The organism is Aneurinibacillus thermoaerophilus (assembly GCF_900099925.1).
Taxonomy (GTDB): Bacteria; Bacillota; Bacilli; order Aneurinibacillales; family Aneurinibacillaceae; genus Aneurinibacillus; species Aneurinibacillus thermoaerophilus.
In genome coordinates this window covers 1-56,669 of sequence record NZ_FNDE01000004.1, presented here as the reverse complement: position 1 = coordinate 56,669, position 56,669 = coordinate 1, and the positions used below count along the sequence as shown (strand labels likewise).

Here is a 56,669-nt window from a genome sequence, read left to right as displayed (position 1 = left end):
CGATGATGCGAGCTATGGGAGAAGAACGGCTGCTTTTGATTACTGATGCGATGCGGGCGGCGTGCATGAAGGACGGGATATATGAATTGGGTGGACAAATGGTTTTTGTTCGGCAAGGAGTGGCGACTCTTTCCAACGGAACGATCGCGGGTAGTACATTGACCATGGATCAGGCAGTCAGAAATTTGCTCGATGCAGGAACACTGGGAAAACAGGAAATATCCAGGGTCACTTCCCAAAATCAGTCCCGCCTTCTTAAACTTCGCAAAGGGGTGATTGCACCTTCATTTGATGGAGATATCATCGCATTCGATGAACGGTTACAGGTGACGCATACCATTGTCCGCGGAAACTTAGTATTTAGAAAGTAAATTAGGAGGATAGGGAATGGATATTCGGATTTTTTCGACAGCCAGAGAAGGCGCTATTTATAGTGCAACTGTTATTGAACAGATTATCAAGAACCGTGCGTATCCGGTTCTTGGATTGGCCACAGGTTCGACGCCGATTCCTCTTTATTACGAGTTGATTCGAATGCATCAGTGGGGGCTTGATTTCTCCCGCGTGACAACGATTAATCTGGATGAATATGTGGGGATTTCTGCTGATCATCCGCAGAGCTATCGTTATTTTATGAAACGCTATTTATTTGATCATGTGAATATCGATCAATCAAGAACATATATTCCAAGGGGAGACGCGGAAGATCTTGAACAGGAATGCCAACGGTATGATCAGATTATTCAATTGAATCCTATTGATATTCAAATCTTAGGAATCGGCATTAACGGGCATATTGGATTTAATGAGCCGGATGTTTCTCTAAAATCGAAAACGCATATTGTTAAGCTTGCCCATGTGACCATTCAGGCAAATGCCAGATTTTTCGAAAGTCCAGGTGAAGTGCCTGAACATGCCATCACGATGGGGTTGCAGTCGATTCTATTATCCAAACAAATTTTGCTGTTGGCATTTGGGGAAGAAAAGGCGCAAGCTGTGGTAGAAGCTGTGTATGGGGATGTGCGGACAAGTTTGCCCGCCAGTATTCTGCAACTTCATCCTAACGTTACCTTTGTACTTGATGAGGCCGCTGCCGCCTTACTTTTGAAAAGAGAGAAAAACAGGGGATAAACATGCGTGAGGGGATTGATTATGGAACGAAAGATTGTGCAAGTTTTATCTCATAATGTAGTGCTTGCCAAACTCTTATCCGGAAATAATTCCATAGTATTTGGAAAAGGTATCGGATTTAAAAAAAAAACGGGGATTTAATCGATCCGGCCGCTATCTCGCAGGAGTTTCTCTTGCATACGGCAGAAGCGATTGAACATTATCAGCAAGTGATTAAGATGGTAAACTTTCCGATTATTGCAGCAACAGAAGAGGTGATTGCGCTGGCGATTCAAAAATTGTCGGGCCCTTTCTCTGATACAATTCATGCAGCCTTGATTGATCATATTAACTTTGCCATTGAGCGAATTAAAAGAGGGATTTATTTAAGCAATCCGTTCGTTTTTGAAATTAAGTATCTATATCCCGAAGAATATAAAATCGCGGAAGAAGCGGTTGCGTACTTGAATAAGAAGCTTGATGTTACTCTCCCGGAAGAAGAGATCGCATTTTTGGCTACACACTTTCATTCAGCCCGATCTTTTTCTGATAAAAAAGTAGCTTTGGGGATTGCACGGATTGTTTCCAAAATCTTAGATCAGCTAAAAGCCGAAGGGTATAAGATGGACGATTCGTTTTCTATGATTCGTTTTGTATCGCATTTAAAAGCCTTGATTGATCGTGTAAAGTCCGGCAAAACCATAGATAATCCACTTATTGAGAGTATTCGTGAGCGGTATTCGGACGGATTTGCAAAAGCGCGAAAATTAGCCGACATCATTGCTGAAGAGTTAGGCAAGGATGTACCGGATAAGGAGATCGGTTTTTTAACGTTACATTTGGAACGTTTGCCTTATGAATTTCAATAGGTAAAAGATGATTCGTTATCATTCATCGTAGAAAACCGCATGTTCACATAAGAATGGCAGGAGCGGTTTTGCTTTATAGAAAGGAGACAAATCATGTTTAAAAGGTGGTTTGGAGAGAAAGACACAAGAGAAGTCATTATGGCTCCCTTACATGGTGAAGTGGTCAGAATAGAAGAAGTGCCTGATCCCACCTTTTCAAAAAAAATGGTAGGGGAAGGAGTTGCGATTATACCAAAAGAAGGGAAAGTTGTCTCCCCTGTAAAAGGGGAAGTTGTTCAGGTATTTCCGACGAAACATGCTGTTGGCTTGCGTTCAGAAAAAGGAGTGGAACTATTGATTCATATTGGCTTAGAAACCGTCTTTATGCAGGGAGAAGGGTTTGTCGCTTATGTAAGAGCCGGGGATAAAGTAAAAGTTGGGGACCCGCTTCTTGAGTTTTCCATAGATTTGGTAAAAGAAAAAGCGAAAAGTGCGATAACACCGATTGTCATTATAAATCCAGATCGAATGGACCAAATCGAAATGGAATGGCCTAAAGAAGCGAAAATGGGAGAAACGTCCATTATGAAAATGAAAGTGAAATGATGAGAAAAGGAGTTCATTTTACTTATGATCGAAAAGAAAATAATCGTTAATCTTCAACAAGGTCTTCATGCTCGCCCAGCTGCTCAACTTGTAAGTAGAGTAACTTTATTTAATAGCGATATTTCCATTGGTAAAAATGGTAAATTTGTAAATGCGAAGAGCATAATGGGGGTTATGTCGTTGGTGATTGCCAAAGGGGAAGAAGTCACATTGACCGCAAATGGAATCGACGAACAAGAAGCGATTGCTTTTTTGGAGCAATTTTTGCTAGAAGAAAGAGGATGAGCCCAGCTTTTTTTGTTTGCGCGTTGTATCCGGGCGACGGGAAGGGTATGATGGGAAAGGAGGGTGATACATACATGGAACGATTGCAGAAAATTATGGCCCGGGCAGGGGTTGCTTCCCGCAGAAAGTGCGAGGAACTTATTGCGGCTGGTCGCGTGAAGGTCAACGGAGAAGTAATTCGGACGCTCGGTTTCAAAGCCGATCCAGAGCGGGATGAAATTGAAGTGGATGGACAAAAAATCGTGCTTGAAAAACATGTGTATTTTCTGTTAAATAAACCGGTCGGCTATATTACATCGGTCACTGATCCGCAAGGAAGAAAAACGGTGCTGGATTTGATGGAGCATGTTAAAGAACGGATTTATCCGGTGGGAAGGTTGGATTACGATACGTCCGGCCTGCTGCTTCTCACGAACGACGGCGCGTTCGCCAACCGTATCATGCATCCGCGTCATGAACTGGATAAAGTCTATGAAGCAGTCGTGAAGGGAAGAATAGGAGAAGAAGCGCTTATGCGGCTGTGCAAAGGTGTGATGCTGGAAGACGGAATGACAGCGCCCGCGCAGGCGGAGCGGCTTTCCTACGATGAAAGAAACAGAAGAAGTGCCATCCGGTTAACCATCCACGAGGGACGCAACCGGCAGGTGCGCCGGATGTGCGAAGCGGTGGGGCATCCTGTGTTGAAGTTAAAGCGGGTTCGGCTCGGGTTTCTGACGCTGGATGGTGTGCCAGAAGGAAAATACCGCCCGCTAACAAAAGAAGAAGTGGATGGGATTTTGTCTCTTTAACATAGGCAGATGCAGTGCGCTACCAGTTGATTTCGTCGATATCCGCGCGCGCAATGACTTCAAACAAGTCTTGTTTATTCGGCACGATTAAAATCACCTGTTCATCGGTCACATTATATAAGTCGCCCGTAATCTTTTGTCCTTTTACAATTACGGTCACGGTCGCATGACGCTGCAACAAAGCGTTCCATTGCATTTCTGTCGGAATCATCTTATGTCCACTCCTTTTTCTTTGTGAAACATACAGGTAAGATAAATTCAATTCTACAACGAATAAATACATATGTAAATAAATATTTATGCATCATTTTTGTAGTCTTTAATGGAATTGTGTGTCAGTATTATAGACGTATTTGCATCTGACATAAATCAAGGTAAGTTAATTTATGAAGGAAAAGCCGCAGGCATATTTTTGTCCGGGTGTCACATAATGTTCAAAAAATGCGCAACGCAAAGGAGTAAATGTTATAAATGTTATGATGAATGCTAGGATGAATGTTATAATTTGTGTATAGTGATCCCTGATTTGACAATGGAACCAGTAGTTATTGCAGAGTGTAGAGGAGGTTACCTATGGAATCGAGAAAGGTAACGAGACTGCTCGTGCTTGCCGTCATTGTGCTTGCCGTTGGCTGGACATTTTACAGCGCTTATTTTAAAGACGAATCGACTGTGAAGGTAGGACAACCTGTTCCCGATTTCGTAGCTCAGCAGGTCGACGGGGATAAAGTGCGATTGAGCGATTTGAAGGGAAAAGCGGTTGTGTTGAATTTCTGGGGTTCTTGGTGTGAGCCTTGCCGTGATGAGATGCCGGCTTTAAACCGGGCGGCGAAAGAATTTGTAGATAAAAATGTCGTTATTCTTGCAATTAATGTTGGGGAGTCGGAAGTTCCTGTAAAATCTTTTGCGCGTCAGTATCAATTGGATGCGCTACCGCTTTTGATGGACCCGTCCAGAGCTATTACGCGTAAATACCAAATTGGAGAGATGCCGTCTACATTTTTTGTAAAGGCGGATGGAACGCTTTACAAGCATATTGTAGGAGGGCCGATGTCATATCAGACAATTCGGAACAATATGCAGCAGATTGCTCCGTGAAAATTTGAGGTGAAGCCATGTTAGAGAAAGTCAAATGCGAATGTGGACACGCAAACCCGGTGGGCACGATGCTTTGTGAATCCTGTGGCGCGCCGCTTGTTAGCGAAAGCAAGGGGCGAAAGCTTGATATGCGTTATGAAGGGGCAGCTCGACGTTCCCAAACATTTCAAAGAACATTCGTGGATCGCATCTGGAATTTTTTCTCCTCTGTGCGCAATGCGGTCATTATGATTGTGATTACGCTAATCGCTTCAGCTATCGGTACGATTTTTCCGCAGGAGCGCTACATTCCGGTGCCGAAACCGGCGGAGCAGTTTTATCCAGAAGCATATGGATGGTTTGGGCTTATTTACTACAAGCTTGGACTTCATAATTTGTATTCTTCCTGGTGGTATATTGCGCTTTTGCTCGGCATAGGTATTTCGCTTGTCGTATGTAGCCTGGATCGCGTGGTGCCGTTATATCGGGCGCTGAAAAAGCAGCGTGTTAAGCGAGATAGAAAGTTCTTGCAAATTCAAAAAGTAAGCGCTGAGCTGGAACTGAACGGAAGGGACGGAGACGGGCTTCTTGAAGTGCTGGGACGGTCGCTGGAGAAAAAACGCTACCATGTACGCCGCGAACAAAACACTCTGCTGGGGGAGAAGGGGCGCTTTAGCCGCTGGGGGCCGTACATCAACCACGTTGGCCTTATTATTTTTTTAATCGGATGTTTGATGCGTCTTATTCCCGGCTTTTATCTCGATCAATACGTGTGGGTGCGCGAAGGGCAGACCGTGCCCGTACCAGAGACGAATTATTACATAAAAAATGAATCTTTTATTAAAGAGTATTATCAAGATAATGAATTTCCAGAAAAATTGGATTTAGATGGTCTTGTCGTCAAAGAGTACAAAACGAAAGCGGTGCTTTATAAAAACGAGAACGCTGAAATTCCGGGTGCCGAGCCGAAGCTTACGGAAGTTGCGCGGCACGATATCGAAGTGAACCATCCTTTGGAGTATGAAGGATTGCGGCTAATCCAGTCAGGGGAAGAAGAAAACAAGCTTCAGGCATTAAATTTAAGATTGATTGATACTGCAACCGGACAACATCTGGGCGATATAAAATTGGACTTGCTGTCGCCGCCGACGGAAATTAAAGTAAACGATCAGGTGAAAGTGCAAGTGTTGCAGTATTTTCCTGACTTTGCGCTGGATGAGAGAAAGAAGCCAATTACAAAAACGACGGAACCGAACAATCCAGCGTTTATCGTCAATACGATTTCGCCTAAAACACCGAATGGAGAGAAGCAATGGGTTTTCCTCGGCAGCACGCTGACGGCGGACGGTAAACCCCCGGTTGTAACGTATGAGTTTGAAAAGCCTGATCTTGTGGATGTAAGCGGACTCATGGTGCGTAAAGACAAGAGTCTGCCCGTCGTTTTCTTTGGATCCGGTGTCTGCATGATCGGACTGATCATGGGTTTTTACTGGCAGCACCGCCGCATCTGGTTCCAAATTGATGGGGACAAGCTGCTAGTGGCGGCGCATACAAACAAGAATTGGTTTGGCATAAAGAGAGAAATCGTGAAGGTGCTTGAGGAGAACGGATACCAAATATCGGCCGCGCAATTGGAAAAGGAGGATAAAAAACGTGAGTAATCTTATCGGGCTTAGCTACACGATGTTGACTATCGCTTTCATTTTTTATTGCGTTGCAACGATTTTTTTCTTTGTTGCTGTAACCGGGCGTAGCTTTCGCAACCGCACGCCGGAACAGCACGCGCGCCTGTTCGGACGTCTTGGGTACGCGGCAGTGGTCATCGGTTTTCTTTTGCACGCGGTCTTTATCGGTGTCCGTTGGTATGTAGGCGGACACATTCCGACTAGCAATATGTTTGAGTTTATGCAGTTTCTTGGCTTTGCGATGACGCTTGCGTTTCTTGTTATTTATCTTATATATCGCATTCCGCTCATCGGTATGTTTGTAATGCCCATAAGCGTCATCATTATCGCATACGCAGCAGTATTTCCACGCGAAGTGACACCTTTGATTCCGGCGTTGCAAAGCTATTGGCTGCAAATACACGTAACAACCGCGGCTTTGGGTGAGGGCGCATTTGCTATCGGTTTTGCGGGCGGACTGATGTATTTGCTGCGTACGGTGAATGCCTCCGAGAAGTCTGCGTCTGCCGCATGGCTGGAATTCGTAATGTGGGTAGTATTCTCATTGATCGCTTTTATTGTGCTCGTGTTTTACTTTCAGTTCATCGGTTATCAGGCTGTGTTTAAAGCACCATTTCAGACGCCAACAGGCCAGGTTGTCGAATCGGAAATTAAATATCATATGCCGCCGATCGCTGGTCCGAAAGGTGGCCAATTGTTGACGGTGGACAAAATGAAACCTTGGTTTGAGGCGCCTGGTTTTATGAAAGGAAATCAGGCAGCACGTAAATTTAACACGTTTATCTGGTCCGTGGTAGGTGGTACGTTGTTATACGTGGTTACGCGTCTTGCCTTGCGTCGCCGCGTTTCATCATTGGCTGGACGCCTGGTGCGCCATTTGGATCCGGATCTTGCAGACGAAATCAGCTATCGGGCTGTGGCGATTGGTTTTCCTATTTTTACGCTTGGCGCGCTCATTTTTGCGATGATTTGGGCGCATGAGGCGTGGGGTCGCTTCTGGGGATGGGACCCGAAAGAAGTATGGGCGCTAATTACGTGGCTATTCTACAGCGCGTATTTGCATCTCCGCTTGTCTCGAGGCTGGCACGGCAAAAAATCGGCGTGGATGGTCGTAATCGGATTTATTATCGTGATGTTCAATCTTGTTTTTGTCAATCTTGTCATTTCCGGTCTTCATACTTATGCATAGGAAAAATAAGAAAAAATTCGCCTTGCCCAGACATTGTCCGGGTAAGGCGGATTTTTATTCTTCAAAGTCATCCGGGCTCTTATCTTCGAACATCTCTTCCTGTGCTGCATTTTCGGTATGGTGCCACGGGTTATCGCCCATTTCTGAATAATCCCAACCGTCTTCGATGACGCCGCTTTGATAGGCGTTCATAACATTCTGCTGCACAATTTTTTCGCCTTCTGCGTCATAGCCAAATTTTTGTTCCGGCTTTTTCATAAAATCCCCCCCTTCCTCTCCTATAGTGTGTCCATGAAGTTGAAGTATGAAACAAAAACGGATGAGCATGCATAGCCTGTGAGTTTTTCTTATTTTGGGCACGATATAATTTGTACGATTATCGCCATGAATTTGTAAGGTTATGGTCACAATTCACTGCTAAAAATGGTAAAATAAGCAGAAAAGAAAGCTTTGCATGAAAATGCCAACCGAGGTGAGAGTAAATGGAACATCAAGCAAAAGTGCTCGTAGTAGATGATGAAGAACGCATCCGACGTCTGCTGCGCATGTATCTAGAGAGAGAAAACTTCATTATCGAGGAAGCGGAGGACGGGGAAAAAGCCTTGGAAATGGCGCTTGCCAACGACTATGATATTATTTTGCTTGACTTGATGCTTCCGGGAATTGACGGCATCGAGGTATGTACACGACTCAGAGAAAAAAAAGCAACGCCGGTCATTATGCTCACCGCTAAGGGAGAGGAAGCAAACCGGGTGCAAGGTTTTGAATCGGGCACGGACGATTATGTTGTCAAACCGTTTAGCCCGCGTGAAGTTGTCTACCGGGTGAAAGCGCTGTTGCGACGTTCTTCGGCGACCGCGTTTTTAACGACACAGAACAGTTCACACAATGTTATCGTATTCCCTGAATTGTCTATAGATCACGATGCACACCGGGTGACAGTGGCGGGAGAGGAGGTTAGCCTGACGCCGAAAGAATACGAATTGCTGTATTATTTGGCGCGCCACCCCGACCGCGTATTCTCCCGGGAAGATTTGCTTAAGGATGTGTGGCACTATGAGTTTTTCGGAGATTTGCGCACTGTTGACACTCATATCAAGCGCTTGCGTGAAAAGTTGAACAAGGTATCTCCCACGGCTGCCAATATGATCGCAACCGTATGGGGAATCGGTTATAAGCTTGAGGTGCCAAAATAAGTGTTGAACCGTGTTGTTGTCAAACTCTGGTTTACGATTATTGGGCTTGTCGCGGTTGTGTTGACCGTGCTCAGTCTTACGTTGATGTCATTTTTAGACGGTTTTTATGAAAAACAGCGCACGGAAGATTTAAAACAACTGGCGCAAAATATCGCGCACGTTATTCTGGTTTATAAGGATAGGGAAAAAACGCTCAGCATTGCGCGAGAGCTGGTGGATGTATATGATACCCGTATGGTGATTACCGGTTCGCTTGGCAAATACATCAATCAGGATGTAGATCGGCGCGATAAAACGATCCCGGAAGTGAAAGCGGAAGAGTTTTTGAAGCATCCAGTGCTGAGACAGGCACGCAATGACCGGATCGCTGTGACGCGTGACTTTTTTCAAGTGGTGCCGGATAAAGGCAGGGTTCCGCGTTATGAGGAATTCGTGGCTGTAGCGGTGCCTTTGCATTCGCCCGATTTGAACAATGAATTGATTTTATACCAGACGATGGATGAACTGCGTGAAACGACCAATAAGACGACATGGCTCATTTTCTATGCCGCAGTCATAGGCATTATTTTGACTACCTTTTTCGCTTTTTTCTTGTCTACGCGTATTACCCAGCCATTGCATTCAATGAAAAAGGCGGCCGATTTATATGCACAAGGGGATTTTTCAGCACAAATCTCCATTCGTACCAACGATGAAATCGGAGATTTGGCCAGTACGTTTAATCATATGGCCTCACGTTTGAACGATTTAATCGTAGCCCTATCCAGAGAAAAAGAGCAGTTGTCCAGTGTGCTTAAAAGCATGGTGGATGCTGTGATGACGTTCGATCACCACGGACGGATTATTGTTACGAATCCTCCGGCAGAGGCGCTTTTGAAAGCATGGGAGTACGAACAGGGAATGGAGGAAGATAATGATGTAGAAAAGGGCATCAAATTTCTCCCGGATTCCATGCGCTCCATTCTGGAACAAGCCGTGCGCAACGCGGAAGAAGTCGTAACGGATGTCGTTGTGCAAGGTCGCATATACGCCGTTGTGATGGCGCCGTTGTACGACGATGATCAAATTCGTGGCGCTGTTGCGGTGTTGCGCGATATGACACAAGAGCGGAGGCTGGATAAGCTGCGCCAGGATTTCGTCGCCAATGTGTCGCATGAATTGCGCACACCGCTTATGATGCTGCAAGGATACAGCGAAGCGATTATTGACGATATCGCCCAGACGGCGGAAGAAAAGAAGGAACTTGCGCAAATTATTTATGATGAGTCGTTGCGCATGTCTCGTCTGGTCAACGAATTGCTCGACATAGCCCGCATGGAGGCCGGTTATACTCAGCTTGATATCCGGCCGGGTAACTTGCTTCAGCTTGAAGACAAAGTGATTCGTAAATTTAATGGTGTGGCGAAAGAGCAGGGGATTTGTTTACAGATGGATTGGCAGGCGCCGGACAGTATGTTTTATTTTGACGCCGATCGCTTGGAGCAAGTGTTGACGAATCTGATTGACAATGCGATACGGCATACCGGCCAGGGAGGTAGAGTAACGTTAAGAACGTTTATGCAGGATGAGATGTACATCATTGAGGTAGCGGATACTGGAAGCGGAATCCCGGCCGATGATTTGCCGTTTGTGTTTGAGCGCTTTTACAAAGCCGACAAGGCCCGAACGCGTGGTCGTGCCGGTACAGGACTTGGGCTTTCCATCGTAAAAAATATCGTAGAAGGCCACCATGGCACGATTACCGTGCGCAGCAAGCTGGGAGAAGGGACGACATTCTCTATCCAGCTTCCGATTCAGCCTGAGGAAGGAAGAAACAGATGAAGACATTTGCTGAAAGCTCACTGGCCCCTTTCTTAATCCAGGGACTTGAAAGAATGAACATTAAGACGCCGACACCGATCCAGCAGCGCACCATACCGCTGTTGCTTGCTGGGCAAAGCGTGGTCGGTGAATCACAGACTGGAACGGGGAAGACGCTTGCGTATTTGCTGCCGATTTTGCAGCGAATTGATAGCACGTCCGTAGCTGTTCAGGCGCTCATTCTTGTTCCAACGCGCGAGCTAACAGTACAAATTCGCGATGTTTTGGACGAGTTGTGTGCCGGTACGGACATTCGCTTTCAGATTATTATGGGCGGGGTGGATAGTAAGCGGCAGATAGAGAAATTGAAGCAGAAGCCGCATGTGATTGTCGGCTCTCCAGGGCGTATGTATGACTTAATCGAGAAAAAGAAGCTCAAGGTTCACGAAGTGAAAATGGTCGTGATTGATGAGGCAGATCAGATGCTGGAAGCGAACATCATGCCGGAAGTGGAGGCGGTAATAAAGCGCACGCCGCGGGATCGTCAACTGTTTGTTTTCTCTGCGACGATTTCTTCTTTGGTGGAAGAATGGGGAAAGAAATGGTCAGAAGAAGAACCACAGGTGATTAAGATGAAAGGAAAGTCCCGCTTACCGGAAACGATTGAGCATTATTTTATTGTGACTTCGGAGCGGGAAAAGTTTGATATGTTGCGTCGCCTGCTGCATGCACTAAAACCTGATCGTGCTCTTATTTTCGTAAAGAAGCAGCATCAAGTTGGGGAGATTGTCAGCTGGCTTTCCAAAAAAGGAGTAAATGTCGCCGGTATTCATAGTGAAGCAAACAAGCAGGAACGTGAGCAGGCGATGAATGGTATCCGGGGCGGTCGCATCCAATATCTGGTCACCACTGATTTGCTGGCGCGCGGGCTTGATGTCGAAGGCGTCACACATGTGGTTAATTTTGATCTGCCGTTGGATACGGACGGTTACATTCACCGTGTTGGGCGTACCGGTCGTGCCGGAAAGTGCGGTATGGCGATATCGTTGCTTGCGCCGAAGGAGAAGTTCATGGCCGGTAAGCTAGCCAGACAGCTTCGTATCGAGATCCCGGAGCGTGTACTATTTCAGGGACAACTCATTTCCCCGGAAGAGCACCGTGGCCACCCGATGTTTACAAAGAAAAAAAACGTCCAAACGAAAAAAATGCATACGAAAAACGGGGACAATGGCTGAATAGCCGATCTTGTTAGGTCGGCTGTTTTGGATTAACAGCTGCATATGAAGTATGTAGATTTTACCTTTCTTCATCTGGAAAAAGGACTTGCGAGCATCAGCCCGCAAGTTTTTCTTATGCGCACTCAGGAAGCGGAGCGGTCGAACAGGCGGGCCAGTTTTGTTGGAACCGGACGGCTTTTGCGGGTCTTGCTGTCCATGGTTACGCTTGTGACCAATGCATCCGCGACGAGCTCGCCGCGCTGGTTATGTATTTCCTGTTTCAGGACATAACTGGTTCGGCCGAGCCGTTCCGGCTTGGTCGTAATCGTTAGGCGATCGTTTTGCAGGCACTCTTTGCGGTAGTTAATATTAATATTAACCGTTACGGTCTGGATTCCCATCTCAAGAAACGTATCATAGGGCAGTTCGGCTTGTTCATACCATTCTTCCCGTCCCCATTCCAGATACTCAAGATATTTGGCATTGTTAACGTGGCCATTCACATCGATTTCGGTTGAACGTACTACAATTTCAAGCGAAGCTTCCATCCATTTTCCTCCCATTTGTAAACGTTTTTTCTTCTATCTTACCTTTTCTCAAAAGCTGTGCCAACCTGGGTTTTGTATATGGGTTAGATGATAAGAACATAAATTGATCATATTTTTATCAAAAAAAGTTCTTATCTGCTTCACGAGCTTGTTACATTTTTCTTGTAAAGTAAAAAGCGTTGGGAGGTGAGAAACGGAGCATCAACGGACGGTATGCTGCTTCATTAACGATAAATCGTGGGAAATGACATCAAAAGACCAATAAACGAGCAAAACGCCTGTACAATACCACAGCAAATAAATGCCGTCTATTTATAATACGAAAGTTTATAATCATTACTTTAAAGTTTCCATAAAAAATAAAATATAAGCTTCACGCTTCTTCTTCCTAAAATAACCGGTACAAATGTACCGGTTATTTTAATTTTAGAAATCGCTTCCTTTATCCTGGACACTCGGTACATGTTGCATGCGAATTTTATAAACAAACGCTGCGAACTTACAAACAGAAAGCGAAAAATATGGTATACTAATAAAATAGCAACGATTGCGGAGCCGGATTCCGCCTGATTTTTTGCATGCGGAATGGAGGGGAAGAGATAATGAACGGAACAAAAGTACTTGTTGCTGATGATGATACGAATGTGCTGGAGATTATTCGCCTCTACTTCTCACAGCAGCAAATTGATTTGATAGAAGCGCATGATGGAAGCGAGGCGGTTGCGCTTGCGGAGCGCGAGAAACCGGACGCTATTATCCTGGACGTAATGATGCCGAAGATGGATGGGTATCAGGCGTGCCGTGAAATTCGCAAGACGATGGACACGCCGATTATTATGCTTTCTGCTAAAGGAGAAGAATTCGACCGGGTGCTTGGACTGGAATTGGGAGCGGATGATTATGTAACCAAGCCGTTTAGCCCGCGTGAACTTGTAGCACGGATTAAAGCAATTTTTCGCCGGATGCAGCCACGGACAAATGAGGAGAAAGAAGCGGAGTCAGCAAACGTGCTTCAGTTTCAGGATCTTCACATTGACTTGCAGGGGCGCCAGGTGACCGTATCGGGCGAAAAAGTAGCTTTTCGTCCGAAAGAGTTTGATTTGCTGGTGTTTCTGGCACGTTCACCGGGAAGCGTGTTTACTCGGGAACAGTTGCTTGAGCGAATCTGGGGCTATGACTTTTTTGGAGATATCCGGACTGTGGACGTACACGTTAAAAAAATTCGCCAGCATTTGGCGAAGTTGCCGTATGAGTGCATTCATACGGTATGGGGGGTCGGTTACAAATTTGAGGTGGAAGCTTTGTGCTCAGCATAGTGAGAGAATGGTTCGGAATTAATAAAAGTATTTTTCGCAAACTCTTGTTCAGCTACATGATTACGATGTTGCTAGGGCTGGGCGCTCTTGGCCTTTCCATGTCAGTGCTGGCCAAAAATTACATATATGATGGAACAAAAGAAGAATTGCTGCGCAAAGCGAAAAAGGTAAACCTTGCCATTCAAAACGATCCGATGCCGTCCGATCAGACGACGGCGATGCTCGCTTTTTTAGATCAGACATTCGATACGCGTATTTGGGTGTTTGACCGCCACGGGCGAATTATTTCCACTTCGACGCAGGATGAGGTGTTTATTGGTAAATCGGTAGCCCGTTCGATTGTTGAGCAGGTCATGCAGGGTAAGGACGTGGTTCAGGATTTGAAATTTGAAGGGCTCAGCAAGCCGATGCTGTCCGTCGTCGTGCCATGGGGACAGAAGAATGAAGTGTTTGGGGGCATTGTGCTGCATGCGCCGGTAGAAGGCATTGATGAGACAGTCGGCAACATGCGGGAAATGATTGTATGGGCAACGCTTTTCGGTATTTTGCTATCGACGGCGATGGTTTCTTATATTTCCTGGACAATTTCCCGCCCGTTGAAGCGGATTGACGAAGTAGCGCTGGAGATTGAACGCGGGAACTACAAACAGCGGGTAGCGGTAACGACCGAGGATGAAATCGGTGATTTGGCGCGGACGATCAATCGGATGGCCAGTACGCTGGAACAAGTGGAAGTGGAGAGAGTAGACTTCGAACAGACACGTCAGGATTTCTTGGCGAATGTTTCACACGAATTGAGGACACCGCTGACCGCGATGCAAGGCTTTCTGGAAGCGTTGCAGGATGGTCTTGTCACCGACGAAACGTCACGGCAGAAGTATTATGATGTCATGTATAAAGAAACGATGCACATGAGCCGATTGGTCAATGATTTGCTGGAACTTGTACGCCTGGAAAAACAGGAGGTCAACCTTGTGAAGCGGCCGATTGATATGAATTCGTTTTTGAATCGGCTCGTATTTGCTTTTAAAGAAGAAGCGGCCAAACGCAACCTCGATTTACGACTGGAAGTGGTTGATCCGCTGCCGACGATCATTGCTGATCCGTACCGTGTTGAGCAGATTTTTACGAATTTAATCGGCAACGCTTTAAAATTTACGGAGCAGGGACATATCAAGCTTGCGGCACGGGAAAAGGCCGACGGCATTGAAGTGACGGTGGAAGATACGGGCATCGGCATTTCTCAACATGATCTTGATTTTATATGGGAGCGTTTTTTCAAGGTGGATCGGGTACGTTCCCGCAGAGAAGCGGGGACAGGGCTTGGTCTTGCGATTGTCAAAGAACTGGTTGAACTTCATCATGGAAATATTCGCGTAGAAAGTAAGATAGGGGAAGGGACACGCTTTGTCGTATGGCTCCCTTCGGAGAAAAAAGTAGGATAGGCTGCGTTGCTAAAGGAGATGTTGGTGCCTCGGAATGATGGAGCGCGCAAACGTGAAAAAATGAGGGAGGGTATGGAAGGCATGGATATACAGGGTACGCTTGTAGAAGTGCTGGGAATTGAGATAAAAGAAATGACACCAGAACGTGTGGTGGCAACGATGCCGGTGAACAAAACGGTGCATCAGCCGTTTGGACTGTTGCACGGAGGCGCTTCAGTTGTCCTTGCGGAAACGGTGGCCAGCATGGGCACATGGAGTGCAATCGACCAAGAGAATGAAATGGCGGTCGGACTTGAGATTAATGCCAACCACGTGCGCCCGAAGCGGGACGGGCTCGTTACGGCAGTAGCTACGCCGCTCCATAAGGGACGGACAACGATGGTATGGGATATTAAGATTACTGACGAAGAGGATAAACTCATTTGCGTTTCCCGCTGTACTGTAGCGATTGTGAAGAAGAAAAAGGTGTAAGCAAATTAAAAAAATGCGCCTCTTTTTCCGTGCGTTTTGTTGACTGGCTGCCAAGAGGGAGTAGCCAGAAGCGCGCGGCAAGAAGAGGCGCATGTATTGTCATGTGCTGTTACAATAGCGAGAAGTTATTTTTCTTCAATCGTAATGGTCTTGATAAATACATTTTCTTTCGGAAAGCTAGGTGTAGGTTCCTTGTGTATGCCTTGCTCAACAGGTGTATTAGCGATCGCTTCCACAACATCTATACCTGCAATCACTTTTCCGAAAATCGTGTAATAAGGTTGCGTATTTAATGTTTCTACTCCAGCACCGCTCCCGATGAAGAATTGGCTTCCATTCGTATTCGGTCTGGAATTTGCCATCGCCACAATCCCTTTTTCATATTTATGCTTGGAAGATAATTCATCTTCGAACTGATAGCCTGGACCCCCGGCCCCGATTTGAGGATTATTTTTTAGATTTTGGACATTCCCTTTTGCTTGCGGATCGCCAACCTGGATAACAAAATCTTTGACGATCCTATGAAAGATAATGCCATCATAAAATTTTTCGCGCGCCAGAAATACGAAGTTGTTCACTGTTTTTGGCGCATCTTTGGCGAATAGTTCAATAGAGAATGAGCCTTTGTTCGTGTCCACATGTGCGATGTATGTTTTGTTCGGGTCAATTTGCATTGCTGGCGGCTTGTCCCACTGTTGGAATGCTCGTTTGTCTGCCTTCTGCGCAGGGGCGGCGTTTTGCTGGTCGTTGCTTTGCTGCTGTGAGCAGGCAGTTATGCTCAAGCCGGCGGCAAGCATAAGTGCAAGCAGAAAAACTCCTTTTTTCTTCATGTTTTTCCCTCAGCCTTTTTTGTTGTATTCCCTTATTTTTGGTATTCTTTCGGCACAACCGGACGCATAATCACCTGGTTCATAATAACGCCTTCCGGTGCGGCTGCCATCTGGTACGCGATATATGCTACTTCTTCCGGTTTGAGCGCATAGGATTTGGGGTCGCTCTGCCCGAAGTATGTTTGCACCGAACCCGGACAGATGACAGATACTTTAATATTGTGCGGCTTTAGCTCTTGCGTTAAAACGTCCGTGAACGCCATCAGACCGAATTTGGACGTGCAGTAACCGCCGCCGCCCGGGAACGTAACCGTGCCGGCCACGCTGGAAATATTGATAATGTGGCCGCTTTGCTGCTTAAGCAGGTGGGGCACTACATACTTGGTACAGAGGAACACGCCTTTCAGGTTCACATTCATCATTTCATCCCACTGCGTTTCTGTCAATTCGTGAATCGGGCCGAAATGGCCAAGTCCGGCGTTATTGATCAATACATCGATCCGTTCTTTTTCACGGACAATTTGGCTAATAAGCCGTTGCACCGCTTCGCTGTCGGTTACGTCGCACGGTGAAGCGATGATGTTGCCACCTTTCGTCTTAGCTTTTTCCGCCAGTTTGTGCAGTAACTCTTCGCTGCGCGCAATGGCATATACGGTGGCGCCTTTTTCCGCGAACAGCAGGCACATAGCCTGGCCAATGCCCTTGCTTGCGCCGGTAATGAGTACAACTTTGTTATGTAAGGATTGAAATTCCATAAGCTCAGCCTCCTTTTTTTTCATTTTATCATACTTTACTTTATCACCGGAAAATTTGCGGAAAAAGGCGATTATTTTGCTTAAAATATGTTAAAATGTTCGTGTTGGGTCGATTACAATGTTAGAGGAGCTGGAGAAGAAGAAATGTTTCGTACCATTTTATTTGATGTTGACGGTGTTTTACTAAGCGAGGAGCGCTACTTCGACGCTTCCGCGCTGACGGTATGGGAGATGCTGTATAGCCCGAAATATTTGGGGCTTTCCGGTGACACGTTTGAGCCGGCGCCGGAGGAGGGTACGATCCGCCGCGTGCGCAAGGAAGTGTTTGATGATGATAAAGTGTTAAATTTCATAAAAACAAGAGGTATTAACGCCAACTGGGATATGGTCTATCTTGTGTTCTCCTACGAGTTGGTGCGTTTGCTGGCGGAGTTGCATAAGACGAAGTCCGCAGAAGTGGAGACGATCTTAACATCGCAAATTCATCGTGAAGCGATCGCCAAAGTGCAAGAGATGGCGAAAGGCGTAGAATTTAAAGTGGACTACGCGTCCTTCGTTGCAGACTTCGAAAAAAGCACGGCAGAAAAACAGGCGCTGCTTCTTTATTTGAACGATTTGGTTCGTGAGAAAACAGGGATTGAGACGGACATTTTCTCGCGCAATAGTGAATTGTGGGATCTTTGTCAAGAGACGTTCCAGGAATGGTATCTCGGTGACCGCCTGGTAGCCCAATCGATCGGTCGTCCAGCGTATCAAGAAGGCAAACGCGGATTTCTTGATGACGAGATTCCGATTGTAGAACCAAAGAAAATGGCGAAAGTGCTAGCCGAATTGAAAAACCGCGGCTATGTGCTCGGCATCGGTACCGGTCGTCCGCGCATCGAAACGGTGGAACCGCTCAAAACGATGGGATTGCTTCAATATTTTGATGAAAACCGTGTGGTGACCGCAAGTGATGTACTGGAGGCAGAGAAGCGTTATCCGGAGCGCGCGCCGCTCGCCAAGCCACAACCGTATTGCTACATTAAGGGCATGCTTGGCATGGATGCGCATGATGAGGAATGCTTCAACCTTGCGCTGCCGATTGAAAACGGGGAAGAAATTTTAGTTGTGGGCGATTCGGTCGCTGACTATATGGCTGCCCGCAGCATCGGCTGTAAGTTTGCCGCCACGCTGACCGGCCTGACGGGACAGGAAGCTCGCGCCAAATTTGAAGAATTGAAAGCTGATTATATTCTGGATGATATGACGCACATTTTAACGATTTTATAATTATGGTGAAGTGAAAGGCGGGCGCACGGGGCGGAGTGCCCGCTTTTTTTGGTGGATAAGAAAGCATATGTTGTTGTAAAGTAAGAAAGCGGCTGTCCTGCTTCCACAAGGAAGCGGGACAGCCGCCTTTGTATCACTGCGGGCACATCTTATAACTTTCAAGACAGGCCGAGAGAAACCAGCCTGTCTTGAAACGGCTTATAGTTCGAGTTGCGTTACGCTTGTAATCTCATTTAGTTCACCTAGCGTGTCCAGTACGTTCGGACTTACTTCCTTGTCGACGGTTAGAAGCATGATGGCTTGGCCGCCTACATCGCGACGTCCTACCTGCATGGTTGCGATGTTCACATCGTTGTCGCCAAGGATGGTACCTACGCGGCCAATGGCACCCGGACGGTCATTGTGATGGACAAGCAGCAGGTGTCCTTGCGGAACGAGGTCGATGGAATAGCCGTCAATTTTAACGATGCGCGGACCGTAGCCATTCAGCAGTGTACCGGACACGGTTCGTTCTTCCTGGCTCGTTTTCAGCGTAACTGTAATCAGGTTGCTGAATCCACTGCTGTATGTTGATTTTTGCTCAGTTACATGAATGTCACGGTTTTTCGCAAGAATCGGTGCGTTTACATAGTTTGCGGCCGAGCCGAGATGATAGGACAGAATGCCTTTCAGCGTCGTGCGCGTCAGAGCCGCCGTATCAATATCATTCAGCTCGCCGGAATAAGTAATGATTACTTCTTTCAAGCCGCCGACCGCAATCTGTGCGATAAAGGAACCGAGTTTTTCGTTCAGTTCAAAGTACGGCTTTACTTTTTCCATGACATTGGCCGGAATAGACGGTAGGTTCACCGCGTTTTTAAATGGCTCGTCATGTAGAATATGCAGAATTTCTTCGGATACGTCGATGGCAACGTTCTCCTGCGCTTCGACGGTAGACGCCCCAAGGTGCGGCGTCACAATGACTTGTGGCAATTTCAAAAGCGGATTGTCCACGGGCGGTTCTTGTTCGAATACGTCGATGGCGGCGCCGGCAACCTTGCCGCTTACAATCGCTTCATACAGCGCTTTTTCGCTGATAATTCCGCCGCGGGCACAGTTAATGATGCGTACGCCGTCCTTCATTTTTTCAAATTGTTTCGTATTAATGAGATATTTTGTATCTTTTGTCAATGGAGTGTGGACTGTAATGAAATCGGCTTGCGTAATCACATCATCGAGCGTGCCGAATTTAACGCCCAATTTGTCGGCACGTTCTTGAGTCAGGAACGGATCGTATGCGATCACGCTCATATTAAACGCTTTAGCACGTTTTGCTACTTCAGCGCCAATTCGTCCCAGACCGATGATGCCCAGCACTTTTTTGTTCAATTCTACGCCCGTGAACGCCCTGCGATCCCATTCGCCTTCTACCAGTTTTTTGTATGCTGGTGGAATACGGCGAGCCAAAGCCATAATCATTGCAAAAGTATGTTCTGCCGTAGAAATCGTATTTCCGTCCGGCGCATTGATGACAACGATCCCCGCATTTGTTGCAGCTGTCAGGTCGATGTTATCCACTCCAACCCCTGCACGGCCGATTGCTTTTAGTTTTTTACCTGCTTCAATAACAGCGGCCGTTACTTTTGTTTGACTGCGCACAAGCAGCGCGTCATATTCTCCGATAATATCGATCAGTTCCGCTTCGGAGAGTCCTGTCTTGCGGTCAACCTGAACGTCTTCCGCCTCCAGCAATTTTTGAATGCCAAATTCACTTAATGGGTCGCTTACTAATACTTTAAACATGTAATTTACACCTCCGCGGCGCTTGACGCCTTTTCCCCCTAGATATATTTTTGTACTAAAAAACCTTTCGTGCTCACTACATTCCTGTAGTGAGGGACGAAAGGCTTTGTTTCGCGGTACCACCCTCATTCGCTACTGTCTCGCAACAGCAGCCTCGACCGGTTCTATACACGAGAACCGCAGCTTGTAACGGAGCATCCGTTCAGACCTACTTCTTTCGGTTCAGCCTGACAACTCAGGAGCGCTCAAACGGCAGGGGATTCACCGGTTCGCAGCGACCACCGGCTCTCTGAAGAATCACGTCTGCAGTTCCTCTCCGTCATTGTTGTTTTACGATATTGTTTGTTGTCTGAAAACAATTTATCACGAAAAAAGGATGGAGTCAAGTGTTTTTGGATTAAAAACTTAACATTCTTTATTAAAAAATTATTAATGTTCGGTTTTAGCCCGAATCTTTATTTTTATTCTACCAAGTTGTCGCTAGGATGTAAAGCTGTTTTATATCTCAAGAGTTTAAAAATGTAGAAAGCAAGTTTTATGATATTATTTGTTTCAGACGTGCGAAAATGGTGCCTGCATGATAAAGTTAAAGATAACTCGCAAGCTTTTCTTATTCATCAAAAAAAGGAGAAAGCACAATGGAGATTCGCAAATTGCGCGGCCATCATTTGTTGTGTGTGTACGGGTTTCAAGGCATGGGGTATAGCCCTTCTTTTATCAAGACGATGCGCGAAATGGTAGAATGTATTCGCGACCCGGAATGTGACATCCGGCTGGAAGTAACTATCGGATTTGATGAAGTATGTGGTGCTTGTCCCCATAAAGGACAAACGAAGTGTGAAGCGGGGGAAGATTCCGACCTTCATGTCAGACGGATGGATGCCAAAGTTATCCGCCATCTACATATTGAGCCGGAAAGAACATACAGTAAAAAATGGCTGGTACAGCGTACCGCGCAAATGGTGAAGCCGGATGATCTTGACTTCTTGTGCCTCGGTTGCTCATGGTTGTCTTACGGAGTCTGCAAGGAAGGCACTCGCCGACTCAAGGAAAGATATGGAGACACGGAAAAAGAATAAACTCCCGCTTAGCGGGAGTTTTCGTATGTACATATCGTTTATTTGTTTTCCGTGTAGCGGGCAAGGCATTCGTCAATAAGCTGAGCCGCTTTCTCTGGACCTTCCCAGCCTTCGATTTTCGTTTCTTTGTTTTCTAGGTCTTTATAGCGCTCGAAGAAGTGTGCGATTTCTTTCAATACATGACCTGGAACGTCGTCAAGCGATTTTACGCCATCCCAGCGTGGATCGTCAACAGGTACGCCTAACAGTTTTTCATCTTGGCCTTTGTCATCGGACATAACAAGCACGCCGATGATGCGGGTGGAGATGACACAACCTGGGAATGTCGGGAATGTGGTTAACACAAGCGCATCCAGCGGGTCTCCATCAAGCGCCAGCGTATTTTCTAGATATCCATACTCGGTAGGATAGTGCATTGGGGAGTATAGTACACGATCCAAGCGGAATACGCCTGCTTCTTTATCGTACTCATATTTGTTCTGGCTGCCAGCTGGAATTTCGACGAACACATCAACGACTTTGTTTTCGAATGCCATGAAAATTCCTCCTTTTTGTTCTGGGTTAGCTAGGTTAGTCCAACAAGGGATTCTGCTTCATTATAACAAGTTCTATGTTACAAGAAAAGCGTGTTGTAAGGAGAGAGAAGTAGGAATGAAACTTTTTATTGGATTTGTGGGAAGCCTGTTGATTGCCATAGTAGCATACCGGAAACGTTCGCTGTCGGCGAGCGGAGCTGTGGCTGTAGTAATTATAGGAACACTGATATACGCATTGAGCGATATGAAATGGTATGGTGTGTTGCTTGCATTTTTCATCTCTTCCAGTTTGTTATCGCATCGAAAGAAGGAAGCGAAGCAGGAGGTGGAGAGTTTATTTGCCAAAACTGGCACAAGGGATTTTATGCAAGTGTTTGCAAATGGTGGAGCAGGACTTGTGGCTATCCTTGGTGCATTTATTGCGGCGATGGAAGAAGGGTGGTATGCGTTTTATATCGGTTCGATCGCGGCGGTAACGGCGGATACGTGGGCAACGGAAATTGGTGTGCTGGCGAAAGGAAAGCCGCGCCATATTTTTACATGGCGCAAGGTAGACCCGGGAACGTCCGGTGGGGTGAGCGGGGCGGGACTTGCCGCTTCGTTTGCAGGCGGGACGTTTATTGGAGGCTGTGCCTGTCTGTTTTCCTTGCTTGCGCAAGAAGGGGTGAATGTCCATTATGTAGTGGCGGGAGCTGTAGGAGGTATGATCGGCAGTCTGATTGACAGCGCGGTCGGCGCGGCTTGGCAGCGGATGTACCGCTGTCAGATATGTGGCAAAGAAACGGAACGCAAGCTTCATTGCGGACGGGATACGATTGCAGTGAAAGGATACGCCTGGTGCACGAACGATGCGGTGAACGCGCTGGCGTCTATAGCCGGGGGGCTGACGGCGCTCATCATAACAGGATAAAAAAGAGACCTGCTCTTCGGAGAGAGCAGGTCTGCCGATTTTTCGATGGTTCGTTATTACAAATAAATTAGAAAAAGAACCATCGAAAAAAATGTCCAATCCCTTGAGAGAGGAGATTGGACAATCCTCTCTGTGATGAAGCATGTTGCTCCGCTTGTCATTGCCCTGTTAGTGGCGGCGTTTTATCATTTGTTCCTGTTCTTCTTGTGATAGAATACCTACCAAATACAAAAGCTTCACTACTTTTTCGATGCGTCCGGTTTTGCGTGTTTTTTTCATGAAGTACGCCTCCCGGCTGAACCATTTTATTAATTTTATTATACTCAATAGTTTTGACTGCGTGCAACATTTAGTTTTTACTCTATTGTGTTTAACCTTTACCATTCAGTCATTATGCGTTTTACAACATCCTTGATATATCAGTATTTTTTGTCTGTCAGGAAAAACTCTCGGGCGAAAAACGGTATGCCTCACCCAGAGGGTATGCCCTGTGAAGAAGCCCATTTTCAGTTTATGACCATGCGCTTTTTATGACATAAATTTTTTGCGCAAAAACCACCACATCCACCAAGAAAGCATGGACAGAAGTACGAAAATAACCAGTGTGGTATAGGGCGAATCTTGAAACGGGAGCGGTACGTTCATGCCGAAAAATCCTGTTATGAAGGTAAGCGGCAGCATAATGGTAGAAATCATGGTCAGGATGTTTAAGTTTTCCGTCGTCTTAGCGCTTACGATAGAATAATACGTATCAAGCGCGCTGTTTACTAAGTCTTTGAACGTTTCGGTCGAGTCGGCGATCCGTTCCAGGTGGTCTTTTAAGTCAATATAGAATGGAATATTCTCTTCTTGAATCGGAAATTGCCAATGACCGTTTATTGTAGCGAATACTCGTTTTTGCGGTAGAATGACGCGGCGGATCAAAATGAGTGTACGCTTAAGCGCGAGGAACTCTTCGGTGACAAGTTCCATATCGTATTCGTACATCTCGTCTTCGATTTCATCAATACGGATGCTTAGCCGGTCAAGAATCGGGAAGTATTCGTCCGTAATGCCGTCAATGATGGAATACAGCAAGTAATCTGCTCCACGGTTCATGTACTCTTTGCTTTTTAAACAGGCGGCCGCAATTCGACCGATGGAAGGCATGGGCCGTTTATGGATGGTTACGATGTAGTTCGGCCCCATAAATACGTTTAGCTCAAGGGTTGTAATCTCTGTGTCGCTTTCCTCATGGTAGCGCAGCGCATGGAATACGAAAAAATAGTAATCTTCGTAATTATCCACTTTTGCGCGCGGACTGTGTTGAAGGCAGTCCTCAATTGCCAGCGGGTGAAAGTTAAACAAATTGGCGATATATTGCAATTCCTGGTTGCTTGTATTAAACAGATCAATCCAGAGCAAGTCTTCGTTGGAATGCAGGAATTCGTTGATTTTATCCAAATCGACATCATGAATCATTTCCTGCTTGGAGTGGTTGTAAAAATACGTTTTAATCAAGAAAATCCCCTCCTTTGCCCTTTAATATATTGATATCATTGAAAGAATAAAAGAAGCCTCTCCCGCGCAAGATGACGCCAGGAGAGGCTTTTGTGCCCACAACAAATAGATGCATGCGAAAAAGCTTCGTATGCTTCCAGTATTCTCCTGGTTGAGCTTCGGCACAGAACAACGTAGAGTCACATGACTCAGCCACCTTAAGTAGAGCCTTAATCCGGCAATACCTGTTCTACCCATTGGCGTCTCTCGACGTTTCCGGGCAGTGGCCTATGTTTGAACTGGAGCCTCGCCTAACGAGAATGCATATGAATCTTTATGACATACTTAGGATATAGACAATTATTGCACTTGTCAATAATCTTTTTAACATCTCCATTTTACATATCTGTTGCAAAACTGGCTGGAGGAAAAGGAGAGAAAGTTTGCTCGTTCAAGAAAATAGCGGGATGAAGCGAGGGATTGAAGAGTTGAGAAGGGATATTAATTAAGATGGTGATAATATGCTGTCCATGAAACCGTGAGAGCCTAACCGGGAAATTGGTCAGGCTCGGATTTACGTTATGAGAGCTTGTTCGATGCAAAAAGCATTTTACTCTTCAACTTTGATTGAATCAGTCGGGCAACCTTCAGCTGCATCGCGAACGTCGTCTTGCAGAATGTCCGGGATTTCAGCTGTATTGGAGTTGTCATCCAATTTGTTGAAAGCCAAGCCTTCATCATCGTAATCGAATACATCAGGAGCGGTTGCGCCACAAGCTCCACAAGCGATACAAGTGTCTTTATCAACCCAAGTTGTCATTCTCTTCTCACCTCCAGAAATTCTGAGAAAAGACGTTGTCCATTTCTCATACCTCATTGTAAACATTGTATTCGTGAATATCAAGATGGTTGAAAAAAAATCGTGAAAGGGCACCAAAAACATCTTTTCTGCTCCACATGGCAGAATGATGGACTATAATTAGATTACAGTAATTACTTACCCGAAATCGGGGGATGAAATTATAACAATGAACATTCAATTTATGGAAGGGCTTTTTCTCCTTGCAGCGTCAAAGTTCCAGGGCGAAAGAACGCCGCAGGCAATCGTACATTTACTGAAAGGGCGGAAAAATAACCAGGTGATTGCAGACGCTGCTTTGTTCGGCGTATCCATGTTGTATGGAGCATTACACGCGTTTTCTGTGGAAGAAGTGAGGAGAATGCTGGACGATTTGATCGCGCGCGGCTGGCTCGGAGTGCGGCCGGGAAAGAAAGCGGGCGTCTTCTGTTTGCCGGCCGGCGAAGCCGCACTAATGAAAAGGGAGGCACGCTTCAGATATGAAGCCTGTTGCAGGTCCGTTTCGTCTGTTCATGAAAAAGTGCGTGCCGCACGCTTCTGGAAAAAACTCTCTCTTTTGATTCAGACGTTTTCATATTGGATTGCGGGAGAGACACTGTTTTATCCGGTGGTGGAACAGCGGGAACTTCAGTACGAAGTCAAGCGTGTAATAAAAACGTACCCGGACAAACTTGAGGCGGCACGCCGTATGAAAGAAGAAATGGTACGCTGGATGGAAGGATTGGCAGAAGAAGAGAGGATGCTTCTTTTGCGTCGTTTGAGCGGAAAGGCAAGAGCGGGACTAACGTATCGTCAGCTGGCCAGTATGCTTGATACGGCGGAAGGAGCGGTTGAGATGCACGTGCTTCGCTTGGCTGCCGAACAGTTGCGCCGCCTTAGTTCCGGAGCCTATCCGATGCTTGCAAAGGTAGCTGGAAGCCGTTCCGACGATGCCGCGCTTACGCAAACAGCCCGCTGGACGAAAGCGTTGCTTGCAGCGGGGTTCTCGCTGGAAGAAATTGTTCGTCAGCGTGGTTTGAAGCCCGGTACGATCGAAGATCACATTGTTGAAATTGCCATTGCCGATCCCGCTTTTGATATCCACCCATTTGTTTCTCCAGAGAAAGTGGAACGCATTCATGCGATTGTACGCGAAAAGGGTACAAAAAAAGTTGGGACGATTAAGCGTGAAGCGGGCGATTCTTACAATTATCTTGAAATTCGTCTTGCTTTGGTACGCGCTTCCCAAGGAGGAAGGTGAAACATCGTGAATGCGGCGGTAGACGAAGCATTGCGCACGGCCTTGAAGCGTTATTTTGGGTATGAAGAATTCAGGCCGGGCCAGTTGGAAGTTATGCGTTATCCGTTTGCGGGCGCGAACGCGCTTGGCATTTTAGCGACCGGAGGCGGGAAATCATTGTGTTACCAGCTTCCTGCGCTGGTGCTTCCCGGAATGACGGTCGTTGTTTCGCCGTTAATTTCACTGATGGCGGATCAGGTGCGGAATTTGCGTTGCCGGGGGATTCGGCACGCTGAATATATTAACAGCGCACTTTCTGCGCGAGAACAACGCTGGAAGCTGGCGCAAGTTATCGAGGGAAAAGTGAAAATCCTGTATGTTTCTCCAGAAAAATTGCAGCAAAACGATTTCATGGAGCAACTGGAACGCGTGCCTGTATCGCTGTTTGTAGTCGATGAGGCCCATTGTATTTCACAGTGGGGACACGATTTCCGCACGGATTACCAGCGTTTGCATTCATGTATCTGCAGGTTGGGCGCACCGCCGGTGCTAGCGCTGACGGCAACCGCTACAAGGGCCGTGCAGCAGGATATTTGCCGTGCGCTTTCGATTCCACATGAACATATCGTGCTTACATCGATTAATCGGGAGAATATTTGCTATGATGTTGCATTTTTGGGCGATGAACGGGAGAAGGAAGCAGCGATGTTGGACAAGTTGAGGACGCTTAAAGGACCTGGACTTGTCTATTTCCGCTCCCGAAGCGCGACAGAACGCGCGCACAAGCTGGCGCAGGAGCAGGGGATTGAGCGCTGTGCTGTTTATCATGGCGGTATGGGAGCAGAAGAAAGGTTGTTGATCCAGCAACAATTCCTTGGAAATGAACTGAATGTAATATTTGCGACGAACGCGTTCGGGATGGGCATTGACAAGCCCGATATCCGGTTTGTACTGCATTATCATATGCCTCCTGACATAGAGTCATATTTGCAAGAGGTCGGGCGCGCCGGAAGGGACGGACAATTAAGCTATGCCTGTCTTCTTTTTACACCGGATGACCATATTTTACCCGGCCAGTTGATTGCCGAGGAATATCCGAACGAGGTACAGATTCGAAATTTCTACGATGCTTTGTTCTCTGCTGATAGGCGGATGAAGGGGGTGTCTGAACAAGAGGCGCTTGCGGCATGGGGGCTGGAAGCGCAACAGCTTTCCATTTTGCTGTATCATATGGAACGTCTTGGATTGTTCAGAAGGTTGCGCCGAACAACGAATGGCTGGGAATGGGAAGGCGCAGATTCGCAACCGAAAAGCTTTCAGTCCCTGGCACAGATCGTTTTCCAGCGGCGTGCGGAGAGATACGAAAAGCTAGCAGAAATGCGACGTTGGGTGTCCAGTTCAGAATGTCGACGGCTTACGATTGGACGCTATTTTGCACAGGAGCATCGCGCGGCTTCGGGCAGTTGCTGCGACCGCTGCGGAATCGATATGACCCTTTATCAAGACGGGGAAGAGAGAGACAATATGTTAGAAGAAGCATGGGACTGGAGACAAGAGTTAGATAGTTTGCTTCCGGTTTCTCATGCGAATGGAAGTGACGAAAGATATGGATTCAAGATATACAAATTTAGATAGCCGGACATTGGCTTTAAATGTGTACATATCCCAGGCGATTTTATTTGCGCTCGGTCTTGCCGGGCTGTATTTTTTCTATATTCGCACCGGGGTGGACTGGACGCGTCCTTTTGCTTTGCAGGACGCAGCGGATGTATTCATATACGGCACATTGGCTGCGGTTTTGGTGATCGTCATAGAGGTTATTCTTATTTTGTTTTTGCCGCGTGATATGTTTGATGACGGCGGGCTTAACGAACTGTTGTTCCGTGATTTGTCTGTTGGGCATATTGCCATCGTATGCGCAGTGGTAGCGATAACGGAAGAGTTCTTGTTTCGTGCCGTTATTCAGCCTGGATTAGGAGTTTGGTGGACGAGCGTTTTATTTACACTCGTTCACGTACGCTATATGAAAAAATGGGTAATGATGACAGTGGTATTTGTCATCAGCGTACTGTTCGGCGTACTATTTGAGAAGACGGGAACCGTTTGGACGGTGGTATGGGCTCATTTTTTAGTAGATTTTGTTTTAGGATGCTTTGTGAGAAAAGGATGGTTTCTTGAGCGAAAGGAAGGAATTAGGACCGAAGGGTCGAATACGGAAGACAAGAATACAAACGGGGAGAATGAAGATGTCGATGAATAGGGAAAGACAAACCTCTACTGATCAGGCGGATTCGCTGCGGAAAATAGTGGCACAACAGCAAGGGGCACAGCTGGAAAAAGTGCCGACAGGAACGCTGCCGCCGCGCAGTACGATTCACAAGAAGCCCCCGTTGAATCTTACTCCTTACTATATCGGGGGAACTGTTCTTTTGTTGCTTGTAGCAGTGCTTTGTTTCTGGTGGTATGCGACAAGGAGTGTGCCGTCCGTCGCGCAACCGCGCCCGGAGGTAGGAAGTCAAACGCCTGCAAAGAAGGAATTGACATCTGTATCCGGAACAGCGGTATCCAAGCTGGAACCATCTCAGCAGGCCTCTCAATTTTCAGAGAAGCTTTCCGGTATGCAATCGTCGAAACCGCTGCCGGCTGCGCCGCCGAACGCGAACCAGGCGCCTAAATCCCCTTCTTCAGCGAAGGCGACTCCCGTCAATCCAAGCCAAACGCCGCCGAAAGCCAAGCCTGCGCAAGCAAAGGCAAAAGTGGAAACAGTCCATGCTTCAAAGAGTGCGCCGCCCTACAAAAAAAGACGGCTCCTGAGGCATAGGGTACAGCCGGGCGATACGTTGTACAAAATTTCCGTCATGTATTACGGAACAGGAAAATACCAGTTTTATTTGGCACGGTACAATGGTATCCGCAATACGAACAACGTATATGCGGGTTCAGTGATTAAAGTGCCGCTGCCTCCCCGTTAAAAAACAGACGCTTTTAGGCGCCTGTTTTTTCATTGAGTGGACAATGCCAGCGAGTTTTTCTCATTTTTGGATACACTACAGCGAAGAGGGAACTTTTATATAAGGAGGGACAATATGCCGCATATACGCAATCCGTTGATCGTACAGGCGGATCGTACACTGCTTCTCGAAGTGCGTCATCCGATGTACAGCGAAGTGCGGGATGCGCTTACTCCGTTTGCCGAACTGGTCAAAAGCCCTGATTATATTCACACGTATCGCTTGACGTCGCTTTCACTCTGGAATGCGGCCGCGCTTGGTTTAAGGGCGGAGACAGTACTCAGCGTGCTGAACAAGTACGCGAAATTTCCGGTTCCACCTTCTATCCGGGAAGAAATTACGCGGACGATGGGGCGTTTTGGGCAATTGCAATTGTTCGTGAGGGGCGGCGAGCTTGTGCTTGCGGCCGCCGAGCCGCGGATTATGGAAGAGATTATGAGCTATGTATCCATCGCTACTCTTGTCGGGCGACAGGTAAACGAATGTGAGGTTATAGTCCCGATCGCACAGCGCGGAATGATTAAGCAAACGCTGTTAAAGCTTGGATTTCCGGTGCAGGATATGGCAGGCTACACCGACGGAGAGCGGGTTACAATGGCCTTATGCGAGAAGAGAGGTTTTCAATTGCGGGACTATCAGAGAGCGGCGGTGGACGCGTTTTATGCCGGGGGAAGCGCCTCCGGCGGGAATGGTGTGGTTGTGCTTCCATGCGGTGCCGGCAAAACGTTGGTCGGTATCGATACAATGGTGCGCTTTGGCATGGCGACGCTTGTGCTGACAAGTAGTACTACTTCGGTTAGGCAATGGAAGAACGAAATTTTAGCTCGTACCACGCTTGCAGAAGAACAGGTCGGAACATACACGAGCCAGGAAAAACAGGTGCGCCCGGTTACGATTAGCACATACCAGATGATTACACATCGGGAGCCGGGCTCGGACGATTTTCCGCACTTGTCGCTGTTTCATAAACGCGACTGGGGATTGATTATATATGATGAAGTCCATTTGCTGCCCGCTCCTGTTTTCCGAATGACGGCTGACATTCAGGCTAAGCGCCGCTTGGGATTAACTGCCACGCTGGTGCGCGAAGACGGGCGGGCGGATGATGTATTTAGTTTGATCGGACCGAAAAAGTACGAATTGCCTTGGCGTCAATTGGAGGAACGGGGATTTATTGCGAGCGCAGTATGCATGGAAATTCGGGTGCCCCTTTCCGCTTCGCTGCGCGCAAAGTATACGGATTCTGGTGAGCGGCAGAAATTCCGGATCGCGGCGGAAAATCCGAGTAAAGTACCGGTCGTTAAAGAGGTGCTTAAGCAGCATCAGGGAGAACAGATTTTAGTCATCGGTCATTATGTTTCACAACTGGAAATGGTCGCGCGTGAAATTCAGGCTCCGCTTATTACTGGAAAGACACCGCAGGAAGAACGGGAGAAGCTGTACCGAAGGTTTAGGTGTGGCGATATCCCTACACTTGTTGTGTCGCGCGTCGCCAATTTTGCCGTCGATTTGCCGGATGCGAGCGTAGCGGTGCAAATTTCCGGCACTTTTGGCTCGCGTCAGGAGGAAGCGCAGCGCTTGGGGCGGATTTTGCGTCCGAAAAAGGATGGCCGGATTGCGCATTTTTATTCGCTCGTTTCCGCGAATTCGAAAGAAGAATATTATGCGCATAGAAGACAGATGTTCCTTATCGAACAAGGCTACCATTATAACTTAAGGATATTAGAATCTTTGCCTTCATAAACCTTCTAAAAATCGCTCGAAATGGGAAGATGTTATGAATGCGAGAAGGAGAGATGGATGTATGTATGATTGCGCGATCATTGGCGGAGGGATTGCCGGGTTGCAGGCAGCCATTCAACTTGGGCGCTATATGCACCGGGTAGTGGTTATCGACGCGAAAGGTGGACGCTCAACTTTGGCAAGGCGATACGGCAACATTCTCGGGTTTCCCAATGGTGTAAGTGGCAGGGAATTGCGGGAGGCCGGACGGGCGCAGGCGCGGGAGATAGGCGTTGAGTTCATTGAAGGAAGGGTAAGCAGTGCACATAGGAGAGGCAAAAAGTTTGAACTTGTCATCGGCAATAATGAAAAAACTGTATCGGCGAAGCGGCTGCTTATTAGCACGGGGCTTACAGACCGGATTCCGGAAGATATCGAAGGTTTAAAGGAAGCGCTCGGTTTGGCTGTTTACGTTTGTCCGGATTGCGACGGTTACGAAATCCGCGGCTTGCGCACAGCTGTGCTAGGCGCGGGGAATACTGGCGCAGCCATGGCTTGCGTGCTGCGTTACTGGACAGATGATGTGACGTATATTAATCATGAACCGGAGAAAAGCCCCGTTTCGGAGCGCTGGAAAGAAAAATGCACAGAAGCGGGCGTGCGAATGGTGAACGGACCTATTCTTGAGGTGCGAAGCGAGACGGAGGACAAACTATCGGGCGTCCGACTGGCGGACGATCGGATGATTGAAGTAGAAAAAGGATTTATCGCTTTTGGTCATAAAGCTGAGTCTGATATCGCCACTATGCTTGGCGTAGAACGGTTGGAAAACGGACATATTCCGGTGGACGGCAGAACGAAAGTAACAAATATCAAGCATGTATGGGCAGCTGGTGATGTGGCGGCTCATTCCCAAATGCTCTCAGTAGCGATTGGCGACGGTGCCCAGGCGGCGATCTGGATTCATAAGAGCCTGCAGGAATGAGAACAGTTTCTGGATGTATACAAAATTTGGATGATGATTCTGGCTCGGACTTTAGATTACAAATAAACTCCCTCCACTGCCAATGGCAACGAGGGAGTTTGTTTGCAATCTAAAACGGGACATAAGGTACTCACTTTATATTTCGTTTTTTTATTTTATCCTATTATCCCGCCTTCTTTTCCTCCTAAAAATGCTGCGAGCGGTTCGGCGAATAAATGCGTATCCAGTACTCCCGCCATATGACCGTGCGGACTGTCGATTTCATAGTACGACGCACACCCTCCTTGCCGATTCATGATTTCTACCACATGACGGCTATACTGCGGCGGGAATAACAAATCCGATGTGCACGGAATCATTAATACGCGCGCCTGAATTCGCCCCAGCGCCTCTTCAAGGGAAGCGAACCCACGGGCAATATCATGCATCATTGCGGCACGTGCGGTGTAAATATAATGATTGGCATCATATAAAGCCATACGTTCAGATACCGCTTTTTTAAACTTTTCTGTAAAAGGAGGGGCTTTGTCATAAGTAGAAATAACATCATGTTTCGCGTGGCGTGGAAAAGTTTCATCATACCATCCATAGTGGAAAGCAGCCAGGTGCATTAACTGGAGTCCCAAGCGCAGCCCATCCTCCGGCTCTTCTCCCGTTGCATACTGCCCGTTTTTCCACTTTGGATCAAGCGTAATCGCGTCGATTGCTGACTGCAAATAAGCGAGCGATGTAAGCACAGGTGTCTGCGCACCGCTGATGACCGCGATGCAGGCATCCATCATTTCCGGATAATGAACCGCCCAATTGAGCGCCTGCATTCCACCAGCGGATGGACCAAGCACCGCCACCAGCCGTTCAATGCCAAGCGAACGGATTAGTTCGCGCTGAATGCCTGCCATATCCCGGTAAGTAAAGCTTGGAAACGAAAGGCCATATTTTTCTCCTGTTTTTGGGTTAACTGTACTTGGCCCGGTTGTAATGACATGCGGATTTTTTAACTGGATATTACATAATGTGTCAGAACATATAACAAAGTATTCATTCGTATCGATCGCTTTATCAGGGCCAATGAGTCCATCCCACCAACCTGGTTCTGTATCTTCCGGACTGTATTTTCCAGCCGCATGGCTTGTCGCACTGAAAAAATGACAGACAAGAACCGCGTTGCTTTTTTCAGCGTTTAATTTACCGTATGTTTCAAATCCGATCGTTACCGGAATACTTTCCCCGCATTCTAAGCGGTAACTTTCCAATGAAAATGCCTGCTTTTTTATGTGTTCCATTGTCATGACGCGCAGCTCCTCCTTTTTTTGGCCTGTTCGCCGGTATAATTTTGTCGTCATTTCTATTATTATACAAGAGATGAAAAATAAGGGGACGCATTATAGAACATTTGCTATCCAAGCCGATGTTGCGGAGAAGTTTGGTGTTTTTTCTTATCTCTTATCTTGTTTATATGTAATATTTTGGTTTTTCCTCTTGTATAGTAGGGTATAGAAAAATACAGGCAAATTCACGATTTCATTTTGAGAAGAGTATGGTAAAATACAGAAGGATAGCGGCAGTTGAAGGGGGAAGACAATCTGGTGGATGACAGAAGCTGGGAAGAGTTCCTCATTCCTTACGAACAGGCAGTTGAGGAATTGAAAGTAAAATTTAGAGGTATTCGCAAAGAATTAAAAAAGAAAAATGAATATTCACCGATTGAATTCGTAACAGGTCGTATCAAAAAAATCTCAAGCATTCTAGAAAAGGCGCAAAAGCTTGGAATTCCGATGGACCGTCTGGAAGAAGTAGAGGATATTACAGGTATCCGGATCATGTGCCAATTTGTACAGGATATTGATCGTGTGGTAGAGCTTGTTCGCCAACGTAACGGCAAAGATATGACCATCGTCTACGAAAAAGACTATATAAAAAACCAGAAGCCGAGCGGCTATCGCAGCTATCATATTATCATTAAGTATCCTGTGCATACATCACAGGGTGAAAAAGAAATATTGGCCGAAATCCAAATACGAACGCTGGCGATGAATTTCTGGGCAACCATAGAGCATTCGTTAAACTATAAGTACGAAGGTAATATTCCCGAAGATATCAAAGAAAGGTTGCGAACAACAGCCGAAGCGGCGTATTTACTTGATACGGAGATGTCGGAAATCCGTGACGAAATCCGAGATGCTCAGCAAATGTTCGAATACAAATCAAATATCGTCTCTCGCATTTTGCAGGGGATTCAAAGTTTGTATCAGCGCGGGTTTGTGGTGGAAGCGACAGAGTTTCAAAACCAGTTCCGCCGGATGCGGGCGCGGGGTGATGTGGTAGAGCTCAGGCAGCTTTCCCGCACCATTCAGGCAAAGTTGCAAGAAGTCGAAACACTCGACTGATGTCGGGTGTTTTTTATCGTATTATCGGATGTTCCCGATTCGTGTTCAACCATTTCCTCGCTTTGTGGAATGATGCCTTGGCCGATGTATCATGGTCGGAATTTCGCCGGATGCTGGAATACAAAGTGGAATGGTACGGACGTACAATCAACAGTGGTGGGAGTGTTCAATTTTTGATAAAAGAATATAGAAAAGAGGGGAGATGATCATACTAAAAAGAAATACATTTTTATGCATACATATAGGAAGGTGGGTAGGCAATGAACCGCGATGAAAGGAAAGAGTATTGTGAAGACGAACCGAATTCGTACGGCGCGGGCATGCTTGTTTCGTTTATCATCGGAGCGCTTATTGCTATCGCAATGGTGTGGGGGATTTCGCGGCTAGAATTATGAAATTCTAGCCTTGCGTTTATGTCTCTGTCTCATATTTTTTCTTCTCCCACCTTGTACCTTGCTTTCACTCCATGTTATCATTAAAAAAGTCGCATAATATTTTTGAACAAAAGAGGATCATGCAACGTATTGTAATACTACCACCGAATTTGCGGAGGGAGGGGTCATAATGCGCGTTGAACGTCTGAATCAGGATAAAATAAGAATCTTTTTAACATTCGATGACCTGATGGAACGAGGAATTGAAAAGGATGATATGTGGCGTGACATTCCAAAAGTGCACGAACTTTTCAATGATATGATGAATCAGGCTCAAGACGAAGTGGGGTTTACGGTTAATGGACCCGTGGCAGTCGAAGTATTCTCCCTGCCGGCCCAGGGTATGGTTGTTATTGTAACGCGCGGCAAGACCGAGGTACATGATGACATGGATGATATGGACTACGATGACATATATGAAATGCAGGTCACATTGGAAGAAAGTGAAGATATTGTGTATGTATTTCAGGACTTCGAGCATTTGATTGCGCTTGCGCATCGCGTTAACGCCAAATTGATTGACGGCGGCAGCGCGTACGCGTACAACGGGCGCTATTACCTTGTGTTCGAAGAAATCGATCTACCTCGAGATGAATACAATGATTTCATAGCTTTGCTATCGGAGTACGGCGAAGCTTCCACCCTAACTAAGCACGTCTTACAAGAATACGGAAAAGTAATTGTAGATGGAGATGCGGTGAAAGTTTTCTGCCGATATTTCAGCTGATTGTGCATAAAAAGCGAAGCGCATGGCATGTTTCCATGCGCTTTTCTTATCTTTATAAAAATAATGAAGGCTGGCACTATTTGTAGGTGCCAGCCAAGTTTTTATACAGTAAGATTATTTTGTAAGTTTAACGGCATTTTTCTCGCCGCGTTTTACGTGCGAGCCAGGTGTCACGATAACTTTTTCACCGGAAAGGTTTGTGAAAATAATCGGTGTAATCGTTGACGGTACTTTGCCTTTGATTTCATTTAAGTTTACACGAAGCAAAGGTTGTCCGGCTTTGACTTTCGCACCCTGTTCCACAAGCGCTTCAAAGCCTTCTCCTTGCAATTTGACCGTGTCGATTCCGAAGTGAATCAGAACTTCGCGACCATTGTCAGCCAGAAGGCCGACCGCATGCTTCGTCGGGAATAGCGTAGTAACCGTTCCGTCTATCGGTGATACGACTTCTCCGTTATCCGGCTCAATCGCGAAACCATCGCCCATCATTTTTTGTGAGAAGACTTGATCAGGTACATCTTTCAGGTCTACCACTTTCCCATCGATTGGCATAATAAATGCAGCTTCTGTGTTTTCGCCCGATAGTGACGCATCTACAGGAAGTGGCGCTATTTCTTCTACATAAACAGGTTCTGTTGGGATTTTACCTGCCATTATATCCTTAATTTGTTCTTTCAACTGGTCGGACTTTGGACCGAAGATGGCTTGAATGTTATTGCCAACTTCGAGTACGCCAGCCGCACCAAGTTGCTTTAGTTTTTCCTTGTCCACTTTTTTAATGTCATTCACAGATACGCGTAAGCGTGTAATGCATGCATCTAAATGCTTGATGTTTTCTTTTCCACCAAGTCCTGCCAATACGCCAGTCGCAAAACGATTTGCGGATGCGTTCTCTTGATTGGTTGTTTCTTCTCCTTCACGTCCGGGTGTTTTTAAATTCCATTTGCGAATGGCAATACGGAACCCGAAGTAGTAAATGACAGAGAATACAAGACCTACCGGAATGACTAACCACCAGTCAGTGCGATTTTGGATAATCCCAAGCAGGATATAGTCAATGACACCTCCGGAGAATGTTAGCCCGATTTTTACATTCAGGAGATGCATAACCATGAATGAAAGACCGGCAAACACTGCATGTATCGCAAACAAAACAGGGGCAACAAATAAGAATGTAAACTCGATTGGCTCTGTAATCCCTGTTAGAAATGACGTTAGTGCCGCAGAACTTAAAATACCACCAACGAGTGCGCGTTTCTCAGGACGCGCTTCATGGTACATTGCCAGTGCGGCGGCCGGAAGTCCGAACATCATGAAGGGGAATTTTCCTGTCATGAATGTACCGGCTGTAAGTTCTACACCGTCTTTCAATTGAGCGAAGAAGATTTTTTGATCCCCATGAACGACCTGGCCCGCTTTGTCCACATATTCACCGAATTCGAACCAGAACGGTGCATAGAAAATATGATGGAGTCCGAATGGAATTAAAGAACGCTCAATTAGACCGAAAACAAAGGCTGCGAGTGTTCGATTCGAATCGATCATGCTGTGCGAGAATGTGTTCAGTGCATTTTGAATCGGCGGCCATACAAAAATCATGATAATGCCCAGCACAAGAGTGGAAGCAGCTGTCACAATTGGTACAAAGCGTTTTCCGGCAAAGAATCCTAAAAATTGGGGGAGTTCAAAGTTGGAGTATTTTTTATACATAAAGGCAGCCAACAGACCGATGATAATTCCACCGAATACGCCAGTTTGTAAGGTAGGAATACCCATCACCATGGCATACCCTTTGCTTTGTGTTATTGTTTCAGGCGTTACATTCAGGAGAACCCCCATTGTCTTGTTCATGACTAGAAAACCGATAATGGCAGCGATTCCGGCTACGCCTTCACCGCCTGCCAGGCCAACGGCAACACCAACGGCAAAAAGCAGGGCCAAATTGCCGAAGATAACATCTCCAGCTTGCTCCATCACCTTGAAAACCATCTGGAAGGCTGGTGATGCTAAGAATGTAAGCCTTTCCAATAATGACGGATTTTGCAGTGCGTTACCGAGACCTAGCAAAATACCGGCAGCAGGCAAAATGGCAACAGGAAGCATGAGTGATTTACCAACTTGTTGCAATACGCCAAAAGCCTTCTTAAACATGCTTATGTTCCTCCTTTTCCTTTACACGGATGCCACCACGCAAAAAAGGGCATGAGCAATAGAAAGTAGGTAGAATATACAGATACTGTTCTATAAAAAAACAGTGATATATTCTACATGCTTTCCATTACTCATGCCTGGTCGAACACAGTAACACGTCATGGATCGTGTAAATGATTTTTAGTGTGAAGTTTTTGAATCCGTTTTCAAAAGCGAACTCGGGCGCTTTATGAAAAATAATATAGTACAGGCTTTCTTTTTTTGCAATTACTTTTTAATGTAATTGACGTAATTGACAGATTTTACGTATAAACTTTATAGTAAACATGTATTATCATTTATAGGAAATTTATCCATGAACGTGGGGTGAAAAACATATAAGAGGGATAAAGTAAGTCTCGTTATAATTGTGGGAGACAGGAAAAAGAAAAGCTGAATACGGGCACATGCTGCTATGAAGATGGATTTTTTAGCTACTTCAATATATGAAAAGTAAGGGTGAGCGTGATGCGAAAAATAGCGGAGGAACCATTCTGTACAGCAGCCGTTGTGAAGCATTCAAAACGGATGAAGGACAGCAGCAAGGAATTGAACAGCTTCGTGCAAAAGGCATTGAAGGGCTTGTTGTTATCGGGGGAGATGGTTCTTTTCGAGGTGCACAAAAACTTTCCGAAAAAGGGTTACCGACAATCGGAATTCCGGGTACCATTGACAACGACATTCCGGGAACAGAGACGACGCTTGGATTTGACAGACAGAAGGAGGCTATTTGGTGAATAAACAAATTACGTTTGACTACAGTAAAGCGCGGGAGTTTTTCACACGGCATGAACTGGAATATATGGAACCGGACGTGCGCCGGGCGCATGACATGCTTCATGGGAAAACGGGGGTAGGCCATGAATATACAGGCTGGGTAGATTGGCCGCACTCCTACGATCGAGAAGAATATAAGCGCCTAAAACAAGCGAGTGCAAATATTCGCGAGAAGGCAGATATGCTGATTGTTATCGGTATCGGTGGTTCCTATCTGGGGGCGAGGGCCGCTTTGGAAATGTTACGCCCAGCTTTCTATAACCAGCTGCCAAAAGAACAGCGGAAAGGACCGAAAATTTATTTTGTCGGCAACCATATGAGTGCGGCGTATACGGCTCAGCTTTTGCAGATGGTACAGGACAAGGAAGTATACGTAAACGTGATTTCGAAGTCCGGTACGACGCTGGAACCGGCCATTGCGTTTCGTTTGTTCCGCAACTTACTAGAGAAGCGCTATGGTAAAGAAGGAGCAAGACAACGGATTATTGCGACGACGGATAAAGCAAAGGGTGCGCTGAAACAACTGGCGGAGCAAGAAGGATACGAAACATTCGTCGTACCGGATGAGATTGGCGGGCGTTATTCCGTGTTAACATCGGTAGGTCTATTGCCAATCGCGGTAGCCGGAATTGACACTGACGACATGCTGAGAGGAGCCGCTGACGCAGTTAAGCTGTACAGCCAGCTAGATATGAACGTCAACGCTGCATACCAGTACGCGGCCATTCGTAATATTTTTTACAGCAAAGGAAAAAGCATTGAGCTGCTCGTAAACTATGAGCCTTCTTTGCAGTATGTTGCGGAATGGTGGAAGCAATTATTCGGGGAAAGTGAAGGAAAAGATGGGAAGGGGTTATTTCCGGTCAGCATGAATTTTACTACCGATCTACACTCGCTCGGACAGTACGTGCAGGATGGACGACGTGATATGTTTGCAACAACCCTCTGGATAGAGACACCGCATACGCAGCTTGCGATTCCGGAATCAAGCGATGATCTTGATGGGCTGAATTACCTTGTGGATAAAACAATGCATGAGGTAAACGAAAAAGCGTGTGAGGGTACAATGCTTGCCCATACGGAGGGCGGCGTACCGAATTTGAAGATTAACATTCCGGAAGCAACACCTTACTATTTTGGTCAACTTGTTTATTTCTTTGAAAAAGCATGTAGCATTAGCGGTTATGTGCTTGGGGTCAATCCGTTTGATCAACCGGGTGTAGACGCATATAAAAAAAATATGTTTGCTTTGCTTGGAAAGCCGGGCGCAAAGTAAGCGGAAGAAAGCAAAATCATTGCGTTCTCTGTGAGCCATGTTTTACAATGCATTCATCAGAATGAGGAGACGAGGAGACAAGGATGAAGTGGTATGGGCAATGGAAAACGTTATGAGATTAAACGTGTATTAAACAATAACTCGCTAGTTGCCCGTGATGAGCAAAAACGGGAAGTAGTTCTGTTAGGCAAAGGCATCGGCTTTCAGAAAGCCAAAGGGGAAATCATTACTAGCCAAGCAGCTATTGAGAAAGTTTTCGTTCTTTCTACAGAAGAAAATAAAGAGCGAGTAATATGCATGTTTTCAGAAGCGGACGAAGATGTAATTCGAGTGGTGAATGAATATGTTCAATATCTAGAAAAAAAGCTGGATAAGAAAATGAGCGATTGGTTTATGTTGGCATTGATGGATCATATTTCATTTGCGGTGAAGCGGTTGCGGCAGGGAATCCAGATTCATAATCCGTTTTTACATGAAGTACGCAGCCTGTATGCCTACGAATATGAACTGGCTCACGAAGGAGTATGTATGCTGGAAGAAGGGTTGAATATGACCATTCCTGATGATGAAATCGGTTTCATTGCTCTGCATCTACACAGTGTTCGCGAAAATCAGAGTTTAAGCAGAATCAATCGTTCCTCTATGTTAATTTCCCGTCTGGTTCAGACTATTGAATCTGAACTGGAGATTGAAATCGATAAAACGTCTTTTGATTATGCCCGTTTGCTTACGCATTTACGGTTTGCCATTCAACGGGCGGAAGAAGGAATTGGCCTCGGTGAGAACCATCCATTGAGCGAATTGTTGCGTAAAGAATATCCGATATGTTATAGTTTAAGTTATAAGTTGGTAAAAATTATGCAGAATGAGCTACAATTAACCGTTCCAGAAGCTGAAGCAAGTTATTTAACCTTACACATTCAGCGAATGATTAATCATGTTACAACTCCATAAAATATCGGTACGTGTGACTGGTTCGACCAGGCATGAGTAAGTTTCCTGCAATTGCGATCCGTTAATCGTAAAGCAGGTGATTTTCTCGTGCTTTTTTATTTTTGTGGGAGAAGAAAGCGGTATCATATTCCGTATTTTTTAGGAGGTTAGTAGCGTTGCATTAAAAACTGTTCGCTCTCGTTTTTATGCAACGCTAGTGTATAGGAGGTATATAAAATGGCAGAAAAAGTATTTACAATAAAAAATCCTTCCGGTCTTCATGCAAGACCTGCAATGATGCTGGTGCAAAAAGCAAGCGCGTTTCCATGTGAAGTCACAATTATTAAAGACGATAAAAAAGTGAACGCAAAAAGCATTATGGGTATTATGTCGCTGGGGATTCGTCAGGGAGAAACTCTTACAGTTGTAACGGAAGGTGAACAAGAACAGGAAGCATTGCAAGCAGTAGGTGAAATCATTGAGTCCGTCTTAGAGTAAAGAAAAGACAGGCGGGAGAGGAAGATATACAGTGATGAAATGGACAGGAATCGCCGCAGCTTCCGGATATGCGATGGGCCCTGCTTTTTTGCTGCATGAAGCCAAAGTAGAAGTGGAACGCCGCGCACTGGACGCGGCTGAAATAGCGGGGGAAATCGCTCGTTTCGAGGAAGAAGTGGCGCAGGCTATTCGTGAGTTGGAAGGCATCCGCGAACAGGTGCGTAAAAAAGTAGGAGATGAAGAAGCGGAAATTTTCTCCGCTCATATTCTTGTATTGCAAGATCCGGAGTACATCGGTGCGGTCAAGGATAAAATCAAGAATGAGTTGTTGAATGCAGAAGCGGCATTGCAGGATGTAACGGACAGCTTTGTTATGTTGTTTGAAAGCATGGACAACGAATATATGCGGGAAAGAGCAACGGACATTCGCGATGTTAGTGGTCGTGTCATGCAACGTCTGGCAGGCATCGAAGGCCAGTCGCTGGCCGATTTTGCCGAACCGGTTGTGCTGCTGGCACACGATTTAACACCATCTGATACTGCGCAGCTGGATCGGGAGAAAGTGGCTGGATTTGCCACCAATATCGGTGGACGTACGTCTCATTCGGCCATTATGGCACGTTCGATGGAAATTCCTGCTGTTGTCGGCTTGAAAGAGATTACGTCTGTCATTCAGCAGGGAGATTATATAATTGTGGACGGAAATGAAGGGGTTGTGTATCAGAACCCTGATGAAGCGACCGCTTCTCTGTATCGGGACAAGCAGGCGAAATACGAGGCTTACCTTGCGGAATTGAAGAAGTTGAAAGATGAACCATCCATCACTGCCGACGGACATCATGTCGAGGTAGTAGCCAATATCGGAAACCTTCATGATGCAATCGGAGCGAAGAAAAACGGGGCGGAGGGCGTCGGTCTCTATCGGACGGAATTTTTGTATATGGGTCGCATCGGATTGCCTTCTGAAGAAGAGCAATATGAGGCATATAAGGCGGTAGCGGAAACATTCGGCGCGCGTCCAGTTGTGATTCGTACATTGGATATTGGTGGCGATAAAGAATTGCCATACCTCGATGTACCGGAAGAAATGAATCCGTTCCTTGGTTATCGGGCCATTCGCCTGTGTCTGGATCAGCCGGGGATATTTAAAACTCAACTGCGTGCCATTTTGCGTGCGAGCGTACATGGAAATGTTAAATTAATGTACCCGATGATTGCGACACTGACAGAATTGCGTCAGGCGAACCAGTTGCTTACGGAAGTAAAACAGGAACTGGATGCTTCAGGTATTCCATATAATCCAAAGATGGAAGTTGGAATGATGGTGGAGGTGCCTGCGGCTGCGATGATTGCAGACCAGCTGGCAAAAGAGGTAGACTTTTTCAGCATTGGTACAAATGATTTGGTGCAGTATACGCTAGCAGCGGATCGCATGAATGAACGTGTATCATATTTAGCGCAGCCGTTCCATCCGGCGGTGTTGCGCCTGATTCGGATGGTGATTCGGGCGGCACACAGCCAGGGGAAATGGGCAGGTATGTGTGGTGAAATGGCAGGTAATCTTACGGCCATTCCGCTTCTGCTCGGCTTGGGGCTGGACGAATTCAGCATGAGCACGAGCTCTGTATTGCCTGCACGTGCCTTGATTCATAAGCTGAACCGTACGGCATTACAATCGCTGGCAGAGCAAGCGCTTGAATTGGGAACAGCTGAGGAGATTATGGCGTTTGTGAAGCGCAACGTACCTGAAATTGCAGAAATTAGAGGATAAGCATAAAAAACGAGACGCGAGATCGTGCTCTCGTTTTTTTCATGTGGTGATGAAGGATATAGGAAAGACAAAACGAAAAAACTAAAAAAGTTTATATTTCATGCTTGCTGATAGATATATGTCATACTGTTTATTTATTTGTAATCAGTAAATAGCAATAAATATAAAAATAAACAGGTGTATTTTTTTAAATATTTGTTTATAAAAAAACATAATTTTTGGTTTTAAAACATACTTTTTTTGATTTCATAGTGAAAAAGCCAGATTTACACCTTCCAAAACGTAAGAGAAAGAGTTATACTGGCTATGTCGTTGTTACCGACTTATGAACAATTTTTGAGGTGGTAAGTTATGGGAGAAAAAGATGTGGTAACCGAAACTTCTGCGAATGGGAGCGCAGAACAGCAGCAAGAGAACCTGAATGTGCTTAAGGCAACACAGACGGTTATTGCTGAAGCCCTTGAAAAAATGGGGTATCCGAAAGAAATGTATGAACTCCTGAAAGAGCCAATGCGCATGCTTACCGTACGTATTCCGGTACGCATGGACAATGGTGAGACAAGGGTATTTACCGGTTACCGGGCCCAGCATAATGATGCGGTAGGGCCGACAAAGGGCGGGGTGCGCTTTCACCCTGATGTAACAGAAGATGAAGTAAAAGCCCTTTCCATCTGGATGAGTTTGAAGTGCGGGATCGTTGACCTGCCTTATGGTGGAGGAAAGGGCGGTATTATCTGCGATCCGCGTGAAATGTCTTTCCGTGAATTAGAGCGCCTGAGCCGTGGTTATGTGCGTGCCATCAGCCAGATTGTAGGGCCGACAAAAGATATTCCGGCGCCGGACGTATTCACCAACTCGCAAATTATGGCGTGGATGATGGATGAGTACAGCCGCATTCGCGAATTCGATTCTCCGGGCTTTATCACGGGTAAACCGATTGTACTGGGCGGCTCTCAAGGACGTGAAACAGCAACGGCGAAAGGGGTAACCATTTGCATCGAGGAAGCAGCTAAGAAAAAAGGCATTGATTTGCAAGGTGCCCGAGTAGTTGTACAAGGCTTTGGAAACGCAGGAAGCTTCCTAGCGAAATTTATGCATGATGCAGGTGCAAAAGTTATCGGTATTTCTGACGCATACGGCGCGTTGTACGACGAAAACGGTCTTGACATCGAATATTTGCTTGATCGCCGTGATTCGTTTGGCACGGTTACAAAACTGTTCAGCAATACGATTACGAACAAAGAGCTACTTGAACTGGATTGCGACATTCTTGTGCCGGCCGCAATCGAGAACCAAATTACTGCTGCAAACGCGCACAACATTAAAGCGAAAATTGTCGTTGAAGCTGCAAACGGGCCGACTACGCTTGAAGCGACTCGCATCCTGACCGAGCGTGGTATCCTGCTCGTGCCGGACGTATTGGCAAGCGCCGGCGGTGTAACGGTATCCTATTTCGAATGGGTACAAAACAATCAAGGGTACTACTGGACAGAGGAAGAAGTAGAGTCCCGTCTGCGTGAAGTGCTTGTACGCGCCTTCAATAACGTGTACAATATTCACGTGACGCGTGACGTAAATATGCGTCTCGCTGCTTATATGGTGGGCGTTCGCAAAATGGCGGAAGCATGCCAGTTCCGTGGCTGGATCTAATTGAAATAGACGGACAAAATCCTCTACAATGTAGATTGTAGGGGATTTTTGTATTTACGAAAAAGAACTCGTTTTTTGATTTCGAATTGCAAAAGATCGGCAAAAAGGTAAATGGAGTCGCAGGAGGGAGAGTAAACATGGAACAGGTCATTATTGTCGGCGCAGGACCATGCGGCATGTCGGCGGCTGCCGAACTGCAGAAAAGAGGCATCGACCCGCTTATTATCGAAAAAGGGTGCGTTGTGAATTCGATTTACGGATATCCTACATTTATGAACTTCTTTAGTACACCGGAGTTGCTGGAGATTGCGGACATACCGTTTATCATCTCTCATGAAAAGCCGACGCGTCAGGAGGCGCTTGCTTATTATCGTGAAGTGGCTGAACGCCGTAAGTTGCGCATTCGTACATATGAAAAAGTGGAGGAGATCAAGAGGCGAACAGATGGAACGTTTGCGGTGCGCACAACCAAGCGAAACGGCGTGCGTGCCGAGTACGGGACCCGCTTTGTCGTGATCGCGACGGGATATTATGATAATCCGAACTATATGAATATACCCGGCGAAGACCTGCCGAAGGTATCGCATTATTTTAAAGAGGCGCACCCATACCACGGTATGAAAGTGGCTGTTATCGGCGGCAAAAATTCGTCGGTGGACGCGGCGATGGATCTGTACCGTGCGGGAGCAGATGTAACATGGATTTATCGCGGAGGGGAGTATTCTCCTTCCATTAAAGCATGGGTGCGGCCTGTATTTGAATCGATGGTAAACAAAGGTTGGATCAAGGCCATGTTTAATACAGAAGTGAAAAGTATTCATGAAGACCACATTGTGGTTGTGCGGAACGGTGAGGAAATAAAGCTTGAGAATGAGGTTGTATTCGCGATGACAGGTTATCGACCGGATCGCACGTTTTTTAACGCGCTAGGCGTTAAGGTGCATGAAGAAACGGGGGAGCCGGAACATAATCCGGAGACGATGGAAACGAATGTGCCTGGCGTCTTTATTGCCGGAGTCATTGCGGCGGGGAATGACGCGAATGTAATTTTTATTGAAAACGGTCGTTTTCATGGTGGGATTCTTGCGCAAGAAATCTCCCGCCGGATGGCCGGGTAGCAGATACGAAGTTACCAGAAGGGAAAAACGAGATGGCACGAACGTTTGGCCATCTCGTTTTTTGCAAAGTTAATTGGTAGTCTGAAAATGTGATTGCAGTGTGCTTAAATATTTCTTTCATCAATATTACGTGGTACCATGATAAAAGGAGAACCGGAAACAAAGGGAGTCGAAAGCTATGTTATCGACCGTGGGAGCTGCGCTTGCTCCTGGTATTGCTATTTTAAGTTATTTTTATCTAAAAGACAAATACGAAACAGAACCGCTTCATATGGTTGTCAAAAGCTTTATCATGGGTATTTTGCTCGTTTTTCCCGTGATGGTTGTGCAGTTTGGATTTCAGGAAGAGCTTCATCTTGGCGTGTTTGCACAGGCTTATTTTTCGGCTGGATTTCTGGAAGAGTTTTTTAAATGGTTTATTATTTATTACACGGTATACAAGCATGTGGAGTTTGACGAACCGTACGATGGAATCGTGTACTCGGTCGCTGTTTCGCTCGGATTTGCTACGCTGGAAAACTTTTTTTACCTGTTATCCCATGGAGTATCGACCGCGTTTTACCGGGCGTTACTTCCTGTATCAAGCCACGGGCTGTTCGGCGTACTGATGGGATACTACCTCGGCAAAGCAAAGTTTTCTCCTGCTTCTAAACAGCGTTGGTTTTTGGTGCTCAGCCTTTTTATTCCTGTGCTTTTGCACGGTACGTATGATTTCATTCTCATGGTTGGGGGAACGGTTTGGCCGTGGCTTATGATTCCGTTTATGCTGTTTTTGTGGATGGTCGCTATTAAACGCAGCCGGGCTGCACTTAACAGGTCTATCGCTGCCGCTTTTGGGCAACACTATGAGCAAGAGGAGGCGGAAAAGATATGACGACAGAACGGGAGCGGTGCAAAGTCACCATTTATTGTCCGGTTTGCGGTGAACGCTACGTTTTGCGCGGTACTCGCGAGAAAAACGGAAAAGTCGAAACAGGGTTTAAACAATGTATTTGCAGCAACAAAGAAAAACTTCATATTCGTTCCGAACCGATCTAAAAGCGAAAGGGAGGATTCTCCTTTTCGCTTTGTTGCATAAATAAGCATCTCTTTCCTCACACTACTACCAAGAACAGGTGCAAAGGCATACAAGGAAAGGTGATGCGGACATGTATTGGAAAATTGCGGGCGTGTTGGCGCCCATTCTCGCGGTCGGGGCTATCGGCGCCGGGATGTGGGGATACCAAGAAAACCAAGAGAAAAATTCAGTGCTCATTAAAGCAGAAAACCAATATCAACGTGCGTTTCATAACTTAAATTATCATATCGACAAACTGCAGGATGAGCTGGGCAAAACAATTGCTGTCAATTCGCGCCAGCAGCTCACCCCGTGTTTGACGAACGTATGGCGTCTTGCTTATTCTGCGCAAAATGACGTGGGGCAACTGCCGCTTACATTACTTCCGTTTAACCAGACGCAAAAGTTTCTTGCCAATGTGGCGGATTTTAGCTACCAAACCGCAGTGCGCGATTTGGAAAAAAAGCCTCTGTCAGACAAAGAATACAAAACACTGCAAGCTTTGTATCGCCATTCTCAAGAAATACAAAGCCAGCTGCAAAAGGTGCAGACCGCCGTCATCGATAAGCATTTGCGTTGGATGGATGTCGAGTCGGCGCTGGCCACTGAAGAGAAGCAAGAAGACAATACAATCATCGACGGATTAAAAGTCGTTGACAAAAGTGTGGGAGGGTACAAAGATGTCGATTTCGGTTCCGGGATTGGCAGCCTGAACGCTGCCCGCAAGCTAAAGATTCAATCGATAAAAGGAACTCCAGTCACTGCCGAAGAAGCAAAAAAGCGAGCGCTTGCGTTTGTCAACATTACGCCCGCGCAGCTTGCGGAAGCGACGGTAGTTGATAATGGCAGCGGCAGAGACTATGAATCGTTCAGCGTGCGTATTGTACGCAAAGGCGATCCCACTCCTGTACATGTGGATGTTGCGAAAAAAGGAGGCAAAGTTGTCTGGGTACTAGACGAACGCGATGTAACGGCGAAAAAATTAAAGATTGAAGAAGCAAAACAAAAGGCGGATCGTTATCTTGCTGAGCGCGGATACCGTTCCATGGAGGCAGTATCGTACGGCCAATATGAAGGACTTGCGGTATTTACATATGTGTATAAACAAGGAGATATACGCATTTATCCGGATACGGTGACGGTTAAAGTGGCGCTTGACAAAGGGGACGTTCTCGGTTTCCAAGGTGAAAGCTATTTGCTTAACCATCGTCCGCGTACACTTGCGAAGCCGGGCTTGACAGAAGCGCAGGCGCGCGCGAAAGTGAATCCGGGTCTTAAAGTGAAGGAAGCAAGGCTCGCCGTAATTGAAAACGAGAGCGGCCAAGAGGTGCAGGCATATGAGTTTTACGGAGGATTAGGTCAAGATCGTTACCGCGTGTATATAGACGCGTCTACCGGAGAAGAAGTGAAAATAGAAAAAATCAAAGCGATCGCTCTTTAGGAGGAATAAAGGCGGATAGGCGCGGCAATACTTGGAAACACAGAAAGGAGTGTTGCGCGTGAGGCGAAGCAAGGATACGGCATATGAGAAGCGTTTTATCTTCTTAGCCGCTTGGGTTGAGAAGTGGCTTACCATAGCGATTGTAGGGGGATGGGTGCTTCTTTTGGCCAGTCAGTTCCTGCTTGCATTCGATTCTGTTCGCTACTTTCTTGTCGATACGGTGAGACTGGAAGGCATTGCATCCCCCTGAGGGCTATGTTACTATGAAAGTAATTGAATAGCATGTTGCCCGCTATCCTTAATTAACACTATCGCTTAGTTTGAATCAAATACAAAAGAAAGAAGCAGGCACGCCCTGCTTTTTTGTTTATTAGCATAATATAAAGCATGTAGCAGGCGTATAGGTAGGGTGAGATGGTATTGTGAAAATTGCGATTGATGGACCGGCTGGAGCCGGGAAAAGTACAGTAGCGCAGCTTGTGGCGAAGCGGCTCTGTGTGCTTTATGTTGACACTGGTGCTATGTATCGAGCTGTGACGCTGACAGCGCTTAAACAGGGGTGTTCAGTAGAGGATGAACATGGCCTACGTGAGCTGCTGGATAAAATGAATCTTACGCTTGAAACGAAGAAGGGCATACAGCGCGTATATGTGGATGGCGAAGACGTAACGGAAGCGATTCGCTCGCCTGAAGTGACCCGGTGTGTATCCACGGTAGCGGCACATCCGCTCGTGCGGGAGAAACTAGTAGAAATGCAGCGAAAAATGGCCAGTACACAGGACGTCGTTATGGACGGACGCGACATCGGAACGGCGGTATTGCCGGACGCAGAACTGAAGATTTTTTTGACTGCGTCGATTGAAGAACGGGCACGGCGCCGTTTTCAGGAGTTGGAGCAGAAGGGGATAACGGTCGATTATAGTCAACTGCTGCACGATATTGCCGAGCGTGACCGTAAAGATAGCGAGCGAAGGACGGCTCCGCTTAAAAAGGCGAAAGACGCTGTGCTGGTCGATACAACGGGGTTAACCATCGAACAGGTGGTTGATCGCATCGTCGAGTTGCACCGAGAAAAAGTTGGGGAGAGAGCGTAACAGTGGGCATTCATTTATATCCTTTCTTTCGCTCGCTTTTTCGCGGGATTTTCGCGAGCGTATATCGCTGGCGTGTAATTGGGCGGGAAAACATTCCGGATGGCGAAGGGATCGTGTTGTGCGCTAACCATATCAGTAACTGGGATCCAGTTCTGCTCGGCTGCGGCATCGAACGTCAGGTGCATTTCATGGCCAAGCAGGAACTTTTTAAGGTGCCGGTGCTTTCCTGGCTTATCAGGAATTTCGGCGCGTTTCCGGTGAAGCGAGGGGCTGGCGATCGTCAGGCGATTCGCAAATCGCTGGAGGTAGTCAATCAAGGAAAAGTGCTCGGAATTTTTCCAGAGGGCAGGCGGAACCGGGCAGGCGCAGGCGATGTGGGCAAAGTGCTTCCAGGTGCGGCTATGATCGCGTTAAAAGCTGGTGTTCGTGTCGTACCGGTTGCGATTATCGGCCCGTACCGCTTATTTCGTCCAATCACAATTATTTATGGCAAGCCTATTGATATAGTTGCCGAGGTGGCGGGGAAAGAAAGCGGGGAACGCACGCAGTACGCCGCTGAAGTCATCCGACGCGAAATTCAGGCGCTTATGGACATACATAAAAAACGTGCGTAATTCGAATTTTTATTTCGTTCAAGCTGTAAGTTGTTTCGCTTACCCAAGGAAGGTGCAGGTTCGCAATTTAGCATGTTTGGCACTAGCGCTCTTATAGATAACTTTGGTAAGCTAAGATAAATATGCTGCTGTTTGTTATAATTGCTTGTTGTTCCTTTTTGGGAAGCAAGAAGCATTTATTGTTATGAATGGCTTTTATTTCAAGGAGGTATGGTCTATGGTAGAGGAAAATCAAATGGGAATGAATGGTCAACAAGGTTTGAAAGGGGTGGAGGTTAATCAGGTATTGACTGGAACCGTAACCCGTGTAGATGAGAAACAAGCCTTGGTTGATGTAGGCTATAAGTATGATGGCATCCTTCCAATCAGCGAAGTATCCAGCCTTCATATCGAAAAAGTAGCTGATGTTCTTTCTGAAGGTCAAGAAATTCAGGTGAAAGTGATTCGCATTGATCAGGGAAAAGACGAGATGATCGTGTCCAAGCGCGCGGTTGACGCGGAAAAAGCTTGGGGCGAGCTGCAAAAAAAATTCGAATCTGGAGAAGTGTTCGGTGTAGTTATTGCTGACGTTGTAAAAGGCGGCTTGGTGGTCGACCTTGGTGTGCGCGGTTTCATTCCAGCTTCACATGTGGAGCGTCACTTTGTGGAAGACTTCTCTGACTACAAAGGAAAAACTCTCTCCGTTAAAGTTATTGAACTAGATAAGGAAAAGAACAAGGTTATCCTTTCTCACCGTGCTGTGCTTGAAGAAGAAGCGAATAAGCAGAAGCAAAAGGTGCTTGAGAGCCTTGAACCAGGTTCTGTTATTGAAGGAACTGTACAACGTCTGACCGATTTTGGTGCGTTTGTGGATGTGGGCGGTGTAGATGGCTTGGTTCACATCTCCGAAATTGCCTGGCACCATGTCGAAAAGCCGGCTGATGTACTGAAAGAAGGCCAGAAAGTCAAAGTAAAAGTGTTGAAAGTGGACAAAGAAAACGAACGCATTAGCTTGAGTATTAAGGCGACGTTACCGGGTCCATGGGAACAGGCAGCTGACAAGTTCAAAGCAGGTGATGTTGTAAAAGGAACCGTGAAACGTCTTATAAGCTTCGGAGCGTTCATCGAAGTAGCGCCTGGCGTAGAAGGGCTTGTTCATATTTCACAAATTGCCAACCGCCATATCGGCACGCCGGATGAAGTGCTAAAAGAAGGCGAAGAAGTTAACGTAAAAATTCTGGACTTCAATCCGAGCGAAGAACGGATGAGCCTAAGCATTCGCGAAGCGTTGGATGAAAAGCAGAAGCAAGAAGTGAAAAAAGAAGTAGCCGCTTACCAGGTGGAAGAAAATGCGCCTGGCAGCATGAGTGTTACTATTGCTGATCGCATGGGCAATATGAGCGACTTGCTTAAAAAATTTAAATCTTAATAGATGACAGAGGGGCGCAATGTCAAGAACTTCACGAAAACGAGAACATGTAGAACATGCGCTGGCGACGGGCCAATCTGAAACCCATGGATTGGATGATGTGAAGTTCGTTCATAATTGCTTGCCTGATCTCACGATGCAACAGGTGGATATAAGGACATCGATCGGCGGACTCGCATTGAGTTCGCCGATTGTTATAAACGCGATGACAGGCGGTGCAAAAGAAACATACAACATTAACCAGTCGCTTGGTATTTTGGCCCGGGAGGCAGGGTTGGCGCTTGCAGTCGGCTCGCAAATGGCAGCCGTGAAAGATCCTTCGCTTGTCGATACATATCGGATTGCGCGCCAGGAGCACCCGCGGGGTCTTTTGTTTGCCAATTTGGGCGCGGAAGCAACACCGGATATGGCGCGGTACGCGGTAGAAATGATCGAAGCGGACGCGCTGCAAATTCATCTGAATGTGATGCAGGAGTTAATTATGCCAGAAGGCGAGCGGGATTTTCGTGGGGCGCTTCGCCGCATTGAAGAGATTGTATCTGTCCTTGACGTACCGGTAATCGTTAAGGAAGTCGGGTTTGGTATGTCGCAGGAAGCGGCCAAACAGCTTGCAGAATGCGGTGTGGCCGCAATTGATGTTGGTGGGCGTGGCGGTACGAATTTTGCACGTATTGAAAACATGCGCCGGGTACAGCCGCTTGATATGCTGAATGAATGGGGCATTTCCACGGCGGCGAGCCTGCTTGAAGTCGCATCGCTTTCCGAAAAGCCCGATATTGTGGCAACCGGTGGCATAAAGAACGGTCTTGATATTGCCCGCTGTCTGGCGCTTGGCGCTTCTTGTGTCGGCATAGCTGGCGCGTTCCTTCGCTATGCGGTAGAAGGCCGGACGGAAGAAGCGGTCAAATATGTGCATAGCCTGCATGAACAGCTTACGATCATCATGACGGCGCTTGGTGCACCAACCATTGCTATGTTGCAGCAAGTTCCGCTTGTCATTACAGGTGAAACGTACCATTGGGCCACTCTCCGTGGCATTGACTGCGCCGCGCTGGCGAAAAGGAAGAAATAAGTCATCAGACAAAGAAAGGAAGAAAAAAAGCCATCCGAAGCAATCATTCGGATGGCTTTTACTTTTTCTTATAGCATTTGTGTCTTGTTTTTCCCGCTTTTCGGCAATAATACAGACAGAAACGCAAAAAGGGGAATCGACTATGAATCCGGGATATTTATCGTTCGTTTGCTTGTTCTTTATTTTGGTGTTTAGCTGGATGGGTACCATGGACGCTTTGTTTTCGCGTCTGCGCATCCAAGCGCGCACATTTTTTATCCTTCTTGGCGTTTTCTATCTGACGAGCGGCTGGTTTATTCCATTCGGGATGGGAGCATGCAGTGTTGGTGCATTTTTGTTGCCCTTTGTTTTCTTTTTTGCCTTATGGAGCAGGCAGGAACGCGACATACGACAATATTCTTTTACCGCCGCTCTGCTTTGCGGCGTTACGCTGTTTTTGTTCCGGTATATGTTGATGATAGATCCGATACTTCAGGTGGCGGATGAAGTGTATCTTGTTGCCGGCGTGGCTGCTTCGCTTGCACCTTTTATGACCCGAAAACCAGAACAGGCTTTTATAATTATCGGTTTTGGGCTTTGTCTTATGGAAGTTTTGGTGCAGTTTTTCTTATACTCGTACGCGCCTTCCGTTACACTGGGTGGATTCATTTTTCGCGATATGCTTGTTTTATCGCTTCTTGTCGGTATGGCGTTGCATTCTGTTTTATTCTTTTGCCTTCGCATAAGTATGTCCCTCATGCGCAAAGTTCTTGTGAAGAGGGGGCGATAAGAGGTGGATTATGTCATTCCAGTGACGTTGGGGGTGCTGTTTGGGGTAGCCGCCCGCGTGTATATGCTGCGCACGGACTATCGGCAATATCCGACCTATCCGCATGGACGGATCATCCATTTGGCGCTTGGGTTTATTGCCGCGCTTATCGGTTCGGTAGTAATTCCGGCTATTCTGAAGGCCGACTGGACGGCGGTGACATTTCTCGGGTTGGCCGCTCAGCAATTCCGTGATGTACGAAACATGGAACGAAACATGCTGCAACAGTTGGACAACATGGAACTTGTGCCGCGCGGTGTCTCTTATATCGAAGGCATTGCCCAGGCATTTGAAGGACGCAATTATCTTGTGATGCTTACCTCGCTCGTGGTTACATTGATTATCCTTAAAGTATCGGTATGGACAGGGGTTTTGGGGGGCATCCTTATGTTTTTTATAAACGGTTGGCTTATGTCGGGAAAAGTAATCGGGCAAATTGCCGATATTGCTGAAGGGGAAGTGACCCTCGACGGCCCGAATTTATATGTTGATGATATTTATATTATGAATATTGGGCTTAGGTCGGATCGTGAGGAGATTCGCCGACACGGGGTCGGAATTGTTATCACGCCAAAAAACGCCAATAGCCTGATCACTATTTCTAATTTGGGTCAGCGCCAAGCCATTCTGCATGACGTGTCGGCGATTCACGGTGTATATCGTGATTCCGGTGAACCGGCGCTTGTTCCGCTGGCCAAGCGGAATATGAAGAATGGCAAACTCGGTATTTTCCTTCTACCTGAAGAAAAAGATAGAAGTAAAATTTTAGAAACCATATCCCAAGTACCGGTGCTGGACAGTGCGATTCGCCTGCCTCGCGCGGCTGATGTTAACCAACGAGGGAAGGAGGCACGTTAGGCGGTGTCCATTTCACTTGAAAAATACATTCTTGCTATTATTACGACAGATCGAACCCATGTTGGCGGAGGCGCGCCGATTTTTTATGCCAAGCAGGAAAAAGAATTGCAGCAAATTGCGTTTACGCTGGAGAAAATTCTTGATGGGATAGCGCATGAAATCACGCCTGACACGCTAATTATTGTCAAACATTCGTAGCGGGCGTCTTCCCGTTTGTCTTGCCTGTCCTTACAATTCATTCTATGATAGTAGAGATATTGAAAAAGAGAGGTAGTAAGTTATGGCAAATCCTGTAGTAGCAATTGTCGGCCGGCCGAATGTTGGTAAGTCGACGCTGTTTAACCGAATTGTAGGGGAGAGATTGGCGATTGTCGAAGACGTGCCCGGTGTAACAAGGGATCGCCTGTACAGCAAAGCGGAATGGCTCGGCAAATCGTTTTATTTAATTGATACAGGCGGCATCGCCTTTGACGATCATGACGCTCTTATTGATTCCATCCGGCATCAGGCTGAACTGGCGATCGATGAAGCGGATGTCATCATCTTTGTCGTAGACGGTACCGTCGGCATTACCGAGGAAGATCAGAGCGTGGCTCGCATGCTATTTCGCTCGAAGAAGCCGATTGTACTTGCGGTCAACAAGATCGATAACACAAAGCGCTTGCACGATATTTATGAATTTTATTCGCTCGGTGTCGGTGAGCCGTATCCGGTATCCGGCGCTCATGCGACGGGAATCGGTGATTTGTTGGATGAGGTCATAAAGCATTTTCCAGAACATGAAGAGGATGCATACGATGAGGACGTGATTCGCGTTTCGCTTATCGGCCGGCCAAATGTCGGCAAATCTTCGCTTGTAAACGCGTTGCTCGGGGAAGAACGTGTGATTGTGAGCGATATTGCAGGCACGACGCGCGACGCGATTGACACGCCGTTTATGTTTGAAGGTCAGGAATATGTATTAATTGACACAGCCGGTATGCGTAAACGGGGAAAAGTGTATGAATCGACGGAGAAGTACAGCGTGATGCGCGCGCTCCGCGCGATGGAACGTTCTGATGTTGTGCTCGTTGTGCTCAACGGGGAAGAAGGGATTATCGAGCAGGACAAAAAAGTAGCTGGGTATGCGCATGAAGCAGGGCGCGGCGTTATCATTGTCGTTAACAAGTGGGATGCAGTCGAAAAGGATGAACGGACGATGAATCGGTTTGTTGCTGAAATCCGTCAAGAATTTAAGTATTTATCATACGCGCCTATTTTGTTTGTATCAGCGAAAACAAAGCAGCGTGTTCATACTATTTTGCCGAAAGTGGCTCAAGTGGCGGAGCAGCATGCGTTTCGTATCGCCACTCCTGTGCTGAATGATTTAATTCAGGAAGCGACGACAGTAACGCCGCCGCCGAGCGATAAAGGACGCCGCTTGCGCATTAACTACGCGACCCAAGTATCTGTTAAGCCACCAACGCTTGTGTTGTTTGTCAATGATAAAGAATTGATGCACTTTTCCTATCAGCGCTACCTGGAAAACAAGATTAGAGAAGCGTTTCCACTGGAAGGAACTCCGATTCGCATTCTTGTGCGAAACAAGTCCGAATAGGAGAGGAGATAGAGCCGATGATGGGAGCGGTTGTCATTCTACTTTCGTATTTGCTGGGCTCAGTGAGCTTTAGTATTCTTGTAGTGAAAAAAATTGCAAAAATTGACATCCGGGAGCACGGTAGTGGCAACGCGGGCGCGACGAATACATTGCGCGTGCTTGGTAAAGGCCCGGGCATTGCCGTGCTTTTGCTTGATGCGGCTAAAGGCGCGATTGCCTTCGGTCTAGCAAGCTGGCTGACCAAAGGAAACGATTGGGTGATTGTGCTGTCCGGGATCGCTGCGATTGTCGGTCATAACTGGCCTGTATTTTTCGGGTTTCGCGGCGGCAAAGGCGTGGCGACCACCATTGGTACGTTGCTTGCTCTGACCCCTGTTCCAGCGCTTATTGCTGTGGCCGTTACTATAGTTGTTATCGCTATTACACGCTATGTGTCACTCGGTTCACTTGTTTTCTTTACCCTTGTTCCTATCATTTTACTGACACAAGGCGCGTCTTTTGTTTATATTGCCGGAACATTTATGATCGCTATTCTTGGCTACATGCGTCATGTCGGAAACATTAAGCGGTTGCTTCAAGGGACAGAGCGGAAACTGGGAGAGAAGAAAGCGTAAGTCCTGCGGTAATATGTCAAGTTCCTCAAACTACGAAATTGGAAATTAAGATGCCTCATTTATCGAAAAAAGGCAGCACTTAAAAAACCCAGTTTCATAGTTAAAAACTGGAAATATAATGAAGGATTCAATAGAGGGGCTTTTCCTCTATCGATTCACCTTCCTTCCAGGCGTGTAGATTTGATCGTTGCGTAGCAGCGCATCGATCAAACGCACAAGTTTTCTTGCCGTTAAAACGAGGGCTCTTTTGTGTTGATGTTTCGGTACTTCACGATACTTTTTCTGGTAGTAATCCCGAAACTCCGGTTCATACCGTTTTACCGAG

General features: G+C 46.6%; 59 protein-coding genes, 2 pseudogenes, 1 riboswitch and 1 other annotated feature (1 of these 63 running past the window's edge). Of the genes and pseudogenes, 49 read left to right on the top strand and 12 right to left on the bottom strand.

Annotated elements, in window-relative coordinates:
• The 7 genes from nagA to BLR88_RS03525 all read left to right on the top strand — a co-directional run.
• Positions 1-371 carry the 3' end of an N-acetylglucosamine-6-phosphate deacetylase gene (gene nagA, locus BLR88_RS03550; RefSeq protein ID WP_062731158.1) on the top strand. It extends 754 nt beyond the left edge of the window, so 371 of the gene's 1,125 nt are visible here — the last part of the coding sequence; its start codon lies beyond the left edge, outside the window; it ends in the stop codon at positions 369-371.
• Between the two features lie 16 nt (positions 372-387).
• The gene (nagB, locus tag BLR88_RS03545) at positions 388-1,131 is read left to right on the top strand and encodes a glucosamine-6-phosphate deaminase (protein ID WP_091259947.1); all 744 of its coding nucleotides are present in this window, start codon (positions 388-390) and stop codon (positions 1,129-1,131) included.
• Positions 1,132-1,152: 21 nt separating this feature from the next.
• Entirely contained in the window at positions 1,153-1,272 is a 120-nt protein-coding gene (locus BLR88_RS20035; RefSeq protein ID WP_236781884.1) for a CAT RNA binding domain-containing protein, read from the top strand.
• Between the two features lie 32 nt (positions 1,273-1,304).
• Positions 1,305-1,979 carry a BglG family transcription antiterminator gene (locus tag BLR88_RS03540; protein WP_236781883.1) on the top strand — a complete coding sequence of 225 codons (675 nt, stop codon included), beginning with the start codon at positions 1,305-1,307 and terminating at the stop codon, positions 1,977-1,979.
• A gap of 93 nt (positions 1,980-2,072) precedes the next feature.
• A complete protein-coding gene (locus tag BLR88_RS03535) occupies positions 2,073-2,564 on the top strand; it encodes a PTS sugar transporter subunit IIA (protein ID WP_057899362.1) in 492 nt (163 codons plus the stop codon).
• Positions 2,565-2,588: 24 nt separating this feature from the next.
• The gene (locus BLR88_RS03530; protein ID WP_057899361.1) at positions 2,589-2,849 is read left to right on the top strand and encodes an HPr family phosphocarrier protein; all 261 of its coding nucleotides are present in this window, start codon (positions 2,589-2,591) and stop codon (positions 2,847-2,849) included.
• A 74-nt stretch (positions 2,850-2,923) separates the two neighbouring features.
• On the top strand, positions 2,924-3,637 hold the full coding sequence (locus BLR88_RS03525; protein ID WP_091259996.1) for a pseudouridine synthase: 714 nt from the start codon (positions 2,924-2,926) through the stop codon (positions 3,635-3,637).
• A 19-nt stretch (positions 3,638-3,656) separates the two neighbouring features.
• Here the strand turns inward: BLR88_RS03525 and BLR88_RS03520 are convergent, their stop codons facing one another.
• The gene (locus tag BLR88_RS03520) at positions 3,657-3,848 is read right to left on the bottom strand and encodes a hypothetical protein (protein ID WP_057899360.1); all 192 of its coding nucleotides are present in this window, start codon (positions 3,846-3,848) and stop codon (positions 3,657-3,659) included.
• A 362-nt stretch (positions 3,849-4,210) separates the two neighbouring features.
• On the opposite strand from BLR88_RS03520, the gene resA reads away from it, so the two are divergent.
• Genes resA through ccsB form a run of 3 tightly spaced genes read left to right on the top strand, consistent with a single transcriptional unit; the run spans position 4,211 to position 7,588 of the window.
• Positions 4,211-4,735 (top strand): thiol-disulfide oxidoreductase ResA, encoded by a 525-nt coding sequence (resA, locus tag BLR88_RS03515; protein WP_057899359.1) that lies wholly within the window; start codon positions 4,211-4,213, stop codon positions 4,733-4,735.
• A gap of 17 nt (positions 4,736-4,752) precedes the next feature.
• The gene (resB, locus tag BLR88_RS03510; RefSeq protein ID WP_091259945.1) at positions 4,753-6,375 is read left to right on the top strand and encodes a cytochrome c biogenesis protein ResB; all 1,623 of its coding nucleotides are present in this window, start codon (positions 4,753-4,755) and stop codon (positions 6,373-6,375) included.
• Between the two features lie 22 nt (positions 6,376-6,397).
• Positions 6,398-7,588, top strand: a complete 1,191-nt coding sequence (gene ccsB / locus BLR88_RS03505) for a c-type cytochrome biogenesis protein CcsB (protein WP_091259994.1) — start codon at positions 6,398-6,400, stop codon at positions 7,586-7,588.
• A gap of 54 nt (positions 7,589-7,642) precedes the next feature.
• On the opposite strand, the gene BLR88_RS03500 is transcribed toward ccsB, so the two are convergent.
• Positions 7,643-7,846, bottom strand: coding sequence for a hypothetical protein (locus BLR88_RS03500; protein ID WP_057899357.1), 204 nt, complete (start codon positions 7,844-7,846; stop codon positions 7,643-7,645).
• 224 nt (positions 7,847-8,070) lie between these two features.
• Here BLR88_RS03500 and BLR88_RS03495 point away from each other — a divergent pair, with 224 nt between their 5' ends.
• The 3 genes from BLR88_RS03495 to BLR88_RS03485 are packed head-to-tail and all read left to right on the top strand — an operon-like array spanning position 8,071 to position 11,819.
• Positions 8,071-8,784, top strand: a complete 714-nt coding sequence (locus BLR88_RS03495) for a response regulator transcription factor (protein ID WP_057899356.1) — start codon at positions 8,071-8,073, stop codon at positions 8,782-8,784.
• A complete protein-coding gene (locus BLR88_RS03490) occupies positions 8,785-10,605 on the top strand; it encodes a HAMP domain-containing sensor histidine kinase (protein ID WP_057899355.1) in 1,821 nt (606 codons plus the stop codon). It begins immediately after the preceding gene.
• Positions 10,602-11,819, top strand: a complete 1,218-nt coding sequence (locus tag BLR88_RS03485; RefSeq protein WP_057899354.1) for a DEAD/DEAH box helicase — start codon at positions 10,602-10,604, stop codon at positions 11,817-11,819. Before BLR88_RS03490 ends, BLR88_RS03485 begins: the two co-directional genes overlap by 4 nt.
• A gap of 125 nt (positions 11,820-11,944) precedes the next feature.
• Here the strand turns inward: BLR88_RS03485 and BLR88_RS03480 are convergent, their stop codons facing one another.
• Positions 11,945-12,349 (bottom strand): acyl-CoA thioesterase, encoded by a 405-nt coding sequence (locus BLR88_RS03480; RefSeq protein WP_057899353.1) that lies wholly within the window; start codon positions 12,347-12,349, stop codon positions 11,945-11,947.
• A gap of 602 nt (positions 12,350-12,951) precedes the next feature.
• On the opposite strand from BLR88_RS03480, the gene BLR88_RS03475 reads away from it, so the two are divergent.
• The 3 genes from BLR88_RS03475 to BLR88_RS03465 all read left to right on the top strand — a co-directional run bounded on the left by BLR88_RS03475 (position 12,952) and on the right by BLR88_RS03465 (position 15,581).
• A complete protein-coding gene (locus BLR88_RS03475; RefSeq protein WP_091259943.1) occupies positions 12,952-13,665 on the top strand; it encodes a response regulator transcription factor in 714 nt (237 codons plus the stop codon).
• Positions 13,653-15,110 carry a sensor histidine kinase gene (locus tag BLR88_RS03470; protein ID WP_322787642.1) on the top strand — a complete coding sequence of 486 codons (1,458 nt, stop codon included), beginning with the start codon at positions 13,653-13,655 and terminating at the stop codon, positions 15,108-15,110. The genes BLR88_RS03475 and BLR88_RS03470 overlap by 13 nt, the downstream gene beginning before the upstream one ends.
• Before the next feature lie 81 nt (positions 15,111-15,191).
• Positions 15,192-15,581, top strand: a complete 390-nt coding sequence (locus BLR88_RS03465; protein WP_408863292.1) for a hotdog fold thioesterase — start codon at positions 15,192-15,194, stop codon at positions 15,579-15,581.
• 125 nt (positions 15,582-15,706) lie between these two features.
• Here BLR88_RS03465 and BLR88_RS03460 read toward each other — a convergent pair whose 3' ends face one another.
• Together BLR88_RS03460 and BLR88_RS03455 are read right to left on the bottom strand one after the other, a co-directional pair.
• The gene (locus BLR88_RS03460) at positions 15,707-16,411 is read right to left on the bottom strand and encodes a peptidylprolyl isomerase (RefSeq protein ID WP_057899351.1); all 705 of its coding nucleotides are present in this window, start codon (positions 16,409-16,411) and stop codon (positions 15,707-15,709) included.
• A 32-nt stretch (positions 16,412-16,443) separates the two neighbouring features.
• On the bottom strand, positions 16,444-17,166 hold the full coding sequence (locus BLR88_RS03455) for an SDR family oxidoreductase (protein WP_175493552.1): 723 nt from the start codon (positions 17,164-17,166) through the stop codon (positions 16,444-16,446).
• A 144-nt stretch (positions 17,167-17,310) separates the two neighbouring features.
• On the opposite strand from BLR88_RS03455, the gene BLR88_RS03450 reads away from it, so the two are divergent.
• The gene (locus tag BLR88_RS03450) at positions 17,311-18,438 is read left to right on the top strand and encodes an HAD family hydrolase (RefSeq protein ID WP_057899349.1); all 1,128 of its coding nucleotides are present in this window, start codon (positions 17,311-17,313) and stop codon (positions 18,436-18,438) included.
• A 198-nt stretch (positions 18,439-18,636) separates the two neighbouring features.
• On the opposite strand, the gene serA is transcribed toward BLR88_RS03450, so the two are convergent.
• Positions 18,637-20,220 carry a phosphoglycerate dehydrogenase gene (gene serA / locus BLR88_RS03445; RefSeq protein WP_091259941.1) on the bottom strand — a complete coding sequence of 528 codons (1,584 nt, stop codon included), beginning with the start codon at positions 20,218-20,220 and terminating at the stop codon, positions 18,637-18,639.
• Positions 20,221-20,309: 89 nt separating this feature from the next.
• Positions 20,310-20,552: a binding site (T-box leader), on the bottom strand.
• Between the two features lie 306 nt (positions 20,553-20,858).
• On the opposite strand from serA, the gene BLR88_RS03440 reads away from it, so the two are divergent.
• Positions 20,859-21,299: a DUF1284 domain-containing protein gene (locus BLR88_RS03440; protein ID WP_091259940.1), complete on the top strand. Its 441-nt coding sequence runs from the start codon at positions 20,859-20,861 to the stop codon at positions 21,297-21,299.
• 38 nt (positions 21,300-21,337) lie between these two features.
• On the opposite strand, the gene BLR88_RS03435 is transcribed toward BLR88_RS03440, so the two are convergent.
• A complete protein-coding gene (locus BLR88_RS03435) occupies positions 21,338-21,835 on the bottom strand; it encodes an inorganic diphosphatase (protein WP_057899346.1) in 498 nt (165 codons plus the stop codon).
• Between the two features lie 115 nt (positions 21,836-21,950).
• On the opposite strand from BLR88_RS03435, the gene BLR88_RS03430 reads away from it, so the two are divergent.
• Entirely contained in the window at positions 21,951-22,745 is a 795-nt protein-coding gene (locus BLR88_RS03430; RefSeq protein WP_091259939.1) for a DUF92 domain-containing protein, read from the top strand.
• Positions 22,746-23,273: 528 nt separating this feature from the next.
• Here BLR88_RS03430 and BLR88_RS03425 read toward each other — a convergent pair.
• Positions 23,274-24,245: a magnesium transporter CorA family protein gene (locus BLR88_RS03425; RefSeq protein WP_057899344.1), complete on the bottom strand. Its 972-nt coding sequence runs from the start codon at positions 24,243-24,245 to the stop codon at positions 23,274-23,276.
• A gap of 137 nt (positions 24,246-24,382) precedes the next feature.
• Positions 24,383-24,550, bottom strand: a riboswitch (M-box (ykoK) riboswitch).
• A gap of 284 nt (positions 24,551-24,834) precedes the next feature.
• The gene (locus tag BLR88_RS03415; RefSeq protein WP_057900372.1) at positions 24,835-25,044 is read right to left on the bottom strand and encodes a ferredoxin; all 210 of its coding nucleotides are present in this window, start codon (positions 25,042-25,044) and stop codon (positions 24,835-24,837) included.
• Between the two features lie 208 nt (positions 25,045-25,252).
• On the opposite strand from BLR88_RS03415, the gene BLR88_RS03410 reads away from it, so the two are divergent.
• The 6 genes from BLR88_RS03410 (at position 25,253) to BLR88_RS03385 (ending at position 32,020) form a co-directional block, all read left to right on the top strand.
• Entirely contained in the window at positions 25,253-26,323 is a 1,071-nt protein-coding gene (locus tag BLR88_RS03410) for a YpbB family protein (protein WP_057899342.1), read from the top strand.
• A gap of 6 nt (positions 26,324-26,329) precedes the next feature.
• A complete protein-coding gene (locus tag BLR88_RS03405; RefSeq protein WP_057899341.1) occupies positions 26,330-27,937 on the top strand; it encodes a RecQ family ATP-dependent DNA helicase in 1,608 nt (535 codons plus the stop codon).
• The gene (locus BLR88_RS03400) at positions 27,909-28,562 is read left to right on the top strand and encodes a CPBP family intramembrane glutamic endopeptidase (RefSeq protein WP_175493551.1); all 654 of its coding nucleotides are present in this window, start codon (positions 27,909-27,911) and stop codon (positions 28,560-28,562) included. The genes BLR88_RS03405 and BLR88_RS03400 overlap by 29 nt, the downstream gene beginning before the upstream one ends.
• Positions 28,549-29,274 (top strand): LysM peptidoglycan-binding domain-containing protein, encoded by a 726-nt coding sequence (locus tag BLR88_RS03395; protein ID WP_175493550.1) that lies wholly within the window; start codon positions 28,549-28,551, stop codon positions 29,272-29,274. The genes BLR88_RS03400 and BLR88_RS03395 overlap by 14 nt, the downstream gene beginning before the upstream one ends.
• Positions 29,275-29,388: 114 nt before the next feature.
• A complete protein-coding gene (locus BLR88_RS03390) occupies positions 29,389-31,056 on the top strand; it encodes a DNA repair helicase XPB (RefSeq protein ID WP_091259933.1) in 1,668 nt (555 codons plus the stop codon).
• Positions 31,057-31,117: 61 nt separating this feature from the next.
• Positions 31,118-32,020: an NAD(P)/FAD-dependent oxidoreductase gene (locus tag BLR88_RS03385; protein ID WP_057899337.1), complete on the top strand. Its 903-nt coding sequence runs from the start codon at positions 31,118-31,120 to the stop codon at positions 32,018-32,020.
• 155 nt (positions 32,021-32,175) lie between these two features.
• On the opposite strand, the gene BLR88_RS03380 is transcribed toward BLR88_RS03385, so the two are convergent.
• Positions 32,176-33,303: an alpha/beta fold hydrolase gene (locus BLR88_RS03380; protein WP_091259992.1), complete on the bottom strand. Its 1,128-nt coding sequence runs from the start codon at positions 33,301-33,303 to the stop codon at positions 32,176-32,178.
• Positions 33,304-33,606: 303 nt separating this feature from the next.
• Here BLR88_RS03380 and BLR88_RS03375 point away from each other — a divergent pair, with 303 nt between their 5' ends.
• From BLR88_RS03375 to BLR88_RS03365, 4 genes are all read left to right on the top strand, one after another.
• Positions 33,607-34,407 (top strand): GTP pyrophosphokinase, encoded by an 801-nt coding sequence (locus BLR88_RS03375; protein WP_057899336.1) that lies wholly within the window; start codon positions 33,607-33,609, stop codon positions 34,405-34,407.
• Positions 34,407-34,613 (top strand): helix-turn-helix domain-containing protein, encoded by a 207-nt coding sequence (locus BLR88_RS20510; protein ID WP_082706048.1) that lies wholly within the window; start codon positions 34,407-34,409, stop codon positions 34,611-34,613. The genes BLR88_RS03375 and BLR88_RS20510 overlap by 1 nt, the downstream gene beginning before the upstream one ends.
• A 54-nt stretch (positions 34,614-34,667) precedes the next feature.
• On the top strand, positions 34,668-34,802 hold the full coding sequence (locus BLR88_RS20315; RefSeq protein WP_257721572.1) for a hypothetical protein: 135 nt from the start codon (positions 34,668-34,670) through the stop codon (positions 34,800-34,802).
• Positions 34,803-34,971: 169 nt separating this feature from the next.
• A complete protein-coding gene (locus BLR88_RS03365; RefSeq protein ID WP_057899335.1) occupies positions 34,972-35,568 on the top strand; it encodes a genetic competence negative regulator in 597 nt (198 codons plus the stop codon).
• Positions 35,569-35,682: 114 nt separating this feature from the next.
• Here the strand turns inward: BLR88_RS03365 and ptsG are convergent, their stop codons facing one another.
• Positions 35,683-37,719 carry a glucose-specific PTS transporter subunit IIBC gene (ptsG, locus tag BLR88_RS03360; protein ID WP_091259932.1) on the bottom strand — a complete coding sequence of 679 codons (2,037 nt, stop codon included), beginning with the start codon at positions 37,717-37,719 and terminating at the stop codon, positions 35,683-35,685.
• A gap of 485 nt (positions 37,720-38,204) precedes the next feature.
• Here ptsG and BLR88_RS03355 point away from each other — a divergent pair.
• From BLR88_RS03355 to plsY, 20 genes and pseudogenes are all read left to right on the top strand, one after another.
• A pseudogene (locus BLR88_RS03355) lies at positions 38,205-38,471 on the top strand (6-phosphofructokinase); the annotation flags it as partial.
• 20 nt (positions 38,472-38,491) lie between these two features.
• Complete coding sequence (locus BLR88_RS03350) at positions 38,492-39,811, top strand: glucose-6-phosphate isomerase (protein ID WP_057899332.1); 1,320 nt, start codon at positions 38,492-38,494, stop codon at positions 39,809-39,811.
• Between the two features lie 93 nt (positions 39,812-39,904).
• The gene (gene glcT / locus BLR88_RS03345; RefSeq protein WP_091259929.1) at positions 39,905-40,765 is read left to right on the top strand and encodes a glucose PTS transporter transcription antiterminator GlcT; all 861 of its coding nucleotides are present in this window, start codon (positions 39,905-39,907) and stop codon (positions 40,763-40,765) included.
• Positions 40,766-40,981: 216 nt separating this feature from the next.
• Positions 40,982-41,242, top strand: a complete 261-nt coding sequence (locus BLR88_RS03340) for an HPr family phosphocarrier protein (protein WP_057899330.1) — start codon at positions 40,982-40,984, stop codon at positions 41,240-41,242.
• 34 nt (positions 41,243-41,276) lie between these two features.
• Positions 41,277-43,013 carry a phosphoenolpyruvate--protein phosphotransferase gene (ptsP, locus tag BLR88_RS03335; protein WP_057899329.1) on the top strand — a complete coding sequence of 579 codons (1,737 nt, stop codon included), beginning with the start codon at positions 41,277-41,279 and terminating at the stop codon, positions 43,011-43,013.
• 351 nt (positions 43,014-43,364) lie between these two features.
• Entirely contained in the window at positions 43,365-44,663 is a 1,299-nt protein-coding gene (locus BLR88_RS03330) for a Glu/Leu/Phe/Val family dehydrogenase (protein WP_057899328.1), read from the top strand.
• A gap of 137 nt (positions 44,664-44,800) precedes the next feature.
• Positions 44,801-45,781: a YpdA family putative bacillithiol disulfide reductase gene (locus BLR88_RS03325; RefSeq protein WP_057899327.1), complete on the top strand. Its 981-nt coding sequence runs from the start codon at positions 44,801-44,803 to the stop codon at positions 45,779-45,781.
• A gap of 178 nt (positions 45,782-45,959) precedes the next feature.
• Complete coding sequence (prsW, locus tag BLR88_RS03320; protein WP_057899326.1) at positions 45,960-46,655, top strand: glutamic-type intramembrane protease PrsW; 696 nt, start codon at positions 45,960-45,962, stop codon at positions 46,653-46,655.
• Complete coding sequence (locus BLR88_RS19365) at positions 46,652-46,819, top strand: hypothetical protein (protein ID WP_175493549.1); 168 nt, start codon at positions 46,652-46,654, stop codon at positions 46,817-46,819. The genes prsW and BLR88_RS19365 overlap by 4 nt, the downstream gene beginning before the upstream one ends.
• A 110-nt stretch (positions 46,820-46,929) precedes the next feature.
• A complete protein-coding gene (gene ypeB / locus BLR88_RS03315; RefSeq protein WP_057899325.1) occupies positions 46,930-48,279 on the top strand; it encodes a germination protein YpeB in 1,350 nt (449 codons plus the stop codon).
• Between the two features lie 58 nt (positions 48,280-48,337).
• Positions 48,338-48,529 carry a hypothetical protein gene (locus tag BLR88_RS03310; RefSeq protein WP_139184899.1) on the top strand — a complete coding sequence of 64 codons (192 nt, stop codon included), beginning with the start codon at positions 48,338-48,340 and terminating at the stop codon, positions 48,527-48,529.
• Between the two features lie 169 nt (positions 48,530-48,698).
• On the top strand, positions 48,699-49,373 hold the full coding sequence (gene cmk / locus BLR88_RS03305) for a (d)CMP kinase (RefSeq protein WP_204244868.1): 675 nt from the start codon (positions 48,699-48,701) through the stop codon (positions 49,371-49,373).
• An 8-nt stretch (positions 49,374-49,381) separates the two neighbouring features.
• Entirely contained in the window at positions 49,382-49,987 is a 606-nt protein-coding gene (locus BLR88_RS03300; protein WP_057900370.1) for a lysophospholipid acyltransferase family protein, read from the top strand.
• A 217-nt stretch (positions 49,988-50,204) separates the two neighbouring features.
• Positions 50,205-51,395 carry a 30S ribosomal protein S1 gene (gene rpsA / locus BLR88_RS03295; protein ID WP_057899322.1) on the top strand — a complete coding sequence of 397 codons (1,191 nt, stop codon included), beginning with the start codon at positions 50,205-50,207 and terminating at the stop codon, positions 51,393-51,395.
• Between the two features lie 19 nt (positions 51,396-51,414).
• Positions 51,415-52,467, top strand: coding sequence for a type 2 isopentenyl-diphosphate Delta-isomerase (gene fni, locus BLR88_RS03290; RefSeq protein ID WP_057899321.1), 1,053 nt, complete (start codon positions 51,415-51,417; stop codon positions 52,465-52,467).
• 142 nt (positions 52,468-52,609) lie between these two features.
• Positions 52,610-53,236: a YphA family membrane protein gene (locus BLR88_RS03285; RefSeq protein ID WP_057899320.1), complete on the top strand. Its 627-nt coding sequence runs from the start codon at positions 52,610-52,612 to the stop codon at positions 53,234-53,236.
• Between the two features lie 3 nt (positions 53,237-53,239).
• Entirely contained in the window at positions 53,240-54,133 is an 894-nt protein-coding gene (locus tag BLR88_RS03280; protein ID WP_302846656.1) for a YIEGIA family protein, read from the top strand.
• 3 nt (positions 54,134-54,136) lie between these two features.
• Positions 54,137-54,331, top strand: coding sequence for a capping complex subunit for YIEGIA (locus BLR88_RS03275; RefSeq protein WP_057899318.1), 195 nt, complete (start codon positions 54,137-54,139; stop codon positions 54,329-54,331).
• A gap of 82 nt (positions 54,332-54,413) precedes the next feature.
• Positions 54,414-55,730, top strand: coding sequence for a ribosome biogenesis GTPase Der (gene der / locus BLR88_RS03270; protein ID WP_057899317.1), 1,317 nt, complete (start codon positions 54,414-54,416; stop codon positions 55,728-55,730).
• 17 nt (positions 55,731-55,747) lie between these two features.
• Positions 55,748-56,344, top strand: a complete 597-nt coding sequence (gene plsY / locus BLR88_RS03265; RefSeq protein WP_236781882.1) for a glycerol-3-phosphate 1-O-acyltransferase PlsY — start codon at positions 55,748-55,750, stop codon at positions 56,342-56,344.
• A gap of 147 nt (positions 56,345-56,491) precedes the next feature.
• Here plsY and BLR88_RS18930 read toward each other — a convergent pair.
• A pseudogene (locus BLR88_RS18930) lies at positions 56,492-56,669 on the bottom strand (IS110 family transposase); the annotation flags it as partial.

What these genes read in the sequence shown, in the direction of transcription:
- BLR88_RS03430 (WP_091259939.1), top strand. Translation starts at nt 21,951, where the DNA reads ATGAAACTTTTTATTGGATTTGTGGGAAGCCTGTTGATTGCCATAGTA.
- prsW (WP_057899326.1), top strand. Translation starts at nt 45,960, where the DNA reads ATGTTATCGACCGTGGGAGCTGCGCTTGCTCCTGGTATTGCTATTTTA.
- plsY (WP_236781882.1), top strand. Translation starts at nt 55,748, where the DNA reads ATGATGGGAGCGGTTGTCATTCTACTTTCGTATTTGCTGGGCTCAGTG.
- rpsA (WP_057899322.1), top strand. Translation starts at nt 50,205, where the DNA reads ATGGTAGAGGAAAATCAAATGGGAATGAATGGTCAACAAGGTTTGAAA.
- BLR88_RS03450 (WP_057899349.1), top strand. Translation starts at nt 17,311, where the DNA reads ATGTTTCGTACCATTTTATTTGATGTTGACGGTGTTTTACTAAGCGAG.
- BLR88_RS03395 (WP_175493550.1), top strand. Translation starts at nt 28,549, where the DNA reads ATGTCGATGAATAGGGAAAGACAAACCTCTACTGATCAGGCGGATTCG.
- BLR88_RS03415 (WP_057900372.1), bottom strand. Translation starts at nt 25,044, where the DNA reads ATGACAACTTGGGTTGATAAAGACACTTGTATCGCTTGTGGAGCTTGT.
- ptsG (WP_091259932.1), bottom strand. Translation starts at nt 37,719, where the DNA reads ATGTTTAAGAAGGCTTTTGGCGTATTGCAACAAGTTGGTAAATCACTC.
- BLR88_RS03520 (WP_057899360.1), bottom strand. Translation starts at nt 3,848, where the DNA reads ATGATTCCGACAGAAATGCAATGGAACGCTTTGTTGCAGCGTCATGCG.
- BLR88_RS03530 (WP_057899361.1), top strand. Translation starts at nt 2,589, where the DNA reads ATGATCGAAAAGAAAATAATCGTTAATCTTCAACAAGGTCTTCATGCT.
- BLR88_RS03440 (WP_091259940.1), top strand. Translation starts at nt 20,859, where the DNA reads ATGGAGATTCGCAAATTGCGCGGCCATCATTTGTTGTGTGTGTACGGG.
- BLR88_RS03500 (WP_057899357.1), bottom strand. Translation starts at nt 7,846, where the DNA reads ATGAAAAAGCCGGAACAAAAATTTGGCTATGACGCAGAAGGCGAAAAA.
- ptsP (WP_057899329.1), top strand. Translation starts at nt 41,277, where the DNA reads ATGAAATGGACAGGAATCGCCGCAGCTTCCGGATATGCGATGGGCCCT.
- BLR88_RS03525 (WP_091259996.1), top strand. Translation starts at nt 2,924, where the DNA reads ATGGAACGATTGCAGAAAATTATGGCCCGGGCAGGGGTTGCTTCCCGC.
- resB (WP_091259945.1), top strand. Translation starts at nt 4,753, where the DNA reads ATGTTAGAGAAAGTCAAATGCGAATGTGGACACGCAAACCCGGTGGGC.
- BLR88_RS03460 (WP_057899351.1), bottom strand. Translation starts at nt 16,411, where the DNA reads ATGAAGAAAAAAGGAGTTTTTCTGCTTGCACTTATGCTTGCCGCCGGC.
- BLR88_RS03365 (WP_057899335.1), top strand. Translation starts at nt 34,972, where the DNA reads ATGCGCGTTGAACGTCTGAATCAGGATAAAATAAGAATCTTTTTAACA.
- serA (WP_091259941.1), bottom strand. Translation starts at nt 20,220, where the DNA reads ATGTTTAAAGTATTAGTAAGCGACCCATTAAGTGAATTTGGCATTCAA.
- BLR88_RS03325 (WP_057899327.1), top strand. Translation starts at nt 44,801, where the DNA reads ATGGAACAGGTCATTATTGTCGGCGCAGGACCATGCGGCATGTCGGCG.
- BLR88_RS03495 (WP_057899356.1), top strand. Translation starts at nt 8,071, where the DNA reads ATGGAACATCAAGCAAAAGTGCTCGTAGTAGATGATGAAGAACGCATC.
- glcT (WP_091259929.1), top strand. Translation starts at nt 39,905, where the DNA reads ATGGGCAATGGAAAACGTTATGAGATTAAACGTGTATTAAACAATAAC.
- BLR88_RS03485 (WP_057899354.1), top strand. Translation starts at nt 10,602, where the DNA reads ATGAAGACATTTGCTGAAAGCTCACTGGCCCCTTTCTTAATCCAGGGA.
- BLR88_RS19365 (WP_175493549.1), top strand. Translation starts at nt 46,652, where the DNA reads ATGACGACAGAACGGGAGCGGTGCAAAGTCACCATTTATTGTCCGGTT.
- BLR88_RS20315 (WP_257721572.1), top strand. Translation starts at nt 34,668, where the DNA reads ATGAACCGCGATGAAAGGAAAGAGTATTGTGAAGACGAACCGAATTCG.
- BLR88_RS03380 (WP_091259992.1), bottom strand. Translation starts at nt 33,303, where the DNA reads ATGGAACACATAAAAAAGCAGGCATTTTCATTGGAAAGTTACCGCTTA.
- BLR88_RS03535 (WP_057899362.1), top strand. Translation starts at nt 2,073, where the DNA reads ATGTTTAAAAGGTGGTTTGGAGAGAAAGACACAAGAGAAGTCATTATG.
- BLR88_RS03285 (WP_057899320.1), top strand. Translation starts at nt 52,610, where the DNA reads ATGAATCCGGGATATTTATCGTTCGTTTGCTTGTTCTTTATTTTGGTG.
- BLR88_RS03475 (WP_091259943.1), top strand. Translation starts at nt 12,952, where the DNA reads ATGAACGGAACAAAAGTACTTGTTGCTGATGATGATACGAATGTGCTG.
- BLR88_RS03390 (WP_091259933.1), top strand. Translation starts at nt 29,389, where the DNA reads ATGCCGCATATACGCAATCCGTTGATCGTACAGGCGGATCGTACACTG.
- BLR88_RS20510 (WP_082706048.1), top strand. Translation starts at nt 34,407, where the DNA reads ATGTCGGGTGTTTTTTATCGTATTATCGGATGTTCCCGATTCGTGTTC.
- BLR88_RS03400 (WP_175493551.1), top strand. Translation starts at nt 27,909, where the DNA reads ATGGATTCAAGATATACAAATTTAGATAGCCGGACATTGGCTTTAAAT.
- ypeB (WP_057899325.1), top strand. Translation starts at nt 46,930, where the DNA reads ATGTATTGGAAAATTGCGGGCGTGTTGGCGCCCATTCTCGCGGTCGGG.
- nagB (WP_091259947.1), top strand. Translation starts at nt 388, where the DNA reads ATGGATATTCGGATTTTTTCGACAGCCAGAGAAGGCGCTATTTATAGT.
- BLR88_RS03385 (WP_057899337.1), top strand. Translation starts at nt 31,118, where the DNA reads ATGTATGATTGCGCGATCATTGGCGGAGGGATTGCCGGGTTGCAGGCA.
- BLR88_RS03330 (WP_057899328.1), top strand. Translation starts at nt 43,365, where the DNA reads ATGGGAGAAAAAGATGTGGTAACCGAAACTTCTGCGAATGGGAGCGCA.
- ccsB (WP_091259994.1), top strand. Translation starts at nt 6,398, where the DNA reads ATGTTGACTATCGCTTTCATTTTTTATTGCGTTGCAACGATTTTTTTC.
- BLR88_RS03465 (WP_408863292.1), top strand. Translation starts at nt 15,192, where the DNA reads ATGGATATACAGGGTACGCTTGTAGAAGTGCTGGGAATTGAGATAAAA.
- fni (WP_057899321.1), top strand. Translation starts at nt 51,415, where the DNA reads ATGTCAAGAACTTCACGAAAACGAGAACATGTAGAACATGCGCTGGCG.
- resA (WP_057899359.1), top strand. Translation starts at nt 4,211, where the DNA reads ATGGAATCGAGAAAGGTAACGAGACTGCTCGTGCTTGCCGTCATTGTG.
- BLR88_RS03435 (WP_057899346.1), bottom strand. Translation starts at nt 21,835, where the DNA reads ATGGCATTCGAAAACAAAGTCGTTGATGTGTTCGTCGAAATTCCAGCT.
- BLR88_RS03410 (WP_057899342.1), top strand. Translation starts at nt 25,253, where the DNA reads ATGAACATTCAATTTATGGAAGGGCTTTTTCTCCTTGCAGCGTCAAAG.
- der (WP_057899317.1), top strand. Translation starts at nt 54,414, where the DNA reads ATGGCAAATCCTGTAGTAGCAATTGTCGGCCGGCCGAATGTTGGTAAG.
- BLR88_RS20035 (WP_236781884.1), top strand. Translation starts at nt 1,153, where the DNA reads ATGGAACGAAAGATTGTGCAAGTTTTATCTCATAATGTAGTGCTTGCC.
- BLR88_RS03480 (WP_057899353.1), bottom strand. Translation starts at nt 12,349, where the DNA reads ATGGAAGCTTCGCTTGAAATTGTAGTACGTTCAACCGAAATCGATGTG.
- BLR88_RS03340 (WP_057899330.1), top strand. Translation starts at nt 40,982, where the DNA reads ATGGCAGAAAAAGTATTTACAATAAAAAATCCTTCCGGTCTTCATGCA.
- BLR88_RS03455 (WP_175493552.1), bottom strand. Translation starts at nt 17,166, where the DNA reads ATGGAATTTCAATCCTTACATAACAAAGTTGTACTCATTACCGGCGCA.